At 38.1% G+C, this 57,671-nt stretch carries 58 protein-coding genes, 1 tRNA gene and 2 pseudogenes (2 of these 61 cut by a window edge); 35 read left to right on the top strand and 26 right to left on the bottom strand.

Annotated features, from left to right (window positions below; genetic code table 11):
- From rpsH to rplQ, 13 genes are all read left to right on the top strand, one after another.
- A protein-coding gene (rpsH, locus tag DV428_RS00605; protein WP_005625877.1) for a 30S ribosomal protein S8 crosses the window boundary here: on the top strand, positions 1-211 show its 3' portion. Its footprint begins 182 nt before the window's first position; 211 of the gene's 393 nt are visible here — the last part of the coding sequence; the start codon falls outside the window, past its left edge; the stop codon is at positions 209-211.
- A gap of 15 nt (positions 212-226) precedes the next feature.
- Entirely contained in the window at positions 227-760 is a 534-nt protein-coding gene (gene rplF / locus DV428_RS00600) for a 50S ribosomal protein L6 (protein ID WP_005625876.1), read from the top strand.
- Between the two features lie 13 nt (positions 761-773).
- A complete protein-coding gene (gene rplR, locus DV428_RS00595) occupies positions 774-1,127 on the top strand; it encodes a 50S ribosomal protein L18 (protein ID WP_005625873.1) in 354 nt (117 codons plus the stop codon).
- A gap of 14 nt (positions 1,128-1,141) precedes the next feature.
- On the top strand, positions 1,142-1,642 hold the full coding sequence (gene rpsE, locus DV428_RS00590; RefSeq protein WP_005625871.1) for a 30S ribosomal protein S5: 501 nt from the start codon (positions 1,142-1,144) through the stop codon (positions 1,640-1,642).
- 6 nt (positions 1,643-1,648) lie between these two features.
- Positions 1,649-1,828: a 50S ribosomal protein L30 gene (rpmD, locus tag DV428_RS00585; RefSeq protein WP_005543631.1), complete on the top strand. Its 180-nt coding sequence runs from the start codon at positions 1,649-1,651 to the stop codon at positions 1,826-1,828.
- Positions 1,829-1,831: 3 nt separating this feature from the next.
- Positions 1,832-2,266 carry a 50S ribosomal protein L15 gene (rplO, locus tag DV428_RS00580; RefSeq protein ID WP_114908318.1) on the top strand — a complete coding sequence of 145 codons (435 nt, stop codon included), beginning with the start codon at positions 1,832-1,834 and terminating at the stop codon, positions 2,264-2,266.
- 7 nt (positions 2,267-2,273) lie between these two features.
- Positions 2,274-3,599: a preprotein translocase subunit SecY gene (gene secY, locus DV428_RS00575; RefSeq protein WP_005625869.1), complete on the top strand. Its 1,326-nt coding sequence runs from the start codon at positions 2,274-2,276 to the stop codon at positions 3,597-3,599.
- A 28-nt stretch (positions 3,600-3,627) separates the two neighbouring features.
- Positions 3,628-3,741 (top strand): 50S ribosomal protein L36, encoded by a 114-nt coding sequence (gene rpmJ / locus DV428_RS00570; protein WP_005625868.1) that lies wholly within the window; start codon positions 3,628-3,630, stop codon positions 3,739-3,741.
- A gap of 141 nt (positions 3,742-3,882) precedes the next feature.
- Positions 3,883-4,239: a 30S ribosomal protein S13 gene (rpsM, locus tag DV428_RS00565; protein WP_005625867.1), complete on the top strand. Its 357-nt coding sequence runs from the start codon at positions 3,883-3,885 to the stop codon at positions 4,237-4,239.
- 16 nt (positions 4,240-4,255) lie between these two features.
- Positions 4,256-4,645, top strand: coding sequence for a 30S ribosomal protein S11 (gene rpsK / locus DV428_RS00560; protein WP_012072238.1), 390 nt, complete (start codon positions 4,256-4,258; stop codon positions 4,643-4,645).
- A 28-nt stretch (positions 4,646-4,673) separates the two neighbouring features.
- The gene (gene rpsD, locus DV428_RS00555) at positions 4,674-5,294 is read left to right on the top strand and encodes a 30S ribosomal protein S4 (RefSeq protein WP_005625866.1); all 621 of its coding nucleotides are present in this window, start codon (positions 4,674-4,676) and stop codon (positions 5,292-5,294) included.
- A 31-nt stretch (positions 5,295-5,325) separates the two neighbouring features.
- Entirely contained in the window at positions 5,326-6,315 is a 990-nt protein-coding gene (locus DV428_RS00550) for a DNA-directed RNA polymerase subunit alpha (RefSeq protein WP_053465810.1), read from the top strand.
- Between the two features lie 40 nt (positions 6,316-6,355).
- Positions 6,356-6,742 (top strand): 50S ribosomal protein L17, encoded by a 387-nt coding sequence (gene rplQ / locus DV428_RS00545; protein ID WP_114908317.1) that lies wholly within the window; start codon positions 6,356-6,358, stop codon positions 6,740-6,742.
- Between the two features lie 121 nt (positions 6,743-6,863).
- On the opposite strand, the gene DV428_RS00540 is transcribed toward rplQ, so the two are convergent.
- A complete protein-coding gene (locus DV428_RS00540) occupies positions 6,864-7,460 on the bottom strand; it encodes a Crp/Fnr family transcriptional regulator (RefSeq protein WP_005635738.1) in 597 nt (198 codons plus the stop codon).
- 121 nt (positions 7,461-7,581) lie between these two features.
- Positions 7,582-8,661, bottom strand: a complete 1,080-nt coding sequence (locus DV428_RS00535; RefSeq protein ID WP_114908316.1) for an anaerobic sulfatase maturase — start codon at positions 8,659-8,661, stop codon at positions 7,582-7,584.
- Between the two features lie 136 nt (positions 8,662-8,797).
- Here DV428_RS00535 and DV428_RS00530 point away from each other — a divergent pair, with 136 nt between their 5' ends.
- Positions 8,798-9,607, top strand: a complete 810-nt coding sequence (locus tag DV428_RS00530; RefSeq protein ID WP_114908315.1) for a sulfite exporter TauE/SafE family protein — start codon at positions 8,798-8,800, stop codon at positions 9,605-9,607.
- Between the two features lie 31 nt (positions 9,608-9,638).
- Here the strand turns inward: DV428_RS00530 and ispC are convergent, their stop codons facing one another.
- The 13 genes from ispC to DV428_RS00465 form a co-directional block, all read right to left on the bottom strand.
- Positions 9,639-10,832, bottom strand: coding sequence for a 1-deoxy-D-xylulose-5-phosphate reductoisomerase (gene ispC, locus DV428_RS00525; RefSeq protein ID WP_114908314.1), 1,194 nt, complete (start codon positions 10,830-10,832; stop codon positions 9,639-9,641).
- 109 nt (positions 10,833-10,941) lie between these two features.
- Positions 10,942-11,499 (bottom strand): ribosome recycling factor, encoded by a 558-nt coding sequence (frr, locus tag DV428_RS00520; protein ID WP_005632773.1) that lies wholly within the window; start codon positions 11,497-11,499, stop codon positions 10,942-10,944.
- Positions 11,500-11,649: 150 nt separating this feature from the next.
- Positions 11,650-13,266, bottom strand: a complete 1,617-nt coding sequence (gene pckA, locus DV428_RS00515) for a phosphoenolpyruvate carboxykinase (ATP) (RefSeq protein ID WP_114908313.1) — start codon at positions 13,264-13,266, stop codon at positions 11,650-11,652.
- A gap of 173 nt (positions 13,267-13,439) precedes the next feature.
- A complete protein-coding gene (hslO, locus tag DV428_RS00510) occupies positions 13,440-14,321 on the bottom strand; it encodes an Hsp33 family molecular chaperone HslO (RefSeq protein WP_114908312.1) in 882 nt (293 codons plus the stop codon).
- A 137-nt stretch (positions 14,322-14,458) separates the two neighbouring features.
- Positions 14,459-15,832 carry an argininosuccinate lyase gene (argH, locus tag DV428_RS00505; RefSeq protein ID WP_114908311.1) on the bottom strand — a complete coding sequence of 458 codons (1,374 nt, stop codon included), beginning with the start codon at positions 15,830-15,832 and terminating at the stop codon, positions 14,459-14,461.
- A 134-nt stretch (positions 15,833-15,966) separates the two neighbouring features.
- Positions 15,967-16,854 carry a UTP--glucose-1-phosphate uridylyltransferase GalU gene (galU, locus tag DV428_RS00500; RefSeq protein ID WP_046942403.1) on the bottom strand — a complete coding sequence of 296 codons (888 nt, stop codon included), beginning with the start codon at positions 16,852-16,854 and terminating at the stop codon, positions 15,967-15,969.
- Between the two features lie 23 nt (positions 16,855-16,877).
- Positions 16,878-17,069, bottom strand: coding sequence for a carbon storage regulator CsrA (gene csrA / locus DV428_RS00495; RefSeq protein ID WP_005625841.1), 192 nt, complete (start codon positions 17,067-17,069; stop codon positions 16,878-16,880).
- 78 nt (positions 17,070-17,147) lie between these two features.
- Complete coding sequence (gene alaS / locus DV428_RS00490) at positions 17,148-19,772, bottom strand: alanine--tRNA ligase (RefSeq protein ID WP_114908310.1); 2,625 nt, start codon at positions 19,770-19,772, stop codon at positions 17,148-17,150.
- Between the two features lie 187 nt (positions 19,773-19,959).
- Positions 19,960-20,385, bottom strand: a complete 426-nt coding sequence (gene uspA, locus DV428_RS00485) for a universal stress protein UspA (RefSeq protein WP_005629483.1) — start codon at positions 20,383-20,385, stop codon at positions 19,960-19,962.
- A gap of 102 nt (positions 20,386-20,487) precedes the next feature.
- Positions 20,488-21,780 carry a Xaa-Pro aminopeptidase gene (gene pepP, locus DV428_RS00480; RefSeq protein ID WP_114908309.1) on the bottom strand — a complete coding sequence of 431 codons (1,293 nt, stop codon included), beginning with the start codon at positions 21,778-21,780 and terminating at the stop codon, positions 20,488-20,490.
- Positions 21,781-21,791: 11 nt separating this feature from the next.
- Entirely contained in the window at positions 21,792-22,340 is a 549-nt protein-coding gene (locus tag DV428_RS00475) for a YecA/YgfB family protein (protein WP_114908308.1), read from the bottom strand.
- Positions 22,341-22,449: 109 nt separating this feature from the next.
- Positions 22,450-24,093: a chaperonin GroEL gene (gene groL / locus DV428_RS00470; protein ID WP_114908307.1), complete on the bottom strand. Its 1,644-nt coding sequence runs from the start codon at positions 24,091-24,093 to the stop codon at positions 22,450-22,452.
- A gap of 19 nt (positions 24,094-24,112) precedes the next feature.
- Positions 24,113-24,403, bottom strand: a complete 291-nt coding sequence (locus DV428_RS00465; RefSeq protein WP_005629492.1) for a co-chaperone GroES — start codon at positions 24,401-24,403, stop codon at positions 24,113-24,115.
- Positions 24,404-24,693: 290 nt separating this feature from the next.
- Between DV428_RS00465 and DV428_RS09805 the strand changes: the two are divergent.
- Both DV428_RS09805 and aspA read left to right on the top strand, forming a co-directional pair.
- Positions 24,694-24,780: pseudogene (locus DV428_RS09805) on the top strand (urease accessory protein UreD); the annotation flags it as partial.
- Positions 24,781-24,935: 155 nt separating this feature from the next.
- Positions 24,936-26,354: an aspartate ammonia-lyase gene (gene aspA, locus DV428_RS00460; protein WP_114908306.1), complete on the top strand. Its 1,419-nt coding sequence runs from the start codon at positions 24,936-24,938 to the stop codon at positions 26,352-26,354.
- Positions 26,355-26,437: 83 nt separating this feature from the next.
- Here aspA and tal read toward each other — a convergent pair whose 3' ends face one another.
- A complete protein-coding gene (tal, locus tag DV428_RS00455) occupies positions 26,438-27,391 on the bottom strand; it encodes a transaldolase (RefSeq protein WP_114908305.1) in 954 nt (317 codons plus the stop codon).
- Between the two features lie 123 nt (positions 27,392-27,514).
- Complete coding sequence (locus DV428_RS00450; RefSeq protein ID WP_114908304.1) at positions 27,515-28,381, bottom strand: VirK/YbjX family protein; 867 nt, start codon at positions 28,379-28,381, stop codon at positions 27,515-27,517.
- Positions 28,382-28,483: 102 nt separating this feature from the next.
- Between DV428_RS00450 and yihA the strand changes: the two genes are divergently transcribed.
- Together yihA and DV428_RS00440 are read left to right on the top strand one after the other, a co-directional pair.
- Complete coding sequence (gene yihA, locus DV428_RS00445) at positions 28,484-29,101, top strand: ribosome biogenesis GTP-binding protein YihA/YsxC (RefSeq protein ID WP_005632793.1); 618 nt, start codon at positions 28,484-28,486, stop codon at positions 29,099-29,101.
- Positions 29,102-29,216: 115 nt separating this feature from the next.
- Complete coding sequence (locus DV428_RS00440; protein WP_114908303.1) at positions 29,217-30,746, top strand: YifB family Mg chelatase-like AAA ATPase; 1,530 nt, start codon at positions 29,217-29,219, stop codon at positions 30,744-30,746.
- A 33-nt stretch (positions 30,747-30,779) separates the two neighbouring features.
- Here DV428_RS00440 and deoC read toward each other — a convergent pair whose 3' ends face one another.
- Entirely contained in the window at positions 30,780-31,451 is a 672-nt protein-coding gene (deoC, locus tag DV428_RS00435; RefSeq protein WP_114908302.1) for a deoxyribose-phosphate aldolase, read from the bottom strand.
- Between the two features lie 108 nt (positions 31,452-31,559).
- On the opposite strand from deoC, the gene DV428_RS00430 reads away from it, so the two are divergent.
- Positions 31,560-32,063, top strand: coding sequence for a protein disulfide oxidoreductase (locus DV428_RS00430; protein ID WP_114908301.1), 504 nt, complete (start codon positions 31,560-31,562; stop codon positions 32,061-32,063).
- A 52-nt stretch (positions 32,064-32,115) separates the two neighbouring features.
- On the top strand, positions 32,116-33,042 hold the full coding sequence (gene rfaD, locus DV428_RS00425) for an ADP-glyceromanno-heptose 6-epimerase (RefSeq protein ID WP_114908300.1): 927 nt from the start codon (positions 32,116-32,118) through the stop codon (positions 33,040-33,042).
- 50 nt (positions 33,043-33,092) lie between these two features.
- On the opposite strand, the gene xylB is transcribed toward rfaD, so the two are convergent.
- Entirely contained in the window at positions 33,093-34,574 is a 1,482-nt protein-coding gene (xylB, locus tag DV428_RS00420) for a xylulokinase (protein ID WP_162790753.1), read from the bottom strand.
- Positions 34,575-34,630: 56 nt separating this feature from the next.
- Positions 34,631-35,950 (bottom strand): xylose isomerase, encoded by a 1,320-nt coding sequence (gene xylA, locus DV428_RS00415; RefSeq protein WP_015702065.1) that lies wholly within the window; start codon positions 35,948-35,950, stop codon positions 34,631-34,633.
- A 233-nt stretch (positions 35,951-36,183) separates the two neighbouring features.
- On the opposite strand from xylA, the gene xylF reads away from it, so the two are divergent.
- The 10 genes and pseudogenes from xylF (at position 36,184) to rfaC (ending at position 47,533) form a co-directional block, all read left to right on the top strand.
- Positions 36,184-37,182 (top strand): D-xylose ABC transporter substrate-binding protein, encoded by a 999-nt coding sequence (xylF, locus tag DV428_RS00410; protein ID WP_012055404.1) that lies wholly within the window; start codon positions 36,184-36,186, stop codon positions 37,180-37,182.
- A 50-nt stretch (positions 37,183-37,232) separates the two neighbouring features.
- Entirely contained in the window at positions 37,233-38,744 is a 1,512-nt protein-coding gene (gene xylG, locus DV428_RS00405) for a D-xylose ABC transporter ATP-binding protein (protein WP_114908298.1), read from the top strand.
- 3 nt (positions 38,745-38,747) lie between these two features.
- Positions 38,748-39,793, top strand: a pseudogene (locus tag DV428_RS00400) (sugar ABC transporter permease).
- A gap of 277 nt (positions 39,794-40,070) precedes the next feature.
- A complete protein-coding gene (locus tag DV428_RS00395; RefSeq protein ID WP_114908296.1) occupies positions 40,071-41,243 on the top strand; it encodes a MalY/PatB family protein in 1,173 nt (390 codons plus the stop codon).
- Position 41,244: 1 nt separating this feature from the next.
- Entirely contained in the window at positions 41,245-42,651 is a 1,407-nt protein-coding gene (gene nhaC / locus DV428_RS00390; protein ID WP_012054497.1) for a Na+/H+ antiporter NhaC, read from the top strand.
- 111 nt (positions 42,652-42,762) lie between these two features.
- Positions 42,763-43,926 (top strand): XylR family transcriptional regulator, encoded by a 1,164-nt coding sequence (locus tag DV428_RS00385; RefSeq protein WP_012054498.1) that lies wholly within the window; start codon positions 42,763-42,765, stop codon positions 43,924-43,926.
- 75 nt (positions 43,927-44,001) lie between these two features.
- Entirely contained in the window at positions 44,002-45,060 is a 1,059-nt protein-coding gene (gene waaF / locus DV428_RS00380; RefSeq protein WP_114908295.1) for a lipopolysaccharide heptosyltransferase II, read from the top strand.
- Position 45,061: 1 nt separating this feature from the next.
- Positions 45,062-45,646 carry a YcxB family protein gene (locus tag DV428_RS00375; protein ID WP_114908294.1) on the top strand — a complete coding sequence of 195 codons (585 nt, stop codon included), beginning with the start codon at positions 45,062-45,064 and terminating at the stop codon, positions 45,644-45,646.
- Positions 45,647-45,674: 28 nt separating this feature from the next.
- Positions 45,675-46,580 carry a DMT family transporter gene (locus DV428_RS00370; RefSeq protein WP_114908293.1) on the top strand — a complete coding sequence of 302 codons (906 nt, stop codon included), beginning with the start codon at positions 45,675-45,677 and terminating at the stop codon, positions 46,578-46,580.
- Complete coding sequence (gene rfaC, locus DV428_RS00365; RefSeq protein ID WP_114908292.1) at positions 46,577-47,533, top strand: lipopolysaccharide heptosyltransferase RfaC; 957 nt, start codon at positions 46,577-46,579, stop codon at positions 47,531-47,533. The genes DV428_RS00370 and rfaC overlap by 4 nt, the downstream gene beginning before the upstream one ends.
- A gap of 44 nt (positions 47,534-47,577) precedes the next feature.
- Here the strand turns inward: rfaC and DV428_RS00360 are convergent, their stop codons facing one another.
- Positions 47,578-48,801, bottom strand: a complete 1,224-nt coding sequence (locus DV428_RS00360; RefSeq protein ID WP_114908291.1) for an MFS transporter — start codon at positions 48,799-48,801, stop codon at positions 47,578-47,580.
- A 182-nt stretch (positions 48,802-48,983) separates the two neighbouring features.
- A tRNA-Ser gene (locus DV428_RS00355) sits at positions 48,984-49,073 on the bottom strand.
- 124 nt (positions 49,074-49,197) lie between these two features.
- Here DV428_RS00355 and dauA point away from each other — a divergent pair.
- From dauA to dusC, 5 genes are all read left to right on the top strand, one after another.
- Positions 49,198-50,940, top strand: a complete 1,743-nt coding sequence (gene dauA, locus DV428_RS00350; protein WP_114908290.1) for a C4-dicarboxylic acid transporter DauA — start codon at positions 49,198-49,200, stop codon at positions 50,938-50,940.
- Positions 50,941-51,010: 70 nt separating this feature from the next.
- A complete protein-coding gene (rph, locus tag DV428_RS00345) occupies positions 51,011-51,727 on the top strand; it encodes a ribonuclease PH (protein WP_114908289.1) in 717 nt (238 codons plus the stop codon).
- Between the two features lie 23 nt (positions 51,728-51,750).
- Positions 51,751-52,392, top strand: coding sequence for an orotate phosphoribosyltransferase (pyrE, locus tag DV428_RS00340; protein ID WP_114908288.1), 642 nt, complete (start codon positions 51,751-51,753; stop codon positions 52,390-52,392).
- Between the two features lie 78 nt (positions 52,393-52,470).
- Entirely contained in the window at positions 52,471-53,337 is an 867-nt protein-coding gene (gene djlA, locus DV428_RS00335) for a co-chaperone DjlA (RefSeq protein WP_114908287.1), read from the top strand.
- Positions 53,337-54,269, top strand: coding sequence for a tRNA dihydrouridine(16) synthase DusC (dusC, locus tag DV428_RS00330; protein WP_114908286.1), 933 nt, complete (start codon positions 53,337-53,339; stop codon positions 54,267-54,269). Before djlA ends, dusC begins: the two co-directional genes overlap by 1 nt.
- Before the next feature lie 40 nt (positions 54,270-54,309).
- On the opposite strand, the gene rpoH is transcribed toward dusC, so the two are convergent.
- The 4 genes from rpoH to narQ all read right to left on the bottom strand — a co-directional run.
- Positions 54,310-55,155 carry an RNA polymerase sigma factor RpoH gene (gene rpoH / locus DV428_RS00325; protein ID WP_005626842.1) on the bottom strand — a complete coding sequence of 282 codons (846 nt, stop codon included), beginning with the start codon at positions 55,153-55,155 and terminating at the stop codon, positions 54,310-54,312.
- 137 nt (positions 55,156-55,292) lie between these two features.
- The gene (locus DV428_RS00320; protein WP_005626845.1) at positions 55,293-55,604 is read right to left on the bottom strand and encodes a DUF2322 family protein; all 312 of its coding nucleotides are present in this window, start codon (positions 55,602-55,604) and stop codon (positions 55,293-55,295) included.
- 25 nt (positions 55,605-55,629) lie between these two features.
- Positions 55,630-56,655 (bottom strand): UDP-N-acetylmuramate dehydrogenase, encoded by a 1,026-nt coding sequence (gene murB, locus DV428_RS00315; protein WP_114908285.1) that lies wholly within the window; start codon positions 56,653-56,655, stop codon positions 55,630-55,632.
- A gap of 75 nt (positions 56,656-56,730) precedes the next feature.
- Positions 56,731-57,671, bottom strand: the 3' portion of a protein-coding gene (gene narQ / locus DV428_RS00310; protein WP_114908284.1) for a nitrate/nitrite two-component system sensor histidine kinase NarQ. Its footprint extends 763 nt past the window's final position; 941 of the gene's 1,704 nt are visible here — the last part of the coding sequence; the start codon falls outside the window, past its right edge; the stop codon is at positions 56,731-56,733.

Genomic DNA, 57,671 nt, shown 5'->3' with positions numbered 1-57,671 from the left:
TACTTTAAAATATTTCCAAGGCAAACCAGTTGTAGAAAGCATCCAACGTGTAAGTCGTCCTGGTCTTCGTATTTACAAACGTAAAGATGAATTACCAAAAGTTATGGGCGGTTTAGGTGTTGCAGTTATTTCTACATCTAAAGGTGTTATGACTGACCGCGCTGCTCGTCAAGCAGGTTTAGGCGGTGAGATCATCTGTTATGTAGCTTAATAGAGAGGTAGGAAAATGTCTCGTGTTGCAAAGGCACCTGTTAATATTCCTGCCGGCGTTGAAGTTAAACTCGACGGTCAGCTATTAACAGTAAAAGGTAAAAATGGCGAGTTATCTCGCAAAATTCATGAATCAGTTGAAGTAAAACAAGATAACGGACAATTTACGTTCACTCCACGTGAAGGTTTTGTTGAAGCAAATGCTCAATCGGGTACTGCACGTGCATTAGTTAATGCAATGGTTATCGGTGTTACTGAAGGTTTCACTAAAAAATTAGTATTGGTGGGTGTAGGTTACAGAGCTCAACTTAAAGGTAATGCAATTGCATTAAGTTTAGGCTATTCTCACCCAGTAGAGCACACTTTGCCGGCAGGTATTACTGCAGAATGTCCATCTCAAACCGAAATCGTGTTGAAAGGTGCAGACAAACAGTTGATCGGTCAAGTTGCAGCAGATATTCGTGCTTATCGCCGTCCTGAACCTTATAAAGGTAAAGGGGTACGTTACGCTGATGAAGTGGTACGTATCAAAGAGGCTAAGAAGAAATAATTAAGGTAACACTATGGATAAGAAATCAGCTCGTATCCGTCGTGCAGCTCGTGCACGTCATATGATGAGAGAGCAAGGTGTAACTCGTTTAGTTATTCACCGCACTCCACGTCATATTTATGCACAAGTTATTGCACCAAACGGTTCAGAAGTGCTTGCCGCTGCTTCAACTGTTGAGAAAGCAATTCGTGAGCAAGTAAAATACACCGGTAATAAAGATGCTGCTGCTGCAGTAGGTAAAGCTGTTGCAGAACGCGCATTAGCAAAAGGCGTTCAAGCTGTTGCTTTTGATCGTTCCGGTTTTAAATATCATGGTCGTGTCCAAACTTTAGCGGACGCTGCACGTGAAGCTGGTCTACAGTTCTAATGAGGTAAATTGAGATGTCAAACATCGAAAAACAAGTTGGTGAACTGCAAGAGAAGCTAATCGCAGTAAACCGTGTATCAAAAACTGTAAAAGGTGGTCGTATTATGAGTTTCACTGCATTAACTGTAGTGGGCGATGGTAATGGCCGAGTAGGTTTTGGTTATGGTAAAGCGCGCGAAGTTCCAGCAGCGATCCAAAAAGCAATGGAAAAAGCACGTCGTAATATGATTAACGTTGCTTTGAATGAAGGTACATTACAGCATCCAGTTAAAGGTGTTCATACTGGTTCACGTGTATTTATGCAGCCAGCAAGCGAAGGTACAGGTATCATCGCTGGTGGTGCAATGCGTGCAGTATTAGAAGTTGCAGGTGTACGTAACGTTCTTTCTAAAGCGTATGGTTCTACCAACCCAATTAACGTTGTTCGTGCAACTATTGATGCATTAGCAAACATGAAATCACCAGAAATGGTTGCTGCAAAACGCGGTAAAACTGTTGATGAAATCTTGGGGTAATGAATAATGGCTAAAACTATTAAAGTAACACAAGTTCGTAGCTCAATTGCTCGTTTACCGAAGCATAAAGCTACCTTGCGTGGTCTTGGTCTTCGCCATATGCACCACACTGTTGAGTTAATTGATACGCCTGCAGTACGTGGTATGATTAACCAAGTTTCATACATGGTTAAAGTGGAGGAGTAAGAGATGCGTTTAAATACTCTATCTCCGGCTGAAGGTGCAAAGCATAGCTCTAAACGCCTCGGTCGTGGTATTGGTTCAGGTTTAGGCAAGACTGGTGGCCGTGGTCATAAAGGTCAAAAATCTCGTACTGGTGGCGGTGTTCGTCGCGGTTTCGAAGGTGGTCAAATGCCGTTATACCGTCGTTTACCAAAATTTGGTTTTACTTCAATGAAAGCTGCAGTAACTGCAGAAGTTCGTTTGAATGAGTTAACCAAAGTTGAAGGTAATATAGTAACCTTAGAAACATTAAAAGCAGCAAATATCTTAACTAAAGATATCCAATTCGCTAAAGTAGTTTTAGCGGGTGAAGTGAAATCAGCAGTAACAGTTCGTGGTTTGCGTGTAACTAAGGGTGCAAAAGCAGCAATTGAAGCTGCTGGCGGTTCAGTTGAGGAATAATTAGCAAATGGCTAAACAACCAGGTTATCAAGCAAGAAGTACTAATAGCGGTAAAGGTGAATTAAAAAGCCGATTACTTTTCGTTTTAGGTGCGCTTATCGTTTACCGAATTGGTTCTTTCATTCCGGTTCCTGGTATTGATGCGGCTGTGCTAGCTCAATTAGTTGAACAACAAAAAGGCACCATCATTGACATGTTTAACATGTTCTCTGGTGGTGCATTAAGCCGTGCATCTATCTTAGCATTAGGTATTATGCCGTATATCTCGGCATCTATTGTAATTCAGTTGCTTGCAACGGTTTCTCCTGCTTTAGCAGAATTAAAGAAAGAAGGTGCTGCTGGTCAACGTAAAATTTCTAAGTATACTCGGTATGCGACAGTTGTTTTTGCAACCATTCAGGCAGTAGCTATTTCAACAGGTTTACCAAATATGTTACCTGGTTTAGTGCCAAATGTTGGATTTGGTTTTTACTTCACTTCAGTTGTTAGCTTGGTAACTGGAACTATGTTCCTAATGTGGTTAGGTGAACAAATTACTGAAAGAGGTATTGGTAACGGTATTTCAATTCTTGTTTTTGGCGGTATCGTAGCTGGTTTACCATCAGCTATACTTCAAACTATTGAGCAGGCTCGTCAAGGACAGATGCATCCATTAGTGCTTCTTCTGATCGCAGCTATTGTATTTGCAGTAACTTATTTCGTTGTTTTTGTTGAAAGAGGACAGCGCAGAATTCGCGTTGAATATGCGAAGCGTCAACAAGGTCGTCAAATTTTAGGTGGTCATTCAACACATTTACCATTGAAAGTAAATATGGCAAACGTAATGCCGGCAATTTTTGCCTCAAGTATTATTTTATTTCCAGCTACCTTAACTCAATGGTTTGGACAAAATGATAAGTTTGAGTGGTTAAATAACTTATCTATGTTGTTGAATCCTGGTCAGCCTCTTTATTTACTTGTTTATGCTGTAGCAATTATTTTCTTTAGCTTCTTTTACACTGCAATGCAGTATAATCCGCGAGATACAGCAGATAATCTAAAAAAATCTGGTGCATTTATTCCAGGAATTAGACCAGGGGAACAAACATCTCGTTATATTGATAAAGTTATGACTCGTCTTACACTAATTGGCGGTCTTTATGTAACGTTTGTGTGTTTAGTTCCTTATATTATGACATCGGCTTGGGATGTTAAATTTTACTTCGGTGGAACATCTCTTTTAATTGTAGTCGTTGTAATTATGGATTTCATCGTGCAGGTTCAGAGTCACTTAATGTCGTCTCAATATGAGTCTGCGTTGAAAAAAGCAAACCTTAAAGGTTTTGGACAATAATTGTTCATTTAGTATAAAAGGATAAGCAATGAAAGTTCGTGCTTCCGTAAAGAAAATGTGTCGTAACTGTAAAATTGTTAAACGTGAAGGTGTTGTACGCGTATTGTGCAGCGATCCTAAACATAAACAACGTCAAGGTTAATTCATATTTTTTCTTGCAAAGAACCAGTTGAGCAGTTATACTGCTCAACTCATTTATGTCCTTGGTATTCTGTTTGAGTATCCTGAAAACGGGCTTTTCAAGATCAGAATACCAAATTAGTTAAAATAATAGGAGTGCATAGTGGCCCGTATTGCAGGCATTAACATTCCTGATCATAAACACGCTGTAATCGCTTTAACTGCAATTTACGGTATTGGTAAGACTCGTTCAAAAGCTATTTGTGCTGCGGCGGGTATTGCTGAAGATGTTAAGATCAGAGAATTGTCTGAAGAGCAGATTGACAAACTGCGTGACGAAGTTGGTAAATTTACCGTTGAAGGTGATTTACGTCGTGAAGTAACACTAAACATCAAACGTCTTTTAGACTTAGGTTGTTATCGTGGTTTACGTCACCGTCGTAGTTTACCGGTACGTGGTCAACGTACTAAAACTAATGCGCGTACCCGTAAGGGTCCACGTAAGCCGATCAAAAAATAGTCGGGGTAAATAAAGAATGGCTAAAACACCAGTTCGTGCACGTAAACGTGTAAAAAAACAAGTTGTAGATGGCGTAGCACATATTCATGCGTCTTTCAATAATACAATCGTAACCATTACTGACCGTCAAGGTAATGCACTAGCTTGGGCAACCGCTGGTGGTTCAGGTTTCCGTGGTTCTCGTAAATCAACTCCATTTGCTGCTCAAGTTGCTGCAGAGCGTTGCGCAGAAATGGTTAAAGAATTTGGTTTAAAGAATTTGGAAGTTATGGTTAAAGGTCCGGGTCCAGGTCGTGAATCAACAATTCGCGCGTTAAACGCAGCGGGTTTCCGTATCACGAATATTACTGATGTGACTCCGATTCCTCATAACGGTTGTCGTCCACCGAAAAAACGTCGTGTTTAAGACGTAATAGGATAGTTGGAGAAAGAAAATGGCAAGATATTTGGGTCCAAAACTCAAGCTCAGCCGTCGTGAAGGCACTGATTTATTCCTTAAATCAGGCGTGCGTGCGATTGATTCAAAATGTAAAATTGATACAGCACCTGGTCAACACGGTGCTCGTAAACCGCGTTTGTCTGACTATGGTAGTCAATTACGTGAAAAACAAAAGGTTCGTCGTATCTATGGTATTTTAGAACGTCAATTCCGTAACTACTATAAAGAAGCAAACCGTTTAAAAGGTAACACTGGTGAAAACTTATTAGTGTTATTAGAAGGTAGATTGGATAACGTTGTTTATCGCATGGGATTTGCTGCAACTCGCGCAGAAGCTCGTCAATTAGTGAGCCACAAAGCGATTGTTGTAAATGGTCGTGTTGTTAATATTCCATCATTCCAAGTTTCAGTAAATGATGTTGTTGCTGTTCGTGAGAAATCTAAAAAACAAGCACGTATTAAAGCATCATTAGAATTAGCAGAACAAAGAGAGAAACCAACTTGGTTAGAAGTTGATTCTGCGAAAATGGAAGGTGTGTTCAAACGTGTTCCTGAACGTTCTGATTTATCAGCAGACATTAACGAACATCTGATCGTTGAGCTTTACTCTAAATAATAGTTAAGCTTAAAAGCAAAGAGAGGATAAAATGCAGGGTTCTGTTACAGAATTTTTAAAACCACGTTTAGTAGATATTGAACAAATTAGTTCAACTCATGCTAAGGTGATCTTAGAACCGTTAGAGCGCGGTTTTGGCCATACTCTAGGTAATGCATTGCGTCGTATCCTTCTGTCTTCAATGCCAGGTTGTGCTGTAACTGAAGTAGAAATTGATGGCGTATTGCACGAATATAGTAGTAAGGAAGGTGTTCAAGAAGATGTTCTTGAAGTACTTTTAAACCTTAAAGGTCTAGCGGTTAAAGTACAGAATAAAGATGACGTTATTCTGACACTAAATAAATCTGGAATTGGCCCTGTTGTTGCAGCGGACATTACCCACGATGGTGATGTTGAAATTGTGAATCCGGATCACGTAATCTGTCACTTAACAGATGAGAATGCATCGATTAGTATGCGTATTCGTGTTCAACGTGGTAGAGGATATGTTCCAGCTTCAGCTCGTACACATAGCCAAACTGAGGAGCGTCCAATCGGTCGTTTATTAGTGGATGCTTGTTATAGCCCTGTAGATCGCATTGCATACAATGTAGAAGCAGCGCGTGTAGAACAACGTACGGACTTAGATAAGCTTGTTATTGAGTTAGAAACTAACGGTACGCTTGAGCCTGAAGAAGCAATTCGTCGTGCAGCAACAATTTTAGCAGAACAACTCGATGCATTCGTTGATTTGCGTGATGTTCGTCAACCTGAGATTAAGGAAGAAAAACCGGAGTTTGATCCGATTTTATTACGTCCTGTAGATGATTTAGAGTTGACAGTTCGTTCTGCTAACTGTTTGAAAGCAGAAACAATTCATTATATCGGTGATTTAGTACAACGTACAGAAGTTGAATTATTAAAAACACCTAATCTTGGTAAGAAATCTCTTACTGAAATTAAGGATGTGCTCGCTTCACGTGGCTTGTCACTTGGTATGCGCCTTGAGAATTGGCCACCAGCAAGTATTGCTGAAGACTAGTTTGGTCATAGGTTAAGATTTTTCTGAGAAGGATAAGATCATGCGCCATCGTAAGAGTGGTCGTCAACTAAACCGTAATAGCAGCCATCGCCAAGCGATGTTTCGTAACTTAGCAAGTGCTTTAGTTAGTCATGAAATCATTAAGACTACTTTGCCTAAAGCTAAAGAATTACGCCGTGTAGTTGAACCGTTAATTACATTAGCAAAAGAAGATAGCGTTGCAAACCGTCGTTTAGCATTCGCTCGTACTCGTAACATCGAAACTGTTGCGAAATTATTCAATGAATTAGGTCCACGTTTTGCTCAACGTGCAGGTGGTTACACTCGCATTTTGAAATGTGGTTTCCGTGCAGGCGATAATGCACCAATGGCATACATTGAGTTAGTTGATCGCCCAGAAGTTGCTGAAGCAGCTACTGAGGAATAAAAATCAATTCAAAGGAAAAGCTCACTTTATAGTGAGCTTTTTTATTTTATATGTAAGTAAAAAGCACTTTATTTATTGATAATATTATTTATATAGATAGTTCAAAACCATAATCTTAAATTTAAGAGCAGATTCGTAAATGTCTTGTATTTTTATCTAGAATTCCTTGTTTCTTTAATTCTTGACTAATACGAATAGCAGTTTCTGTTTCACATCCACAAAATTCAGCTACTTCTCGGTAGGTCCAAGGATAATCGGGATAACTTTCAGTTAGATTTTCAATCGCATCAATTATACGCTCGTAGCTTCGTTTATAGGCTGTACTACTTACTCGGTGTTCTGCGTCATATAATTCATTTGAGAGTTGCTTCATTAGATAGCAGGAAAAATCAGGATTATTTGCGATAAAAGTAGTGTGATTTCCAGGAAATATACGAATAATATCTGCTTCTAGTAATACCTTTGCACTACAATGATAAGTTGTTTCACTAAAGATTGTTCTAAACCCAAAATATTCGTTAGCGTGATAAAGTCGAATCAAGGTTTCTTTACCATTTTCTAAGCTATGATAAAGCCCGACAAGTCCTCGTTTTAAAAAATAAAATTCTTTAGGTTTTTCACCTTGAGTATAAATTAAGCTGTTTTTCCCTAGCGTTTTACTTTCAGAAATAATGCATTGATGTAAGTTTTGAGGTAAATAAGGTGATGAGCTTGACATAAATATCCTTTTAATACATAAACAACTTTAGGTTACTATACAAATTTCTGTTTTTATCCGCTATAAGCAAGTTTTAAAAGTGTTAACTTGGTAACAAAATTTTTATTTTAAATGAATAATGTTATTTTGCTTTACCAAAGCATTTTGCAAATTCTTTCAAATAGGGTTCCATGTGAGAGAGAGCTGCATAATAGGCTTCACATAGTTGATTATGTGGTTTTCCAAATCCTTGAACAGTTCGATGTTTTGGGCAACCTCCATGACAGGCAAAACGAAATTTACAGCTTTTGCATCGTTCGGAAAGAAAGGATTTCTCTGAACCGAAATGTTTTTGTTTTATGTTATCAACTAATGTTACTAGTGGTGTTTCTATGAGGTTTCCCAACTTGTACTCAGGGTAAACATAATGATCGCAACTATAAATATCCCCATTTTGTTCAATAACTAATTGATCACCGCAGGTTTCACGAAAAATACATAAATCAGGTTGTAATCCAAGATAGGCCATAAACCATTGTTCAATAAACTGAATCCCAATTTTTCCTACATCATTAGCGTACCATTCATCAAAAATATTAATTAGAAACTGGCCATAATCCTTTGCAGAGGCTTGTTGCTTATAATTTCCCATTAGTGGAATAAATTGCATATATGGCGATCCAATTCGTTTTAGAAAATGATAAATTTCTTTGCCATGTAGGACATTTAGATTATGCACTACTGTGAGAGTATTAAAAGATACTTGATAGTTATGTAGTAAATCTAGTGCATCTATTACTTGTTGAAATGTGCCTTTGCCATTTTTAGTTAAACGATAGGTATCGTGTAAGTGTTCAGGACCATCTATAGAAAGCCCTACAAGAAAATTATGATCATGTAGAAAACGGCACCAATCGGCATTAAGCAATACACCATTGGTTTGTAGCGAATTTTCAATTTGTTTCCCATTAGCATATTTATGCTGAAAATCGACCGCTCTTTTATAGAAATCAAGGCCTGCCATGGTTGGCTCACCGCCTTGCCAGAGGAAAGTTACTTGTTGTTGAGGGGCTGTTTCTATGTAAGATTTGATATAGGTTTCTAATACCTCATCATTCATGGCTCGTTGATTTAAATGAGGTTTTTCCAAGTAAAAGCAATACTGGCAATCTAAATTACAAATTGAGCCAGTAGGTTTTGCCATTAATTGAAATGCGTTCATACATCATATCCTTTCTATTTTTTTCATCATAACAGAATATTTTTAAGTGTATATGATGCTGATCATAAGATATGCTCATCTCCTTACGCCACAATTAGAATATATTATTAAGCTGATTTTCTTGATAGGAGTAGCAATGGCAATTAGTACAATTTTTATCTTACTGATTTGCGGTATTTGTACCAATATGGTTTCTGCTATTTTTGGTATTGGCGGGGGGGTATTGATGGTGCCAATTTTACGTACATTATTTCCCGAGTTGCCGATTCAAGTTATTTCAGCTACGTCACTCACCATTGTGATGTTTACCGCATTGATTAATTTATTATTTTTCCATAAGCAAAAAATTAAAATTGATTATATCAATATGATTTTATGGTCTATTTCTATGGTGATTGGCGTGCAAATTGGTTTTGAATTAAGTTTTTATTTTTCTACAGCGATAATTAGTTTAATTTTTACGGTTAGTCTAAGTGCGCTAGCGATTAAAACATTTTTAAACAGATCGAGAACACAAATAGAAGTGTCTAATATGTCTCCTATGGAACGAGCTAAAGGTAGTATTAGTTGCTGCGGAGGAGGATTAATTGCGGGTATTACAGGTATTGGAGGCGGTTCTATTCTTGCGCCCCTTGTCGGGCAATTAAAGGGGGTAAAAACACAGCAAATTGCCGTTTATACGAACTACATGATGATTATTGGTGGGATTGGTAATTTATATGGCTATCTCACAAGGGCCTTCCCTTATGATGTCAGTCTAAGTGGCCAACTAGGATATGTAAATTTTCTTGTAGTTGGTGTCGTTACCTTGGGTTCATTTGGAATGAGTTTCTTCTCAATGAAATTGCGTGGATTAATGAATCCGACTTTAACAAGAAAATTATTGGCGATTATTTTATTTTGTATTGCAGCCTATATGTGTATTTTGGAATTTGTATTCCATTAAATCGAATAAACTAGACCTAGTTATTCTAGGTCTATTCCCCAATTAGCGTTTTCGCAATCTCTCTTGCTTGCGCATCAATTTCGAGTACATCATCAATATTTTGAATGGTATAAGGCGAAATTTTCTCAATTGTTTTCGAATTAATTTTTGCAATATCCATAAAGCTAATTTGACGATCTAAAAATGCTTGTACAGCAATTTCATTAGCTGCATTCATTGCTGTTGTCGCATATTGACCCGCAGCAAAGGCATCAATAGCTAGTTTTAAATTTGGATAACGATTAAAATCAGGTTGAATAAACGTCAGTTCTTTGATTTTAAAGAAATCGAGTGGTTCTACTCCAGCAAAAGTGCGGTGAGGATATGCCATAGTTTCTGCAATTGGTGTTCGCATATCTGGATTTCCCATTTGAGCAATGACTGAGCCATCAACATAACGCACCATAGAATGAATAATCGATTGTGGATGAATAATGACTTCCATTTCTTCCGCACTTGCGTTGAAAAGCCAGCGAGCCTCAATGTATTCCAAGCCCTTATTCATCATTGTAGCTGAATCGACAGAAATTTTTTTACCCATAGACCAATTAGGGTGCGCAACCGCTTGTTCTGGTGTGATGTTAGTGAATTGTTCGAGTGGCGTGTAACGGAATGGCCCGCCAGATCCAGTGAGAATAATTTTACTTACACCTAATTCAGAAAGTGGGCAAAAGACAATTTTTTCTTGTGCTTCTGGGGGTAACGATTGAAAGATCGCATTATGTTCACTATCTACTGGTAAAAGCTTCGCGCCATAGTTTTTTACGGCATCAATAAAAAGCTGTCCGCAGGTTACCAATGATTCTTTATTTGCCAGTAATACCCGTTTACCCGCTTTAACCGCTGAAAGAGTAGGTAACAATCCTGCTGCACCAACAATCGACGCCATTATCTGATCGGCATCTGGATGTGCTGCGAGTTCGCAAATAGCTCGTTGTCCTGCTAATACTTCCGTTGGAATATGATGCGCAATTAATTTCTCACGTAAAATTTTAGCAGCATTTACATCATCAAGAGCCACAAAGTGCGGTCGGAATTTGATACATTGTTCAAACATTGCTTCTACATTTTTTCCGCCTACGAGTGCAAATGCATGATATTTCTGAGGGTTATTTTCGATAACAGAAAGGGTGCTCTTACCGATTGATCCCGTTGAACCAAGAATGACAATGTTTTGTTTTTGCATAGAATCTTTACCGCACTTTTGTTGATTATATTTTCATTGGTACGTCTAAATTTGCATACCTAATAAAATAAAGGCAGACAAAACTGTCTGCCTTTCGCATTTTTTATGATTAGAAATCCATTAATTCTTTTTCTTTATCCGCTAATACTTCATCTACTTTTTTAATGTAAATATCTGTGATTTTTTGGATTTCTTCTTCTGCTTTATGTTGTTCGTTTTCGCTGATTTCTTTGTCTTTTAATAATGCTTTGATTTTATCATTCGCATCACGACGCACATTACGAACCGCAACTTTACCTTGTTCACCTTCGCCTTTTACAATTTTGATTAAATCGCGACGGCGTTCTTCTGTTAATGGAGGAAGCGGAACACGGATTGTGGTACCCGCTGAAGATGGGTTTAAACCTAAATCTGAGGTTAAAATTGCTTTTTCTACCGCAGAGATTAAAGAACGATCAAAAACAGTTACAGCTAAAGTACGCGCATCTTCTGCCACCACGTTTGCTAATTGGCGAAGTGGAGTCGCTGCACCATAATATTCAACTTGAATTGCATCAAGTAAACTTGGTTGTGCACGACCAGTACGGATTTTCGAAATATGGCCTTTTAATGCTTCAAGGCTTTTTTCCATACGATCTTGAGCATCTTTTTTAATTTGGTTAAGCATTGCATTGTCCTTTTAATTGACGAAAGTTAAAACGCGGTGATTTTACTGGATTTTTGTGAATTTTTGAATACATTTATCAGCTTGAAAACAGATAAAAAATGACCGCACTTCAGTTACCCAAAGTGCGGTTAATATTTTTAGTATTTTTAATTAAGCTTTAGGACCAGCTGCAATTAAAGCTTTGCCTTCTTCGTTAGTTGCATATTTAACAAAGTTTTTCACAAAGCGACCGGCTAAGTCTTCAGCTTTTGATTGCCATTGTGCTTTATCTGCGTAAGTATCACGAGGATCCAAGATTGCAGAATCTACACCTGGTAATGCTTTAGGAATTGCTAAGTTGAAGATTGGTAATTCGCCCATTTCAGCTTTTTCAATTGAGCCATCTAAGATTGCATCAATGATTCCGCGAGTATCTTTGATTGAGATACGTTTTCCTGTGCCATTCCAACCAGTATTCACTAAGTAAGCTTCAGCACCTGCTGCTTGCATACGTTTTACTAACACTTCAGCATATTGAGTTGGGTGAAGCGTTAAGAACGCTGCACCGAAACATGCTGAGAATGTTGGAGTTGGTTCAGTAATACCACGTTCAGTACCTGCTAATTTTGCAGTGAAACCAGATAAGAAGTAGTATTTAGTTTGTTCTGGTGTCAATTTAGATACTGGTGGTAATACGCCAAATGCATCAGCAGTTAAGAAAATAACTTTAGTTGCGTGACCAGCACGAGAAACTGGTTTTACGATGTTATCGATGTGGTAAATTGGGTAAGACACGCGAGTATTTTCTGTTTTTGAACCATCATCGAAATCAACAGAACCATCTGCACGAACAACTACGTTTTCTAATAATGCATCGCGACGGATAGCGCGGTAAATATCCGGTTCATTTTCTTCTGAAAGGTGAATGGTTTTCGCATAGCAACCACCTTCAAAGTTAAAGATACCAACATCATCCCAACCGTGCTCATCATCACCGATTAATTCACGTTTTGGATCGGTTGAAAGGGTTGTTTTACCTGTACCAGATAAACCAAAGAAGATTGCTACATCGCCATCTTTACCCACGTTAGCTGAGCAGTGCATTGCGCCAACACCTTTAAGTGGTAGGAAGTAGTTCATCATTGAGAACATACCTTTTTTCATTTCACCACCGTACCAAGTACCACCGATTAATTGAATGCGCTCAGTTAAGTTGAAGGCAACGAAGTTTTCTGAATTTAAACCTTGTTCTTTCCAGTTTGGATTGGTTACTTTAGAACCGTTCATTACAACGAAATCTGGTTCAAAATTTTTGAGTTGTTCTTCAGCTGGGCGAATAAACATGTTTTTCACAAAGTGTGCTTGCCATGCAACTTCAGTTACAATACGTACTGCAATACGGTCGTGTTCGCTCGCACCACAGAAACCATCAACCACAAATAAGCGTTTACGAGAAAGTTGGTTAGTTACCAAGTCTTTTAAGCTTTGCCATGTAGCTTGGTTCATTGGTTTGTTGTCATTTTTCGCAGCTTCAGATGTCCACCAAACAGTATCTTTGGTTTTTTCATCTAACACGATATATTTATCTTTTGGTGAACGGCCAGTGAAGATACCAGTATCTACAGCTACGGCACCCGTCGTAGTTAAAGTACCTTTTTCAAAGCCTTCTAAACCTGGATTGGTTTCTTCTTCGAACAATTGCTCGTAGCTTGGATTGTAGACAACGTCTTTTACGTCATAAATGCCTAGCGCTTCAAGTTCTTTTACTACTTTGTTTAAGTCTGTCATAAGTCACCTCTAATATTTAAGATTAAAATTTAACTGTCGCTTATTCTAAAGAATGTCAATGCAAAAAAATGTTAACTAGATCTCATTTTTGAAAAATTATAGCTCTTCATTACCTATTTTTAGGTGTGTTGATGATGTAGATCAAAAATCCCGACATGGCGTCGGGATTGTTTTTAAAGTTTTGTTGATTTTAATTTTTCAATCGCTTCTTTATTAAAGAAGTAGTGTGTGCCACAACATTCACATTGCATATCAATACTGCCTTTATGTTCGGCTAATATTTCATCAATTTCTTCATCGGAGATGAGCAGTAATGCAGAACCAGAACGCTCTGCGGAGCAGCCACAGAAAAATTGTACATCTTGTGCTGGATAAAGATTGACGGTTTCTTCATGATACAAACGATAGAGTAGCTCTTCTGCAGGGAGACCAAATAATTCTTCATCTTTTACTGTTGATGCGAGCGTAGTTAAATGCTCAAAATCTTCTGGTGTACCAGAACCATCAGGCATAATCTGTAATAGCATACCTGCTGCCACTGGCTTTCCTTCATATTCTCCAGTACGAATAATTAATTGAGTTTGAAGCTGTTCTGAGCGTACAAAATAATCTTCTAAGCATTCTGTGATCGTCGGTTTATCCAGACTAATTACACCTTGATAGCGTTCACCTTCTTTTGGTGCAATAGTAATGACCAATACGCCTTTACCAATCATATTATGCAGACTCATATTTTCAGTGATGTTCCCATCCACTCGAGCAAGGGCGCGGATTTGTTGTTGATCATTGCCATTTACTAATGCTAAGCGTAATGGACCATCGCCTTGAATTTGTACGGTGATATTGCCGTCAAATTTTAGTGTGGCAGTAAGCAAATTAGTCGCCACCATCATTTCACCCAATAAATCCTGTACTGCTTTAGGATACTGATGGGTATTTAATGTATCAGTAAATGTTTTATTTAAACGAACCCATTCTCCACGAACCGCACGATTTTGGAAAAGATAACGGTAAAGCTTGTCATTGTCTTGAGTATAGTCTTGTTGATTGGTCATTGATCATTCCTAATTGAAATAAAAAGTGCGGTAGTTTTTCCCGCACTTTTAAGTGTTGCTACTCATAATTGGGGCTATTCAGAGGATTGCAAGGGAGTCTTGTGAAATCCAATTGTGATATACGCGTTAAAATATGATTAAGCAAATCTTGTTTTGGCTTCTGCAATAGCTTCGGCAACACGCAATGGCGATACACCACCTTTTGCACAACGCTTGTCTAAGCAAGACTGGAGGGAAAGAGTCTCGTAAACATCATCTCCCACTACTTCACTAAATTGGCGGAATTCAGGGATAGTAAGATCTTCTAATCCTTTGCCTTTTTCGATTGCATAAACAACCGTTTCACCCACGATATGATGGGAATCTCGGAAAGGTACGCCTTTAGAGACTAAATAATCCGCTAATTCAGTTGCGTTTGAATAGCCTTTTAACGCAGCTTCACGAGTACGTTCAACATTTACTTTCAATTCATCTAATACGAACGTTGCCATGTCCACACAGTTTTGCCAAGTATCTAAGGCATCAAAAATACCTTCTTTGTCTTCTTGCATATCTTTATTATACGCAAGTGGCAAGCCTTTTAAGGTGATTAACATGCCTGTTAATGAGCCAATCACTCTGCCGGCTTTGCCTCGAATTAACTCACATGCATCAGGATTTTTCTTTTGTGGCATTAATGATGAGCCAGACGTCACGCGGTCGGATAATTCCACGAAATTTGCCTCTCCGCTGTTAAAGATAATCATATCTTCAGCAAAGCGGGAAAGATGTGCCATACTGAGGGATGCGATGGAAAGCAACTCGACGATATGATCGCGATCAGAGACACTATCTAAGCTATTTCTAGTTGCGAAGGCAAAACCAAGATCGTGCGCAAGTGAATCACGATCTACAGCATAAGCCGTACCAGCTAGCGCACCACTACCAAGTGGACAGGTATTCATACGATTATACGCATCTGTTAAACGTGAATAGTCGCGGTCGAACATTTCCACATATGCCATACACCAATGAGCAAAAGTGATTGGTTGAGCTCGTTGTAAATGGGTATAGCCAGGCATTACTGCTTGTTGTGTGTTTTCTGCGGTTTGAACTAAGTGGCGTTGCAAATTACGTACTGATTCTTGTAATTCAACCACACGTTGTTTGCACCATAGTTTTATATCTACTGCCACTTGATCGTTACGGCTACGACCAGTATGTAATTTTTTACCAAGGTTGCCTACTTTATCAATTAGCTTACTTTCAACCCAACTATGAATATCTTCAGCATCATCTTGTAAAATTGCTTGTGGATTTGACCGCACTTCAATAAGTAATTCATTTAATGCTTGCTCAAGTTGATGCTGTTCTTCGATAGTTAATACATTGACTTTCACCAAGGCTTTGGACCAACCAATTGAGCCTTGAATATCCTGTTCTGCCAAACGATAATCAAAACGTAAAGAGTCATTAAAATCTTTAAAACGTTTATCCGCTGCCTGCGTAAAACGCCCACCCCAAAGTGCCATAATCTTTCCTTTTTATTTTAATTAATTATTCTATTATTATGCATATTTATGCATAAAGCAATGTTCTATATTAATAATAAAACAAAAATGGACAAAATCTTTTATTTTGTCCATTTTATCTGTATTAGTGCTATTTATAGCGTTTTTGCTAAATTTTTGATAAAGGTTTTAAATTCTTTACCTAATTTTTCGTGACGAATACCGTATTCTACGAAAGCTTCCATATAGCCAATTTTATCACCACAGTCGAATGTTTCACCTGTCATATGGAATGCTTCAACAGTTTCTTTTTCAATGAGCATATCAATAGCATCGGTTAATTGGATTTCATCACCAACACCAATTGGCGTCTTTTCCAACAAGTCCCAAATTGCTGCTGAGAAAACGTAACGACCCACTACAGCAAGGTTTGATGGCGCATCTTCAACGGCTGGTTTTTCAACAATGCTATTAATTTTTGCACTTTCACCACCATTAAGAACTATGCCACCACAGTCTGCAACACCATAGCTACTCACATTTTCTTGTGGAACAGGCGTTACCATAATTTGGCTTGCTCCAGTTTCATTAAAGCGTTTAATCATTGCAGAAAGATTTTCTTTTTTCTGATCTGCACTGAAATCTGCTAACAATACGTCAGGTAACACAACGGCAAATGACTCATTGCCTACAAGTGGGCGACCGCACAACACAGCGTGACCAAGTCCTTTTGCATTACCTTGGCGAACATGCATGATAGTTACATCTTTTGGACAGATAGAACGCACTTCTTCTAGAAGTTGACGCTTAACACGTTTTTCTAGCATTGTTTCTAGTTCAAAAGAGGTATCAAAATGGTTTTCGATAGCATTTTTCGATGAATGCGTGACAAGCACAATTTCTTTTATGCCAGCTGCAACACATTCATTTACCACGTATTGAATCAATGGTTTATCAACCAAAGTAAGCATTTCCTTCGGAATTGCCTTCGTGGCAGGCAACATACGTGTACCTAGACCGGCTACAGGAATAATTGCTTTCATAATATAAAATCCATTATTTACGATTATGATGAACTGTCTAATTGTTCATCTTTCATCTGTTTAATTCGTTGGTAAATTTCTTCTCGGTGAACGGATACTTCTTTAGGCGCTTCTACACCGAGTTTAACTTGGTTTCCACGTACACTCAAAATCGTGATAGAAATATCATTTCCAATAAGTACACTTTCGCCAACTTTACGAGTCAAGATTAACATCTTTTATCTCCTTAGTTTGCATTTATTAGATATCCCTATCAATCAAGGAAGGGTTGGCATCCCACCAACCGGCTTGTACTACAGATTTTTGTTTAACCAGTCTTGCGCCACTTTAACTGCTTGTGCCACATTTTCTGGTTGGGAGCCTCCTGCCATTGCCATATCCGGACGACCACCGCCTTTACCCCCGACCTGTTGAGCCATTAAATTAACGAGCTCTCCAGCTTTTACTTTGGTAGTTAAATCGTTTGTTACACCAACGACAAGGTTGACTTTTTCATCTAAGATCGATGCGAATGCGATTACGCCTGAGCCTAGTTGATTTTTTAAATCATCGACCATCACACGTAATGACTTTGTTTCTATGCCGTCTAATTGTTGTGCGATAACAGAAACACCATTGATTTTCACCGCACTTTTTATAAAATCAGAACCAGCCTGCATTGCGGCTTTTTCTTTTAGACCTTGCAATTCTTTTTCCACTTTCTTCGCTTTGTCTTGAAGTTGCTGGATTTTTTCCGCTAAGGTATTTACGTCTGATTTTAATAAGTCTGCGCTTTGGATCAGAATACGTTGTTGATTATGTAACCAGTCAATGGCATTTTGACCTGTTACAGCTTCAATACGACGAACACCTGCTGCCACTGCGCTTTCAGTAATAATTTTAAATAGACCAATGTCCCCAGTGCGTTTTGCGTGAATACCACCACAAAGCTCAATTGAGAAATCGCCCATGGTTAATACGCGAACCTTATCACCATATTTCTCGCCAAAGAGCGCCATTGCCCCTTTAGCTTTTGCTGAATCAATGTCCATAATATCCGTTTGAACTGCGAAGTTAGCACGGATTTTTTGGTTTACTAATGTTTCAATTTGAGTTAGTTGTTCTTTTGTAATTGCTTCAGGTTGTGCAAAGTCAAAACGTAAGGCTTTATCTGAAACAAGTGAGCCTTTTTGCACAACATGTTGACCTAAAATTTGACGTAAGGCCGCGTGCAATAAGTGTGTTGCTGAGTGATTAAGTGATGTGTGATGGCGGCGTTCTGCATCCACAATAGCATTCACTGATTGCCCAACTTTCAAACTTCCTTGCGTTAATTCTCCAATGTGTCCAAATACTTGCCCATATTTTTGGGTATCTTTAACATTAAAAGTCACGCCTTGTGCGCTCAAATATCCGCTGTCACCAATTTGACCACCTGATTCTGCGTAAAACGGCGTATTTTCTAAAATAACGACCGCACTTTGACCCGCTTCGATACTTTCTACTGATTTACCATCATAGAAAAGTGCGGTGATTTTTGCTTGAGATTCGACTTCAGTATAGCCTTCGAACTTAGTTTCACCATCTACGCGAATAATGCTGTTGTAGTCCACACCAAACTGGCTCGCTGCTTGAGCACGAGTACGTTGCGCTTCCATTTCACGGTCAAACGCTTGTTCATCAATAGTAATATTGCGCTCACGACATACATCAGCCGTTAAATCCAATGGGAAACCATAGGTATCATAAAGTTTGAATGCAACTTCACCTGAAAGAACGCCATCTTTCACTTGAGCAAGAGCTTCATCTAATAAACTCAACCCACGTTCTAGAGTGCGAGCAAATTGTTCTTCTTCTAAACGTAATAGTTTTTCAACATTTACTTGTTTTGCTTTTACGTCTTTGCCTGCTTCTGCCATTACTTCAATTAGAGTTGGTACGAGTTTATAGAAAAAGGCTTCTTTGGCACCTAATAAGTGACCGTGACGAACTGCGCGACGAATAATTCGACGTAATACATAACCACGGCCTTCGTTTGATGGAATAACGCCATCTGCGATTAAATATGCACAAGAACGAATATGGTCAGCAATAACACGTAATGATTTATTACTTAAATCTGTTGTGCCAACAACTTCAGCCGTTTTTGCGATTAGTGTTTTGAAAATATCAATCTCGTAGTTTGAGTTCACATGTTGCAATACAGCAGAAATACGCTCTAAGCCCATACCTGTGTCAACTGATGGGCGTGGTAATTTTTCCATTGTGCCATCGGCTAAACGGTTGAACTGCATAAACACAACGTTCCAGATTTCGATATAGCGGTCGCCATCTTCTTCTGGTGAGCCTGGAGGTCCGCCCCAAATATGATCGCCGTGATCGTAGAAAATTTCAGTACAAGGACCGCAAGGACCCGTATCGCCCATCGCCCAGAAGTTGTCTGATGCATAAGGTGCACCTTTGTTATCACCAATGCGAATAATTCGCTCAGCAGGAACACCGACTTCTTTATTCCAGATATCGTAGGCTTCGTCGTCGGTTTCATATACGGTTACCCATAGTTTTTCTTTAGGTAAACCAAGCCATTGTGGAGAAGTTAAATATTCCCAAGCAAAATTAATCGCATCGTGTTTAAAGTAATCACCAAAGCTGAAGTTTCCTAACATTTCAAAGAATGTATGGTGACGTGCGGTATAACCCACGTTTTCTAAATCGTTATGTTTACCGCCTGCGCGTACGCAACGCTGTGCAGTGGTTGCACGAGAATAAGGACGTTTATCCATTCCAAGGAATACATCCTTAAATTGGTTCATCCCAGCATTCGTGAAAAGCAAAGTCGGATCATTTTCCGGCACAAGTGAGCTACTCTCAACTACTTGGTGGCCTTTGCTATGGAAAAAGTCAAGGAATGATTGTCTTATTTCTGCTGTTGTTTTCATTAAAAAGAATCCTTGTTACCCATAATAAAAATAAAAACTAAACCGTATTATTTTTGCATATTTTTGAAATTTATAAAAAGGCTTTTTGCCAAAACCCCAAAATAAAACCGCACTTCACGACGCTATTTGAGAAGTGCGGTTAAAATTTAAGTTATTTCAGATTATTCAAAAAACAATTTCTTGTTAATTATTCATCTCTAAGCGGAACAACCAACATATCAATTTTAATCGTATTCATCACTTGACGTGTTGAAGACATTAACTTACTCCAAAAATCTTGGTGATGTCCCGTCACTAATAAATCTACATCATATTGTTCGATGGCATCACTTAGAACTTGTCCTAAATCACCACTGCCACTCAATTTTTCTGAAATTGGATAATCTGCACTTTCAGCTAAATCTAATAGGGCTTTTTGAGTTTCCGTGGAAATTCTGTCTTGCATCGAAGACATATTCACATCAATCAATCCAGTGTAAAGATCCGAGAAGTTCACATCAACGTGGATGATAGAAAGTTTTGCTTCGTGGCGTTTTGCAACTCCAACCGCTTTTTTAAGTAAAACTGGACTCTCTTCAGAAAGATCTACTGCCACTAAAACGTGTTTGTACATAATCGACTCCTTAACTGATTGGTTCGGCTTTTTAACTGGTTCTAATGCTAACATTTTGAACAATAAAAAACTGTGTACTAGATCACAATTTAAACATTTTTATTAAAAATTCATTAAATTTTCAATGTCTGCAATTTCTTTAGGGGCCGCTGCGGTTAGGATTTTATTACCATATTCAGTCATGAGTAAATTGTCCTCAATGCGCACGCCAATGCCTTTGTATTGCTCTGGCACATCAGCATCTTCTGAAATATAAATACCAGGCTCAACGGTAATCACCATGCCGATTTCGAGTATCCGCTGTTTATCCTGACCATAGCTACCCACATCATGTACATCTAAACCTAGCCAGTGTCCTAATCCATGCATATAAAATTGGCGATAAGCTTGTTGTTCAATGAGTGTATCGACATCACCTTTTAAGATACCCAAATCCACTAATCCTTGGGTTTTAATACGAATAACTTCATCATTGGCTTGCTTAATGGAATAGCCAGGTACAAGTAACTCAATCGCACGTTTTTGTGCTTTTAAAACTAACTCGTAAATTTCACGTTGAGGCTGGTTAAATTTTCCATTTACAGGAAAAGTGCGGGTAATATCGCCTGCATACATGTCAAATTCACAGCCAGCGTCAATGAGTACTAAATCCCCATCATTTAATGGGCGATCATTTTCTGTGTAGTGCAAAATACAGGCGTTATTTCCTCCTGCAACAATGGAATTGTAAGAAGGAAATCTTGCGCAATGGCGATTAAATTCATGCAAAATATCGCTTTCAATTTCATATTCAAAGCGATTTGGGCGTGTCGTTTGCATCGCTTTAATATGCCCTAGAGCCGTAATTTGTCCCGCTTGCTGCATTAATCTGATTTCATTAGGCGATTTTATAAGGCGCATCTCGTTGAGCATTGGTCGCCAATCTAAAGTCTCACTAAAACTCACCGCACTTTCTGTCACTAATTTATCACCCCAAGTATGAATTTCTGGCACATGGTAAAGTGCGGTCAGGTTTTTTAGTATTTTTGGCAGTACGGTAGCAAACTCTTCAATAGAATAGGCTTCATTTACATTAAGTTGTTGTGGTGCACGCTCAACACCTAATCGGCGACCATTCCAAGTTTCAAGTAACGGATTGCGTGGACGGAGAAAAATAATAGCTTTTTCTGCTTGTTCTGTTTTCAGTAATAACAGTGCTGCATTCGGTTCGTTAAAGCCCGTTAAATACCAAAAATAGCTGTCTTGACGGAAAGGATAGGTACAATCATTATTACGGCGTTTTTCGATTTCAGAAAAAAGTAATAATGCCGAATTAGGTTGCATTTGAGCGAATACTCGTGTGCGGCGTTCCCAAAACTCTTCTTTAGGCAACTCAGCCATATAAGCCAATTCCATTCGAGATCTCCTTAATGTAATACAGGTTTGCTCTCAATTTCTCCTTCGTTGAAATGAGAATAGAACAACATAGCAATGGTGCGAACATATTCAATGATTTCTTCTAGCGCTTCCACAAGTTCTTCTTCGTTATCGTCTTCATCATAACCGAGTTGGCAAATATCTTGTAAATCATCTACGGCTTCGCCAATTTCGCCTTTTTCTTTTGCTAATTCAGGTTGTGCTAAGCCAAGACCAAGTAAGAATTGGTTTGCCCAGTCAGATAAGCTATCCGCTTGGACAAAGACATTTTCATCTTCGGTTAAACCAAGCTCAAAGGTAAATCCTTCAACATCTGATAAGGTTTGTCTAATTTGTTCATAAAGTTCTGTAACGGGTTGAACTAATGCTGTTGGGTAAGCATGATTATCATTGCTGAATTGATATAAGAGCGGTAGCCAACTTTGATCTTTTAAGCCACCACAAAGTAAACCGCTTAAAAAGCCGTGTAGTTCTGTTGCATTAAAGCCGATTCCAGCAGATTTAAGTTGTTGGTTAAGGTCAGAATGAGAAATGAGCATAATAGATGTCCTGAGTAAATTTGAAATTAGTGTAAACCTTTGTAAATAAAAAAGCGATCGCTTTTCCTTGTGGAAAAACGACCGCACTTTTTATTTGATGATGAGCGAATTACATCATTCCGCCCATTCCACCCATACCGCCCATGCCTGCGCCTAGGTCAGCTTTTTCATCTTTTGGAAGCTCGGTTACCATACATTCAGTGGTAATCATTAAGCCTGCTACAGATGCTGCGAATTGCAACGCAGAACGAGTTACTTTAGTTGGATCTAAGATACCCATTTCGATCATATCGCCGTATTGTTCTGTACCTGCGTTATAACCAAAGTTTCCTTCGCCATTTTTAACCGCACTTGCCACAACAGATGCTTCTTCACCCGCGTTAGTGACGATTTGACGTAAAGGCGCTTCCATCGCACGTAATGCAAGTTTAATACCCACATTTTGTTCTTCGTTGTCACCTTTTAGGCTTGCTGCAACTTTCGCTGCTGCACGAACTAATGCAACGCCACCACCAGCAACGATACCTTCTTCAACCGCTGCACGAGTTGCATGTAATGCATCATCTACACGGTCTTTTTTCTCTTTCATTTCAACTTCAGTTGCTGCGCCTACTTTGATTACAGCCACACCGCCAGCTAATTTAGCCACGCGTTCTTGAAGTTTTTCTTTGTCGTAGTCAGAAGTTGATTCTTCAATTTGTTGACGAATTTGAGCCACACGACCTTTGATTTGAGATTCATCACCAATACCATCAATAATGGTTGTGTTGTCTTTGTTGATGACTACACGTTTTGCTTGGCCTAAATCTTCTAATGTCGCTTTTTCAAGCTCCATACCAATTTCTTCAGAAATCACAGTACCCGCTGTTAAAATTGCAATATCTTGTAACATTGCTTTACGACGATCACCAAAACCTGGTGCTTTCACGGCTGCAACTTTCACGATACCGCGCATAGTGTTCACCACTAAGGTTGCCAGTGCTTCGCCTTCCACATCTTCAGCGATGATTAATAACGGTTTACCTGCTTTCGCAACACCTTCTAACACTGGAAGTAATTCACGGATGTTAGAGATTTTTTTATCAACAAGAAGAAGATATGGATTATCTAATTCAACCGTTGCCGTTTCTGGTTTGTTGATGAAATATGGAGAAAGGTAACCACGGTCGAATTGCATCCCTTCAACCACATCTAATTCATCTTCAAGACCCGTACCATCTTCAACAGTAATTACCCCTTCTTTGCCCACTTTTTCCATAGCTTGAGCAATTAATTGACCCACAATGCTGTCAGAGTTTGCAGAAATAGTCCCTACTTGTTCAATTTCTTTTGCGGTTTCACAAGGTTTAGATAAATTTTTAAGCTCAGAAACAACCGCACTTACTGCTTTATCAATACCACGTTTTAAATCCATTGGATTCATGCCTGCCGCTACTGCTTTCAATCCTTCATTTACGATAGCTTGCGCAAGTACAGTTGCAGTGGTTGTACCGTCACCTGCAGCGTCATTTGCTTTAGATGCCACTTCTTTCACCATTTGTGCACCCATGTTTTCGAATTTATCTTCTAATTCGATTTCACGAGCAACAGACACACCGTCTTTAGTGATAGTTGGTGCGCCAAATGATTTATCTAAAATTACATTACGACCTTTCGGGCCAAGGGTTACTTTTACTGCATCGGCTAATACATTCACGCCTTTAAGCATTTTTACGCGTGCGTCATTACCAAATTTTACGTCTTTTGCTGCCATTTTCTTTTCCCTTATCTAATTATTCTACAATTGCTAAGATGTCGTTTTCAGAAATGATTAATACTTCTTCACCATCGATTTTTTCGCTTTTCACGCCGTAACCGTCGTTGAAAATTACGGTATCGCCCACTTTCACATCTAATGGTTGAACGGTGCCATTTTCTAAAATACGACCTTTACCCACAGCTAATACTTTCGCGCGGGTTGATTTAGTCGCTGCTGAACCTGTTAATACGATACCGCCAGCTGAACGAGTTTCGACTTCTTCACGTTTAATAATTACACGATCGTGTAAAGGACGAATATTCATGATTAATTTCCTTCTTAAGAATTTGTAAGTGCGCTTTTTATATAAGGAGGATTTTTTCGCTTTCAAGGGCTATGAATAAAAAAATTCTGACAAAATGTTTTTCCTATTTGTTTTTTTACGTAAAATTTGCCGCTCTTTGTGCGATAAATAAATGAAGGAATGAAGATATGCACTTAACATCAAGAGAACAAGAAAAGTGATCTGCCCCCCAAAAGTTGGACTCAACAAACCAACAATTGAGGTGCTGATTTTTTATGAATCAACACTTTTAACCGTTGATGATGTAATCAGGTTGTGCCGTGCGAGTGTTAGGGCATAGAGCAGAGCAAATTCAGAAACTGTTTGAGAAAATTGGTGAGCGGTTAAAAGCTGCGTAAGATTGATAGAAAACTTGTTTTCCCCTAAAAAAACTAATCTGAAAAATGAAAATATGTCTTGAGAGCATTTTTTGAAAATGTGATCTCGGTCAAGTTTTTTCTCCTTAAAATTTTTATAATGGCGTCAAATTAACTAACCAGAAAAGGTGATTCAAATGACTCAATTTAGAAAAGAAGTAGATTTACTCGGCGAACGTGATGTACCAGCAGATGCGTACTGGGGGATTCATACATTAAGAGCGGTAGAAAATTTCAATATTTCTAACGTAACCATTTCTGACGTACCAGAGTTTGTACGTGGCATGGTGATGGTGAAAAAAGCAACGGCTTTAGCCAATGGTGAATTAGGTGCAATTCCAAGTGATATTGCAAAAGCGATTGTGGTTGCTTGTGATGAAATCCTTACTACTGGGAAATGCTTAGATCAATTCCCATCAGACGTCTATCAAGGTGGTGCAGGTACGTCTGTCAATATGAATACCAATGAAGTGGTTGCTAACCTTGCGCTTGAAAAAATTGGCCATAAAAAAGGCGAATATAACGTGATCAACCCAATGGACCACGTTAATGCAAGCCAATCAACTAACGATGCATATCCTACTGGTTTCCGTATTGCAGTGTATAACAGCATCTTAAAATTGATCGATAAAATTCAATATTTACACGACGGTTTTGATAATAAAGCAAAAGAGTTTGCAAATATCTTAAAAATGGGTCGTACCCAATTGCAAGATGCGGTGCCGATGACTGTTGGTCAAGAATTCAAAGCTTTCGCCGTATTACTTGAAGAAGAAGTACGTAACTTAAAACGTACAGCAGATTTACTCCTTGAAGTAAACCTTGGTGCAACAGCTATCGGTACAGGTTTAAATACCCCGCAAGGCTATACTAAATTAGTTGTAAAACACCTTGCTGAAGTAACTGGATTAGCTTGCGTACCAGCAGAAAACTTAATTGAAGCAACATCTGACTGTGGTGCTTATGTCATGGTTCACGGTGCATTAAAACGTACTGCTGTTAAACTTTCTAAAGTATGTAATGACTTACGTTTACTTTCTTCTGGTCCACGTGCTGGTATTAAAGAAATTAACTTACCTGAATTACAAGCTGGCTCTTCTATCATGCCTGCAAAAGTAAACCCAGTTGTTCCAGAAGTAGTGAACCAAGTATGCTTTAAAGTAATTGGTAACGATACCACTGTGACTTTCGCATCTGAAGCAGGTCAATTACAATTAAACGTAATGGAACCAGTGATTGGTCAAGCAATGTTCGAATCTATCGATATCTTAACCAATGCTTGTGTGAACTTACGCGATAAATGCGTGGATGGCATCACTGTAAACAAAGAAATTTGTGAAAACTACGTGTTTAATTCAATCGGTATCGTGACTTACTTGAATCCATTTATCGGTCACCACAACGGCGACTTAGTGGGTAAAATCTGTGCTCAAACCGGTAAAGGCGTACGTGAAGTTGTGTTAGAAAAAGGTTTATTAACAGAAGAACAATTAGATGACATTCTTTCTGTAGAAAACTTAATGAACCCAACTTACAAAGCGAAATTAAACAAATAGGTCTGAATTATTCAGTCCTTGAATAGAAATAACCGCACTTTGATTACTCAAAAGTGCGGTTATTTTTTATATTGAATTATGGATTAAAGTTTTGCTGAAAGCATGGTTTCCAATTTTTCTTGGTCAACAGCAAACTTACGAATACCATCTGCTAATTTTTCAACAGCCATAGCATCGCTATTATGTTGCCAGTAGAACTCAGCTTCTGTTAATGGTTGTGGTTTCGCTTTAACTTCGCCTTTGTATTCTAGTTTGCGTACAAGTGCGGTTGAATTTTCTTGCAATTCTTTCAGTAATGCTGGTGCAATGGTTAAGCGATCGCAACCTGCAAGTTCAGTAATTTCTCCTACATTACGGAAGCTCGCGCCCATCACAACGGTGTTGTAGCCATATTCTTTGTAGTAATTGTAGATTTTTGTGACAGAAATAACGCCTGGGTCTTCTGCTGGCGCATATTCTTTTTTGTCGGAGTTTGCTTTGTACCAGTCTAAAATACGACCTACAAATGGAGAAATTAAGTAAACGCCTGCTTCTGCACAAGCACGAGCTTGTGCTTCAGAGAATAATAAGGTTAAGTTACAGTTAATGCCTTCTTTTTCAAGGATTTCTGCAGCTCGGATACCTTGCCATGTCGAAGCGATTTTAATCAAAATACGATCATTTGAAATGCCTGCTGCATTATAAAGTGCGATTAATTTACGCGCTTTTTCAACCGTTGCTTGTGTGTTGTAAGAAAGACGTGCATCCACTTCAGTAGAAATACGTCCCGGAACGATTTTTAAAATTTCTAAACCAATGTTTACCGCTAATTTATCTTCTGCATCAATAAGTTGTTGTGCTTTATCATTGCTTTGAGCTTTTGCATAAGTTACCGCTTCATCAATTAATGGCACATATTGTGGAAGTGCAGATGCGCTTAGAATTAATGATGGGTTAGTAGTCGCATCTTGTGGTTGATATTTTTTAATCGCGTCGATATCGCCGGTGTCTGCGACTACAACGGTCATTTGACGAAGTGAATCTAATTGAGTTGTCATTTGTATCTCCTATTCGAGTGAAATGGAATGAATAATGTGGGCTACGATAGCATAAATTTAATCTTAAAAGGAAAAATTTTTCGATAGAAAAAATAGGCGCAGGCGTTGATCTGCGCCATTGTTCTAAAGTTTGAGGGTATCTTTTATAGTGAGGGTTATTTCATCTAACATGGCATAGCGTTTACGATACATGGAGCGTTTCTTACTTGGAATATCATCCAGATTTCTATCCATTTCTAAAGGTAATTCCCAGTAATCTTTTAATTCTCCGCCTGATTCACTAAAAATTGCATCATAATCCACTGTATATTGTTTGCTTTGTATGAAGCGAGATTTATTTTGGTATTTTTGCGGAATGCCAAGCAATTTATTGTAGCCTAGAATTTTTGTGAGCGATTTCATGGTTTCAACCATTAAATAGGCTGGGCGCAATCCGTGGCATGATTTGGTTAGTTGTTTCACCATTTCCTTTGAGCCTTCAAAATTTGGCCCTTGTACAACAGCAATAAGCAACTCATCGCCCAATTTGGCAAAGGTAAGCAAATAGACTAATTCATTTCTTGGTTTATGCCATAGCTCCAATACCCAATACCCCTCCATCGGTTGATGGGTTGTCATGCTTAATGTCATTTCAAAATCAGGAATGACTTCGCCAAAACTTAATGGTTTTTCCCATAACGGCGTAGAAAGTGCGGTAAGTTTTTTGGGTAAAAATAAAAGGTTATCACAAACAGCATTAAAACGTTGTGATGCATTGAAACGTTTATCCAGAAAACGACAAGCAACGGGATAACTATAATCCAAGTGCGTATTAAAAATATCGACGAGAAAAGGATGTTGATTGATAAATTGTTCAAAGCGACGAATTGAACCACGATTTAAAAAGCTGCGTAAGTTATAACGCCAATGTTTTGGTGCATCAAAACGCCCTGGTCGATATGGATAAATATCCTTAGATTGAGGCCATTGGTAAGTTGTTTTTGTTGTCATCTAGATTGCCACGAATTGGTTATAATTTTGGGCGAATTTTGACATAATTTCAGGAAATTTTCCATTTATGCTATTCTAAGCGCAATTTTAAAAGGAATCCTTATGTCTGAAATTAAACTTAATTATCATAAAACTCACTTTTTAACGAGTGCGCCGAATATTCGTTCCATCCCCGAAGATACTGGCATTGAAATTGCGTTTGCGGGTCGTTCAAATGCAGGAAAATCGACCGCACTTAATGCATTAACCAATCAAAAAAATTTAGCGCGCACCTCAAAAACGCCGGGGCGCACACAATTAATCAACTTATTTGAAGTGGAACCAAATTGTAAATTGGTAGATTTACCGGGCTATGGTTATGCTGCCGTGCCAGAGCAAATGAAAATCCAATGGCAAAAATCCTTAGGTGAATATTTGCAAAAACGCGAATGTTTGGCTGGATTGGTTGTGCTGATGGATATTCGCCATCCGCTTAAGGATCTTGACCAACAAATGATTGAATGGGCGGTTTCAGCAGATTTACCAGTACTTTTATTACTTACTAAAGCCGATAAATTGAGTCAAAGTGCACGTAGTAAACAAGTAAAGATGGTGCGTGAAGCGATTCTTCCATTCCAAGGCGATATTCAAGTAGAAGCCTTTTCTGCACAAAATAAAATTGGTATTGATAAACTTGCAGCGAAATTAGATTTTTGGTTTTCGCCACTTTTTGCGGAATAAAATGTAAATTTTGCGATCTAGATCGCAAGAAAAGCACATGATGAATGATTTCATCATGTGCTTTTTTTTATAGTGCAAAAACTATCTTCATTTTTACCGCACTTTAAGGATTGTCATGTCCCTTGCTATTGTTTACAGCCGTGCTTCTATGGGTGTGCAAGCACCACTTGTCACTATTGAGGTGCATTTAAGCAACGGAAAACCAGGATTTACACTTGTTGGTTTGCCAGAAAAAACGGTGAAAGAGGCACAAGATCGGGTGCGTAGTGCATTGATGAATGCACAATTTAAATACCCAGCCAAACGCATTACCGTGAATCTCGCACCTGCGGATTTACCGAAAGAAGGTGGGCGATTTGATTTGCCTATTGCCATCGGGATTTTAGCCGCATCGGATCAGCTTGATGCGAGCCGTTTAAAGCAATTTGAATTTGTGGCAGAGCTTGCGCTGACGGGGCAATTACGTGGCGTTCATGGTGTAATCCCCGCTATTCTTGCAGCGCAAAAGTCAAAGCGAGAGTTAATTATCGCGAAGCAAAATGCTAATGAAGCCTCGCTCGTGTCTGATCAAAATACTTATTTTGCGCAAACGCTTTTAGATGTGGTGCAATTTCTCAATGGTCAGGAAAAATTACCCCTCGCCACTGAAATTGTGAAAGAAAGTGCGGTAAATTTTTCGGGTAAAAATACGTTAGATTTAACGGATATTATCGGACAACAACACGCCAAACGAGCATTGACCATTGCCGCAGCAGGGCAGCATAATTTGATCTTTCTTGGTCCGCCAGGTACAGGGAAAACCATGCTAGCTAGCCGCTTGACGGGGCTTTTACCTGAAATGACAGATTTAGAAGCGATTGAAACTGCATCCGTAACGAGTTTAGTTCAAAACGAGTTAAATTTTCATAATTGGAAACAACGTCCTTTTCGCGCCCCGCATCATAGTGCATCAATGCCGGCTTTAGTTGGTGGCGGAACGATACCAAAACCCGGTGAAATATCCTTAGCAACAAATGGCGTACTTTTTCTTGATGAACTTCCAGAGTTTGAACGAAAAGTATTGGATGCACTACGTCAGCCTTTAGAAAGTGGTGAGATTATTATTTCTCGTGCTAATGCAAAAATTCAATTCCCTGCTCGTTTTCAATTAGTAGCAGCGATGAATCCAAGTCCGACAGGCCATTATACTGGAACACATAACCGCACTTCACCCCAGCAAATTATGCGTTATTTGAATCGACTTTCAGGGCCATTTTTAGATCGTTTTGATTTATCTATTGAAGTGCCTTTACTGCCACAAGGTAGCTTACAAAATACAGGTGATCGTGGCGAAACCAGCGCGCAAGTACGAGAAAAAGTGTTAAAAGTGCGTGAGATTCAAATGGAAAGAGCGGGAAAAATTAACGCTTATTTGAACAGTAAAGAGATTGAACGTGATTGCAAGTTATGTGATAAAGATGCTTTTTTCCTTGAAAATGCGCTGAATAAACTGGGGCTTTCTATACGGGCTTACCATCGTATTTTGAAAGTTTCTCGAACCATTGCCGATCTACAAGGCGAACAACAAATTTCTCAACCGCACTTGGCGGAGGCCCTGGGCTATCGCGCAATGGATCGTTTGTTGCAGAAATTGTCGAATATGTAAAAACGCGTGATGAGAATACCACGCGTGAAGGGATTAGTAAGTGCTTTGGGTGCCTTGTGTACCGCTAATAATTGCAATGCCCGAACTTGCACCAATGCGTGTTGCACCGGCTTTAATCATCGCAAGTGCTGTTTCAGTATCGCGAACGCCACCTGATGCTTTAACACCAATATTGCCGACCGTTTGTTTCATCAATGCAACATCTTCTACAGTTGCACCACTTTTATTAAAGCCTGTTGATGTTTTAACAAAAGCTACACCGATTTCTTTACAAATTTCGCAGGCTTTCACTATTTCATCTTTAGTGAGCAAACAAGTTTCTAAAATCACTTTTAATGGCGTGCCATTACAAGCATTGAATACAGCTTGAATATCTTGTTTTACTGCATCCCATTTTTGCGATTTTATCCAACCTACGTTGATTACCATATCAATTTCATTTGCACCCGCTTTAATGGATTCTTGTGTTTCAAATGCTTTGACTGAGGTTAAATTGGCACCCAAAGGGAAGCCAACTACGGTGCAAATTTTTACATTTGAGCCAGCAAGTTTTTCTTTAGCGAGTGGAATATAAGCAGAATTGATACATACAGAATAAAATCCGTGTTCAATTGCTTCATTACAGAGTGTCAAAATATCTTGTTCATTTTTTTCTGCAGTAAGTGCGGTGTGATCGATATATTGAGCAAGTTGATTCGGTGTCATTATTTTCCTCCTTATTTATGTTTTACCTATTGTAGCAAAAATCCCTTATTTTTGACTGTGCTTTTATGCTTGATTACAATCATCTCAATGCGATAAGGAATAAAGAAAATGAAGATTAAAAAACTACTTAAGAATGGATTATCCCTCTTTTTAACGTTTATTGTGATGAGTAGCATACTGGATTTTGTTCGTCGTCCTGTGGTGCCAGAGGAAATAAATAAAATTACGTTACAAGATCTTCAAGGGAACTCTTTTTCTCTTGAGAGCCTTGACCAAAATAAACCTACGCTGCTTTATTTTTGGGGAACTTGGTGTGGCTATTGTCGCTATACTTCGCCTGCAATTAATTCTTTAGCAAAAGAAGGCTATCAAGTTGTGTCGGTGGCGTTACGCTCAGGCAATGAAGCGGCAGTAAATGATTATTTAAGTAAAAATGACTACCACTTCACTACGGTTAATGATCCTAAAGGGGAATTTGCAGAACGATGGCAAATTAATGTGACGCCCACAATTGTGTTGTTGAGTAAAGGCAAAATGGATCTTGTTACAACAGGTCTCACGAGTTATTGGGGATTAAAAGTGCGGTTGTTTTTCGCAGAGTTTTTTGGCTAAGCGGTAGAAAATCTATTACAATACGCAGACTTATTTTAAAGAGGACAGAATTATGATTATCGTAACAGGTGGCGCAGGTTTTATTGGCAGCAATATTGTCAAAGCATTAAATGATTTAGGGCGCAAAGATATTTTAGTGGTAGATAACTTAAAAGATGGCACAAAATTCGCAAATTTAGTTGATTTAGACATTGCAGATTATTGTGATAAAGAAGATTTCATTGCTTCTATTATCGCGGGCGACGAATTTGGTGATATTGATGCAGTATTCCACGAGGGGGCATGTTCTGCGACTACGGAATGGGATGGCAAATACATTATGCACAACAACTACGAATATTCTAAAGAGTTGTTGCACTATTGCCTTGAACGTGAAATTCCTTTCTTTTATGCCTCAAGCGCAGCAACTTATGGTGATACTAAAGTATTCCGTGAAGAACGTGAATTTGAAGGTCCATTAAATGTTTATGGCTATTCTAAATTCTTGTTCGATCAATATGTGCGCAACATTTTGCCAGAAGCAAAATCGCCAGTATGTGGTTTCCGTTATTTCAATGTTTACGGGCCGCGTGAAAATCATAAAGGTTCTATGGCGAGTGTGGCATTCCACTTGAATAACCAAATCTTAAAAGGCGAAAATCCAAAATTATTTGCAGGCAGCGAACACTTCCGCCGTGATTTTGTTTATGTGGGTGATGTGGCTGCAGTGAATATTTGGTGCTGGCAAAATGGCATTTCGGGTATTTACAACCTTGGTACAGGAAATGCAGAAAGTTTCCGTGCGGTGGCTGATGCAGTAGTAAAATTCCACGGTAAAGGCGAGATTGAAACCATTCCATTCCCAGAGCATTTGAAATCTCGTTATCAAGAATATACTCAAGCAGATTTAACTAAACTTCGTTCAACAGGCTACGATAAACCATTCAAAACAGTCGCGGAAGGTGTGGCTGAATATATGGCGTGGTTGAATAGAAAATAAATTATTAATGTAGTAAATCCCCTATAGCTTATCGGTATAGGGGATTTTATTTAATATAATTGTGATAAATGTGTTAAATAACGCTCATAAGCACTTTGATAATTTTTCACCTGTGATAAGTTGGGATAAGCTTTTGAGTTTTCATCTAAGTGAATGAAGGTTTCGCATAAAAATTCCAGTTCTCCTTCTCCATTTGCCCACATAGCTTGAATTGCTCCTCCTAATGCAGCAGCTTCTTCTTCCTGCAAACATACCACTTCAGAATTCATCACATCAGCAATCATTTGCCGCCAAAATGAGCTTTTCGCGCCACCTCCAATTAGGCGAATTTGTGAGGTTTTGAGGCCAGCTTGACGAAATAAATCTAAGCCATAGCGAAGCGTAAAAGTAGCACTTTCCATCATTGCTCGACAAAGATTTTCTCGTGTGAAATTACTTGAATCTAACCCTAAAATGCTCGCTTTTGTATTGGGTAAAGGTGGAACTCTTTCACCATTAAAGAATGGCAAAATAGTGATGCCATTCGCGCCAATAGGTGCTTGTTGAGCAAGTTGATTTAATTCTTCAATATCAATATTGAGCAAATTCATTAGCTGTTTATTTGAGGAGGTTATATTCATTACACAAACCAGTGGTAACCAGCCATTATTACTTGAACAAAAATTTGCGATCATTGGTGGTAAATTAAGTAATGGCTTTTGCGTATAAGCATACAAGGTACCAGAAGTACCGAGACTCATCGTAGCAATCCCTTCTCGAATATTTCCTGTACCAATTGCTCCCATCATATTATCGCCTCCACCTGTGGAGACGATGACATTCTCATTAAAACCAAATAAAGTCGCAATTTCAGGTTTAATCACACCGATTTTTTGTTCAGCAGAAAGTAATTTTGGTAACACTTCATCCATATTTAATTCTGGCGCAAGATATTTGAAGACTTCTCTTTTCCATTCTCTTTTCACAACATCGAAATAACCACTACCAGAAGCATCACCAAACTCAGTGCAGAATTTTCCTGTTAGCCAATAATTTAGATAATCGTGTGGCAGCATAATTTTGCTAATATTGGCAAATTTATCAGGATAATTTTGACGAAACCAACTCAGTTTTGAAGCCGTGTAACCAGTTTGGCAAATGATACCTAATTTTTCAAATGCGGCCGTTTGTCCGCCTAATTTTTCGATCAGCATATCATTTTCCGTAGCGGTTTCTGTATCACACCAAAGCTTAGCCTTATATAGAGGACGATCGTTTTTATCTAACATTACCAGTCCATGTTGTTGCCCTGAAATGCCTATTCCCTTCACTAAATTAGGTGAAAAGTGCGGTGAATTTTTTGCTTGTTTCAATGCAATTTGTAATGCTTGTTGTAATGCCTCAATCCACCAATTTGGTTGTTGTTCACGTCTTCCATTGGATTGTGTAATTAATTCATGTTTTGCGTAACCAACTCCAATCACTTTTTTTTGGACAGAATCAAGCACTATCGCCTTTGTTCCTTGTGTGCCACAATCAATTCCTATATACATAATGTCTCCTAAAATAAAAAAGTGCGGTGGAATACAACCGCACTTTTGCTTCATTTTTAGCTATAAATAACTTGGTTTACCAAATTTTCCAAATATTCTTGCTGACCTGAAACTGGTTTTGGTGCTAAATCTTTTTGTTGGACAAGTTGCGCAAGTGTTTCAAGTGAAGTTTTACCTTGCAAAATATGCTGGCCAAGCTCACTATTCCAACCTGCATAGCGTTCATTAACAATTTTTTGTAAGGTTTCCTCTTGTAACATTTTTGCTGCACGTTTTAAGGATAATGCCAATACATCAATTGCACCGATATGAGCATAAAATAAATCATAAGGATCAATACTTTGTCGGCGAATTTTCGCATCAAAATTAAAACCCCCAGTAGTAAAACCGCCATGTTTTAAAATTTCATACATAACTAACGTGTTTTCTTCAACACTATTTGGGAATTGGTCGGTATCCCAGCCTAATTGTGGATCGCCACGATTAGCATCAATTGAGCCAAAAATATCTAATGCACAAGCTGTTGCAATTTCATGTTGAAAGGTATGGCCAGCAAGCGTCGCGTGGTTAGCTTCAATATTAACTTTAATTTCTTTTTCTAAACCAAATTGTTTTAGGAAACCATACACTGTTGCCACATCATAATCATATTGATGTTTAGTTGGTTCTTGCGGTTTTGGCTCAATTAATAATGTACCTTTAAACCCAATTTTATGCTTATGTTCTACCACCATTTGCATAAAACGACCAATTTGTTCACGTTCGCGTTTCAAATCGGTATTCAATAAAGTTTCATATCCCTCACGTCCACCCCATAATACGTAATTTTCTCCACCTAAACGTTGAGTGGCATTCATCGCATTAAACACTTGTGTTGCAGCCCAAGCAAAAACCTCAGGATTAGGATTAGTTGCTGCACCAGACATATAACGAGGATTAGTAAAACAATTTGCAGTTCCCCATAAGAGCTTTACACCCGTTTCTACTTGTTTGCGTTCTAAAATATCAACAATATGATGAAAATTTTGTACATATTCCCGCACTGAATTACCTTCAGGTGCAATATCAACATCATGAAAACAATAATAAGGTACGCCTAACTTATTCAAAAACTCAAAAGCAATATCGGCTTTTTGTTCTGCGCCAGCAAGCAAATTTGGATTTTTCTGCCAACTTCGTTCCAAAGAACCTAGCCCAAACATATCATTCCCATTCCAGCAAAAGGTATGCCAATAACACACAGCTAAGCGTAAATGTTCAGCCATAGTTTTACCTAAAATTACTTGATTAGCATCATAATGTTTGAAAGCAAAAGGATTTGTGGATTTTTCTCCCTCAAAGGAGATTTTTTCAATTTTATCGAAATAGGTTGTCATAACATTTTCCTCTCTAGGTGATGAAATTTTTCGTATTTTTGTGAAAAATTAGCTTTTCATCAATTATGTTATTTAATTTTTCTATGTTGATTATTTGCAACTGTGGAGTGGATCACAGTTGTGAAAAAACGTAATAATGGAGAAAGATTTTATAATTGAAAGCCTTTTTTAAAGTGTGAAAACTAACAACTGGAGCAATAACTAGTCCTTCACTTAACTATTGAGGTATCAATATGAAAATCAAATCAGCTTTACTTACCCTTGTTGGTGCATTAACTGTATTTAGTAGTTCTGCCCATTCCAAAGATCTTAAAATTGGTTTATCCATTGATGATTTACGTTTAGAAAGATGGCAAAAAGATCGAGATATTTTCGTAAACAAAGCAGAATCAATGGGTGCAAAAGTATTTGTCCAATCTGCGAATGGTGATGATTCAGCACAAATTTCTCAAATCGAAAATATGATCAATAAAAATATTGATGTATTAGTAATTATTCCTCATAACGGTGAAGTATTAAGTAACGTTATTTCTGAAGCTAAAAAGGAAGGAATAAAAGTATTAGCGTATGACCGTTTAATCAATAATGCAGATTTAGATTTTTATGTTTCCTTTGATAATGAAAAAGTAGGTGAACTACAAGCTAAAAGTATTGTGGCGGTAAAACCAGAAGGTAATTATTTTTTAATGGGGGGATCTCCTGTAGATAATAATGCGAAATTATTTAGAAAAGGGCAAATGAAAGTATTAGATCCTTTAATTGCCAGTGGGAAAATTAAGGTTGTAGGAGATCAATGGGTTGATTCTTGGTTAGCTGAAAAAGCGTTACAAATTATGGAAAACGCATTAACAGCTAATAAAAATAATGTGGATGCTGTTGTTGCATCTAACGATGCTACTGCTGGAGGTGCGATTCAGGCCCTTAGCGCACAAGGCTTATCTGGGAAAGTCGCAATTTCTGGGCAAGATGCAGATTTAGCTGCAATTAAACGTATTGTCAATGGCTCGCAAACTATGACTGTTTATAAACCAATTACGAAACTTGCAGATAAAGCGGCAGAAATTGCGGTTGAATTAGGTAAGAATGAAAAAGTAGAAGCTAATGCAGAACTGAATAATGGCTTAAAAAATGTTCCTGCGTATTTACTTGATCCTATCGCTGTAGATAAACGTAATATTAATGAAACTGTAATTAAAGATGGTTTTCATACTAAGGAAAGTATTTATCACTAACTTTAAGAGGGAAGAGAAAACTCTTCCCTTACCTATTAGGGAGTTACGATATGGCATTGTTGGAAATGAAACATATCACAAAAAAATTTGGTGATGTGACCGCACTTCATAATATATCCATTGAATTAGAAGCGGGGGAAATTTTATCTTTATGTGGTGAAAATGGATCTGGAAAATCTACATTAATGAAAATACTTTGCGGTATTTATCCTTGTGGAGATTACAGCGGTGATATTTACTTTTCAGAAAGTGAACTAAAAGCAAGGAATATTAGAGATACTGAAGAAAAAGGCATTTCAATTATTCATCAAGAACTTACTCTCGTAAAGAATATGTCTGTATTGGAGAATATTTTTTTGGGTAACGAAATAACTCATAAAGGTTTGACAGCAGATAATGAAATGTACTTACGTTGCAAAAATTTATTACAGCAGGTGCAATTAGATGTCGATCCCAATACACGAGTAGGAGAATTAGGTTTAGGGCAACAGCAATTAGTTGAAATAGCTAAGGCTTTGAATAAACAAGTAAGACTTCTTATCTTAGATGAACCAACGGCTTCACTTACCGAAAAAGAAACGGAAATTTTGTTAAATCTTATTAAGGATCTTAAAGCACACAATATCGCTTGTATCTATATTTCCCATAAACTCAATGAAGTTAAGGCGATCTCTGACAAAATTTGCGTCATTCGTGATGGTGAACATGTTGGTACGAAAGACGCTTCAACAATGACACAAGATGACATTATCACCATGATGGTAGGTCGGGAAATTACCTCACTTTATCCACATGAACCTCATGAAATCAAAGATGAAATTTTACGAGTAGAAAATCTCTCTGCTTGGCATCCAATCAATACACATATTAAGCGTGTTGATAACGTAAGTTTTGGTCTTCATGAGGGGGAAATTTTAGGTGTTGCAGGTTTAGTTGGTTCAGGTCGTACAGACATGGTGCAATGCTTATTTGGGTCTTATGAAGGTAAGTTTGAAGGAAATATTTTTATCAATCAAAAACAAGTAAATATCAAAAATTGTGCCCAAGCGATTGAACATAAAATTGTGATGGTTCCTGAAGATCGGAAGAAACACGGCATTGTTTCTATTATGGGAGTTGGCAAAAACATTACGCTTTCTTCTTTGAAATCTTATTGTTTCGGAAAAATGGTAGTTAATGAAGCAAAAGAAGAGCAAATAATTGGCTCAGCCATCAAACGACTAAAGGTAAAAACTTTTTCACCAGATTTGCCAATAGGACGACTTAGTGGCGGTAATCAACAGAAAGCGATCCTAGCCAAATGTTTATTGTTAAATCCTAAAATACTGATTTTAGATGAACCAACAAGAGGAATTGATGTTGGTGCGAAATATGAAATTTATAAGTTAATTAACCAATTAGCACAAGAGGGGATTGCTATTATTGTCATTTCATCAGAACTACCAGAAGTTTTAGGCATTAGTGATAGAGTTCTTGTTATGCACCAAGGTAAACTTAAAGCTAGTCTTATCAATACTGCTCTTACTCAAGAACAAGTTATGGAAACAGCACTTAAGGAGTAATCTATGTTTAAGTTAAAATCCGTAAATTTACAAGTTTACATTATGTTAATAGCTATTGCAGTCATTATGGCATTCTTGCAATTGGAATGGTTTTTGTCATTATTTCTGCTGAAATTGACTTATCTGTTGGTTCACTTATGGGCCTACTGGGCGGATTTGCAGCTATTGCCGATGTTTGGTGGGGCTTCCCATTACCTGTAACTATTATTGCAACAATTGCTCTTGGTTTAATTTTTGGTATTTGGAATGGTTGGTGGGTGGCTTATCGTAAAGTGCCATCCTTCATTGTTACACTTGCAGGTTATCTCGCATTCCGTGGAATTTTGATTGGTTTGACTAATGGCACAACTGTATCTCCTATTAGTGGAACTATGACAGTTATTGGGCAAGGTTATTTATCAGATATTGCAGGGGTTATCTTAGGTGGTATTGCAGTTATTGGATTTGTTCTTTGGGGAAATTATCAACGTAGAAGTCGCCAGCAGCTTCAGCTGGAAGTGTCTGCATTATCAAAAGATTTTACGAAATATGCTTTGTTTGCAGTAATTGTATTAGGAGCAATTTATTTACTTAATGATTATCGTGGCATTCCATTTCCTGTTTTAGTACTGTCAGTTCTTGCAATCTTAGGGTTATTCCTCTCTCGTAAAACTTCATTCGGTCGCCACGTTTATGCGATTGGAGGCAATATTGATGCGGCAAAATTATCTGGTATCAATGTAGAGAAAACAAAACTGATTATATTTGCAATGAATGGTGTGTTAGTTGCAATAGCAGGGTTGATTTTAAGTGCTCGTTTAGGTGCAGGTTCACCATCTGCTGGGCAAAATGCAGAACTAGATGCGATTGCAGCTTGTGTCATTGGAGGGGCAAGCTTAGCTGGTGGTGTAGGAAGTGTGTTTGGGGTCGTTATTGGCGCACTTATCATCGCATCGCTTGATAATGGTATGAGTATGCTTGATGTGCCAACTTTTTGGCAATATATTGTCAAAGGTGGCATTTTGTTACTTGCTGTATGGATAGATACTAGTAATAAGAAAAAGATGTAATTATTAATTTAAAACCGTCATTTATAAAATGGCGGTTTTTTAATTTTATAGAAATGGTTACCTAACATACTGCTTTCTAGATGATGAAATTTTTCATCTTTTTATGAAAAAAAAACAAGTTCTTATCCGTTACATTATTTAATTTTTTATAGTGATTATTTACAATTGTGGACTAGATCACAGTTGTGAAAAAACGTAATAGATAAAGTAGTTTTAGTAATTTTAATTCTTTCCTTCTTTGACTAAAGTAAATTTGCCTTATACATCAGGAGGAATAATGAATAATTTTTATAATTTTGATGTGATTATTGATCGCCTAAATACATTTAGTGCTAAATGGAATGTAGATAATGATATTATTCCAATGTCTGTCGCGGATATGGATATTCCAGCACCTCAATTGATGATAGATGAATTAGAAAAATTTAATCGTTTAGGAATTTATGGTTATACTGAATTACCAGCCGACTATCACAAGATAATCAGTGATTATATTTTTGAACAATATCATTATTCTGTTCTCTCTGAAAAAATTGTATTTTGCCCAAGAATAATTCAAGCTATATCTATTTATATACGAGCATTTACAAAAGAAATTGATGGAATATGTATTCTATCACCTTCATATAGTCCAATATTAAACACGATAAAATTAAATGACAGAAAATTATATCAATGTCCTTTGGTTTATGAAAATAGAAAGTATCATATTGATTTTCATTTATTAGAGGAATGTTTTGAACATTCTAAAGTATTTGTTTTAATTTCTCCTCATAATCCAACTGGAACGATTTGGAACAAAGAAGTCCTTATTGAAATTATAAACTTAGCTAAAAAACATAATGTATTTATCATTTCTGATGATGTCCATGCAGACTTTACATTAACAAATAATTCCCACTATCTAATATCATCATTAGATGAATGGGTAGCAAATCATTCAATGATCTGTTTATCCCCAGCAAAAACTTTTAATATTCCTGGATTGGAAATAGCTAACCTAATTATTGAGAATAAAGAAATTCGAGAAAAATTTATAAAAGAAATGATGGCATTAGGTATACATAATCCAAATTATTTCTCTATACCAGCCATCATTTCGTTGTATAAATATTGTACTGATTGGGTAATCTATCTAAAAGAATACATAAAGAATAATAAGAAGATAGTAAAAGAATTTTTCAATGAGTATATTCCATTATTAGATATTACTGAAAGTGATGGAACTTATTTACTTTGGATAAACTATAAAAAGCTAAGTATAAATGAAAATGAATTAGCTTATTGGATTAATAATTTATCAAGAGTAAAAGTATCTTTGGGGAGTGAATTTGGAAAAGAGGGAGACGGTTTCTTTCGTATGAATGTCGCTATGCCTAGAGAAAAATTATTAGAAGCATTGAATCGAATCAAAAATGGGTTTTGTTTATTAAACAATAGGGAGATTTAATATGAAAACCACTCATCGCACAAGAATGCCAACAACATTAGAAGCTTTTTCACCAATCATAGTGATGCTATTACTGTTAGGGCTTGGGTATGCTTTATTTGATTTGCCAGCAGAGCCATTAATGATTATTTCAACGGTATTTGCTGGTTTTTTAGTTATTAAATTAGGTCATTGCTATTTAGATATTTTAGACGCCATTTCAGAAAAAATAGCTAAAACAATGCCTGCGCTATTAATTTTAATTACTGTAGGATTATTAATTGGAACTTGGATTAGTGGAGGAACAATTCCTATGATGATCTACTACGGACTAAAAGCGATATCACCAGAATATCTTTATGTGACAGCCTTATTCCTTACTGCTATTGTTTCCATTTGTACTGGAACCTCTTGGGGGTCTGCAGGGACTGTTGGTGTGGCATTTATGGGAGTTGCGATTGGATTAGACGCCAATTTGGCTGCTACGGCAGGTGCTGTGGTCGCTGGTGCGTATTTTGGAGATAAATTATCGCCACTATCTGATACAACCAATATTGCATCCGCAGCTGCTGGCGTAGATTTATATGAGCATATCGCTCACTTACTTTATACAACATTACCATCTTTTATTCTTTCGGCTACTGTCTATGTGGTATATGGTTTAAACTACGATTTTTCTAATGTGGCGACTCCAGAAAAAGTAAATACAATGATTCATGAGCTAGAGCAAGTTTATCATTTTAACTTTCTATTACTTATTCCAGTCGCTATTGTATTATGGGGCTCTATTACTAAGAAACCGACTATTCCAGTGATGTTATTATCAGCATTTATCGCAATTATTAATGCTATCTTAATTCAAAAATTCTCTCTATCTGATGTGATTAATAGCGCAGTTAATGGATTTGATACCTCAATGATTCACCATACTTCAGTTAGCTCTGATTTAAGTCGTTTGTTGAATCGTGGTGGAATGAATTCAATGATGGGAACACTATTAATTTGTTTCTGTGCATTATCATTTGCTGGTGTATTACAATTGAGCGGTGCATTAACTGTAATTATTCAAAAATTACTCACCTTTGTTCATTCAACTCTTTCTTTGATTATTACAACGATTCTTTGCGGTCTAACAATGATTGGGGTTACTTGTAATGGGCAAATTTCTATTCTAATTCCAGGAGAAATGCTTAAAGATGCGTATGTAGAAAAAGGATTACATCCAAAAAATCTAAGTCGAACAGCAGAAGACTCCGCAACAATTATTGAACCTATTTTGCCATGGACTGCCGCAGGTGCATATATGGCAGGCACATTAGGTGTTGCAACATTGTCTTATTTACCTTGGGCAATTTTATGTTGGAGCGGTATTATCTTTGCTATTATTTATGGTGCAAGTGGAATAGGTATTGCGAAGCTAAAAAAATAAATGTGGTATTGGATATAAAAATGGCCAGTTATTCTGGCTATTTTTATCTTGAAGCTAAATATCTTTTCTATTATAACTTAAACAGAGGTTTCCCATAGATAAGGATATAAAATGACGGAACAATACTACAAAATTGCCCTCTTATTTAATGCAAACAAGGTGTATGATCGGCAGGTGGTGGAGGGTATTGGACAATATATTCAGGCATCGCAATGTATGTGGGATATTTTTGTAGAGGATGAATTTATCTATCATACTGATACCATTAATCAACTTTCTATTGATGGCATTATTGCAGACTTTGATGATCCAAAAACTGTTGAATTATTGCAACACACTCTTATTCCTACTATAGCAGTTGGTGGATCTTATAAACAAGCTGATTTTTATCCGCACTTTCCTTATGTAGCAACAGATAATATGGCATTGGTTGAAATGGCTTTATCTCATTTACAGGAGAAAGGACTGTCACAGTTTGCATTTTATGGTTTGCAAGTAAATACTCATAAGCATTGGTCTATAGAACGAAGAGATGCTTTTGTAGAGTTGATGGAGAAAAATCATTACCCTATTTACCTATATGAGGGTGTGCAGGTTCATGCTCAAAATTGGTTGGAAGAGCAACAAAAGCTAATTGTCTGGTTAAAATCTCTTCCTTCTCATACTGGTATTATTGCTGTTACGGATGCGCGTGCTCGTCATTTATTGCAGGCTTGTGAGTACAGTAAAATTGCTGTACCTGAAGAGCTTTGTGTGGTTGGTATTGATAATGAAGAATTGATCCAATATTTATCGCGTGTGTCCCTTTCCTCCGTAGAACAAGGCACGAGAGAGATTGGTTATCAAGCTGCGAAATTATTACACAAATTACTCAATGGTCAAAAAGTTTCACATACCCCTATTTTAATTCCACCGATTACCGTTCACTCTCGAAATTCTACAGATTATCGATCATTAACAGATCCGCTTGTCATTCAAGCAATGCATTATATTCGTCATCGTGCCTGTCATCGAATTAAAGTAGAACAAGTTTTAGATCATCTTGAAACCTCACGTTCTAATCTTGAACAACGTTTTAAGAATGAAATGAATAAAACAATTCACCAAGTCATCCACGAAGAAAAAATTTCCCGAGCAAAGAATTTATTACAACAAACAGATATTTCTATTCAAGAAATTGCTGAGATTTGCGGCTATCCATCAATTCAATATTTTTATTCTGTTTTTAAGAAAGAATTTGAAATGACTCCTAAAGAGTTTCGACTAAATTGTTAAAGGAGAATATTTTTATTCAACTCTGTGCCATAATAACAAATATTTTTGACCGCACTTTTATCTGAAAGACAGAAAATGAATATTCTAATTATTGGCCCTTCTTGGGTTGGCGATATGATGATGTCGCACAGCTTGTACCAGCAACTGAAAATTCAATATCCAAATTGCAATATTGATGTGATGGCACCAAATTGGTGTAAGCCTTTGCTTGCGCGTATGCCAGAGGTGCGTAAGGCGATTGAAATGCCATTAGGGCACGGAACCTTTGAATTGGGAACGCGTTATCGTTTAGGAAAGTCTTTGCGTGAACAATATGATATGGCGATTGTTTTACCTAATTCATTAAAATCTGCGTTTGTTCCTTTTTTCGCAAAAATTGCTCATCGTCGTGGTTGGAAAGGCGAAAGCCGTTATATTTTATTGAATGATTTACGAGCCAATAAAAAAGATTATCCAATGATGGTGCAGCGTTATGTTGCATTGGCTTTTGAAAAAGATACTGTACCAAAAGCTGATGATATTCCTGTCTTAAAACCCTATTTGACGGTTGAGCCAGCGCAACAAGCTCAAACCTTAAAAAAATTTGAAAAACAAACCGCACTTTTAGGCGAACGTCCAATTATTGGTTTTTGTCCTGGCGCAGAATTTGGTCCAGCTAAACGTTGGCCGCATTATCATTATGCTAAATTGGCCGAAATGCTCATTGAAAAAGGCTATGCGGTAGAATTATTTGGTTCACCAAAAGATGTGGAAGCAGGAGAGCAAATCCGCAATGCATTACCAGCCGAGCTACAATCATTTTGTTTAAATTTAGCGGGGCAAACTAACCTGAATCAAGCTGTGGATTTAATTGCTAACTGCACAGCAGTGGTGAGTAATGATAGCGGCTTAATGCATATTGCGGCAGCCACAGATCGCCCATTGGTTGCGCTTTATGGCCCAACCAGCCCAACGTATACGCCGCCACTATCAGATAAAGCGGAAATCATCCGTTTAATTGAAGGCGATTTGATTAAAGTGCGTAAAAGCACCGACAGCGCTGAAGGATATCATCAAAGTTTGATCGATATTACGCCGAAAAAAGTATTGGAAAAATTGACCGCACTTTTAAGTGCTAACAAAAAAGGAATATAAAATGGAAATTACATATCAACCTGTATTAGATAAAAGTTATTCTAAAGTAGCTAGGAAAGTAAGTCGTGATATTTATAAACATAATAAATTTCGTAATATAATGCATATTGGTGATTTCCTATTGTATTTATTATTTCTGATTCCAAGCTGTTTTATTGCCTTTGTAATGATGGATTGGTCTGAATATTTTTATGATTATTATGAAAATATTTTGGCTTATTATGTGGGATATATATTACTTGTCATTTCTCTATTAGCATTTATATACGCAGTTTTAATTCAACCTTATTTAAATAATCGAGCAATTCAAAGCCAAGTACTTAATAGAATAGAGCAAGAAAAGAGAACCGTACGTATTCAAGACGATGGTTTATATTCTGAAATAGCGCTCTGTCAAACTTTATATAATTATCGGTACATTCATCATATCGAAAATCATTATGGTTACTTAATAATTCGAGTTGATACAGGCTTGTTTTTCTTAATTCCTCATTCAGCCTTTCAAGATGATGCTCATCGAGAAGCATTTGAAGCCGCTTTACGAGAAAAAATAAAAGCTTACCAAGCAGAGCCTTTAAGTAAATAGAAAAGGCGTAACTGGATATGTTAATGATATGAACCCTCTCCGCATACATTTACAATTAATTGGAATGGTGATTTTATGGGGCGCCTCTTGGCCTTGGGGACGAGTGGTTGCCCAAGCTATGCCGACATTTATTGCTTCAAGCATGCGCTTTTTTTTCGCCATTATTCCACTCATTATTTGGCTATATGCGGCGAATCGTTTCAAATATGCTAAACAACTGCGACCTAATCAATGGGTGGGGTTATTGTTAACGGCTTTGCTTGGGATCTTTGGTTATTCGACTTTCTTTATTTGGGGTTTGAAATATGTTCCAGCAGGGCAAGGAACGATGGTCGTTGCCTCTAATCCAGTCTTTACGATGTTTTTTGCGATTTTATTATTTAAAGAAAAATGGAATCGCTGGGTTGTGTTAGGGATGATTATTGCCATTAGCGGTTCTTTGTTAGCCATGACAAAAGGGAATCCAACTAACCTCTTACAAAATTTTGGATTCGGTCAAATGTTATTGCTTTGTGCTTTAGTTTGCTGGGTTGCTTATACTTTATTGGCTCGTAAAGTATTAATCGGAATTGATTCTCTCACCGCTACCACGATTTCTTCTACTTTTGGTTTTTTCATGCTGACGTTGGCAGCATTATGGACGGAAAGTGCGGAAGATTGGGCAACCGTATTTCAATTAAATGGAGTGCAATGGTTTAGTTTACTTGGTCTTGCATTTGGTGCAACGGTATTGGCTTATGCATGGTATTTTGATGGTGTGAAACACTTAGGGGCAGGCAATGCCTCGGCTTACATTATTCTTGTGCCGATTTTAGGCATTTTATTTTCAGCCGTTTGGTTGAATGAACAAGTGGATTCCTCCTTAATTATTGGGGGCATTTTAGCCGTATCTGGGCTTGGGATTATGCACTGGGGAAGAAGGTTAATTAAATGAAAGTATGTGTGATTAAGACTTCCTCTATGGGGGATGTTATCCACACTTTGCCCGCCTTGACTGATGCTCAAAAGGCGATCCCCAGTTTAAGCATTGATTGGGTGGTGGAAGAAAACTTTGCAGAAATTCCACGTTGGCATTCCGTCGTAAATCGCGTGATTCCTATTGCTTTGCGCCGTTGGCGTAAATCGCCTTTTTCCATTCAAACAAGAAATGAGTGGAAAAATTACCGCACTTTGTTGCAGGCTGAAAACTATGATGCGGTAATTGATGCGCAAGGGCTCATTAAAAGTGCATTATTTGCAACTCGTTTCGCTCAAGGTATGAAACATGGCTATGATCGTCAAAGTATTCGAGAGCCGTTAGCATCTTTTTTCTACGATAAAAAATATGCCATTTCTTATCAACAGCATGCGGTGGAACGAATTCGTCAGCTTTTTGCCCAGAGTTTAGGTTATGAATTACCTCAGGTTCAGAGTGACTATGGTATTGCTCGCCATTTTCTTCATCAAACTTCAGAACAAAACAATGTGATATTCATTCATTCTACAACTCGAGCAGATAAGCATTGGGAAGAATTAGAATGGCAAAAATTGATTGAAAAAATTACCGCACTTTCTGATTACGAAATTCGCTTGCCTTGGGGAAATGAACAAGAAAAAGCGCAAGCAGAGCGTTTGACTCAAGCTCATTCTAATGTGATCGTGTTGCCTAAGTTAACTTTAACGGAGCTTGCAAAACAGCTTGCAAATGCAAAAGCCGTTGTGTCAGTGGATACAGGCTTGGCGCATTTAACTGCTGCACTGGATAAACCCAATATTACGCTTTATGGCGCAACGGATCCTAAATTGATTGGCTGTTATGGTAAAAATCAGCATTATTTATCGGCAAGTTCAATGAAAGAGATTTCAGCTGAACAAGTATTTTCAAAATTACTTCCTTTTATTGCATAAAGAAATGCTCGCACTTGGCGAGCATTTTTATCTTTTATATTTTCTTAGTCTAAGGCTTTACCTTTTAATTCAGGGATTAAGAAAATTGTCGCTAACATATCAATTACGTAGATAATCGCAAGTAGGGCGATGGCCGTCTGGAAAGAGTAGGCGAGTACAACCGCGCCCACAACTACAGGTCCAAATCCCCCTACAGAACGACCAATATTGAAAAGTACGTTTTGTGCTGTTGCTCGAGCCTCTGTTGGGTAGGCTTCTGCCATTAATGCACCGTAACCACCCATCATTCCGTTCACAAACATACCTAAAAATGCTCCAGCAAGAAGCATGATGTCAGGATCGGTAAGTTGTGAGTAAACCACGATACTTATCACTGCGCCTAATTGGAAAAGTAAGAAACTTGGTTTGCGTCCGATGCGGTCGGCGAGTTGTCCGAAAATCCAAATGCCAGCCATCATGCCGCAGACGGTAACGGCTGTCCAAAGTCCAGATTTAGTTAAACTGAATCCAAGTTGTTTTGATAAGAAATTAGGTAACCAAATCATAATGCCGTAATAACCGAAGTTTTGTACAGAAGTGAGTACGACGATACCAAGACTAATTTTGCTCGTGGCTTTGTCTTTAATCAGAAGCTGGAATGAACGTAATTTATCAGTAAAACTGGATTGCGTTGAAAGTGCGGTTTGTTTTTGCGTGAAAATTTCGGGTTCGTGCAGATGAGAACGTAAGAACCAAGCGACAAATGCAGGGAAGATACCCACCAAGAACATTCCACGCCAGCCAATATGCGGGAGCAATAATGGTGTAAGTAATGCTGCACCTAACACACCAGCTTGCCAACCCAATGCAACATAAGATGCCGCTTTAGCTCGGTGACGTGCGGGCCATGCTTCTGCTGCTAGAGCCATCCCAATTCCAAATTCACCGCCTAAGCCAATGCCCGCAATTGTGCGATAAATCAGTAAGTCCCAATAACCTTGTGCAAGCGCACATAACCCAGTAAATACCGCAAAAAGAAGAATGGTCCAAGTCAGTACGCGTACACGACCGTATTTATCGCTTAATGCGCCAAATAAAATACCGCCAAATACTGTACCAATAAGAGTCCATGTCACGAGAGAGCCACCTTGTGCGGGTGTTAGATTTAAGTCAGCAGAAATTGCACTAAGCATGAAACCTAAAATGAGAAGATCGAAACCGTCCATTGCATAGCCGACGGCAGAGCCAATTAAGGCTTTCCAGCCATAACTGTTTACTTTGTTTGTCATGATGTGTCCTTTTGTTACTCGCGGGTAACATTTAAAGTGAAAAGAAAGGTGATTAAAAATCGGTGGCTAGTTTACTGCATTGATGAAAAAATTCAATGAGCGTAATAACAAAAATAATTAGAATAAAAAAACTGAATTTGAAGAAGAAAGAAAAGGGGAATGATTAGGGAATAAAATTAGGATGGCGGTGAGAAAGGGATTTGAACCCTTGATGCAGTTTCCCACATACACGCTTTCCAGGCGTGCTCCTTCAACCACTCGGACATCTCACCGTAAAAGGTGCGCAAACTATAAAGATTTGCTCCAGTTTAGTCAAGTTTTTTGCGCTAGAACATAAAAAACTTTTAAAAGTTTCGCTAGAATAACCGCACTTTATTTATCGTTTGTAGTTTTTTTATGCATATTAAAGCATTATTTTCTAAAAATGTTTTTTTAGCCGTAAAACCCTTTAGCGCGCTGAAAGATTCCTTTCGTTTAGGTTATTCGAAAAAATCGCTGATTCGCGACATTATTTCAGGGTTGACTGTGGGGGTGATTGCAATTCCGCTTTCCATGGCTTTGGCGATTGCGAGTGGTGTACCGCCACAACATGGTCTTTATACGGCAATTATTGCGGGTATCGTTATCGCGCTGACTGGTGGTTCTCGCTTTAATATATCTGGGCCTACTGCCGCTTTTGTTGTGATTCTTTACCCTGTTACCCAGCAATTTGGGCTAAGCGGTCTTTTGATGGCAACGTTGCTTTCTGGGCTGATTTTGGTTTTGATGGCGTTATTTCGTCTAGGGCGTTTAATTGAATATATTCCTTTGCCCGTCACCTTAGGTTTTACTTGTGGGATTGGCATTACTATTGGTACTTTGCAGATTAAGGATTTTTTGGGGCTTTCCATAGAAAAAATGCCGGCGCATTATCTTGAAAAAATTCAAACAATTTTTACCGCACTTCCTACGATAAATTGGGCGAATGCAACGGTTGGTGTGGTAACTCTATTAGTCCTAACTCAATGGCATAAATTGCGTTTGGCAGTGCCAGGGCATCTACCTGCTGTGATTATTGGCACGATTTTAGCTCTGGCATTACAGCATTTTGGTTTTGAGGTGGCGACGATTGGATCTGCATTCCAATATACTTTGCCTGATGGTTCCATTGGTCATGGAATTCCTAATGTATTGCCAGATTTTTCTCTGCCGTGGAATATTCCTGATGCGCAAGGTCAATTAATTCATTGGGATTTTAATAGCTTGCAAGCTTTATTACCCGCTGCTTTTTCAATGGCCGTATTAGGAGCAATCGAATCACTTCTTTGTGCAGTGATTTTAGATAATATGACAGATACTAAACATCACTCTAATAACGAGTTATTAGCACAGGGCTTGGGGAATATCATTTCTCCGTTTTTTGGCGGGATTACTGCAACAGCTGCAATTGCTCGTTCTGCGGCTAATGTGAAATCAGGGGCGGTATCGCCAATATCAAGTGTTGTGCACGCAATACTTGTTTTATTCGCTTTACTTTTGTTTTCGCAAGCCCTTTCTTATTTGCCTTTGTCATCTATGGCTGCTTTGTTGTTGGTGGTCGCGTGGAATATGGCGAGTGTGCACGATATTATTCACCTTGCTCGCCGTTCAGGCAAAAATGAAATGACAGTGTTGCTGACTTGTCTTATTTTGACCGTATTATTTGATATGGTGATTGCGATTAGTGTCGGAGTGTTGCTTGCAAGTCTCTTGTTTATTCGGACGATTGCTGAGATGACAAAAGCCATTGAACACAATGCGCCTGATGATTTAGATGATGTTTTGGTTTACCGAATTAGCGGTCCGCTTTTCTTTGCCGCTGCGGATAAATTATTTGCGGATTTGCATGATAGAACGGTTCATACCGATCATGAAATCCGACATATTGTGCTGCAATGTGATGCAGTGACAGTACTTGATGCTGGTGGAATTCATGCGATTACCCGATTTGTTCAACATATGTTGCCGCATCAACAACTTTACTTGTGCAATATGCAATTCCAGCCGTTGAGAATGTTAGTTAAATCTAATTCTTCTCCAGATATTCAAAAAATTAATTTTGCGGCAGATTTGAACGAAACTTTTCATAAAATTCGTGACTTTGAAAAAACTACCCAATAATGAAAACTAAAGCGTGCTAGAATAGTGCGCTTTTTTATTACATCGTTCTAAACCATATCAAGGAATAATTATGCGTCCAAATAATCGAGAAAATAATCAACCCCGCCAAATTAAAATTACCCGTAACTATACTAAACACGCTGAAGGTTCCGTGCTGGTTGAATTTGGTGATACTAAAGTGCTTTGTACTGCAACAGTGGAAGATGCTGTTCCACGTTTCTTAAAAGGACAAGGGCAAGGCTGGGTCACGGCTGAATACGGAATGTTGCCACGTTCAACACATAGTCGTATGCAACGTGAAGCGGCTAAAGGTAAACAAGGCGGACGCACAATGGAAATTCAACGCTTAATTGCCCGTTCTTTGCGAGCGATGGTGGATCTTAAAGCACTGGGTGAACGTGCGATTACTTTAGATTGCGATGTTATTCAAGCAGATGGCGGCACACGAACTGCATCCATTACTGGTGCTGCAGTTGCATTATGTGATGCGATCAATGGTTTAATTGAGAATGGCACATTAAAAATTAACCCAATTAAAGGTTTGGTTTCGGCGATTTCTGTGGGGATTGTTGATGGTCAAGCTGTTTGTGATTTGGAATATGTGGAAGATTCTGCAGCGGAAACCGATATGAATGTTGTGATGATGGAAGATGGTCGCATGATTGAGGTGCAAGGCACTGCAGAAGGCGAGCCATTTAGTCATGAAGAATTATTAACATTATTAGATTTAGCGAAACAAGGTTGTAATCAAATTTTTGTCGCTCAACGCGAAGCGCTAGGCTTATAAACATAGTTTATAGGGGTTAAAAAATGGAACAATATAAACGCGATTTTATCGAATTTGCTTTAAGCCGAAATGTATTGAAATTCGGTGAGTTTACTTTGAAATCGGGGCGTAAAAGTCCGTATTTCTTCAATGCGGGTCTGTTTAATACGGGGGCAGATTTAGCGCGTTTAGGCGAGTTTTATGCTGCGGCAATTCAGGCAAGTGCGGTAGATTTTGATGTTGTTTTTGGCCCTGCTTACAAAGGTATTCCAATTGGCACTTCAGTTTCGGTGGCGTTATTTAATCGTTATGGTATTGATAAACCCGTGTGTTTTAATCGCAAAGAAGTGAAAGATCACGGAGAGGGCGGCAATTTAATTGGTAGCCCATTGCAAGGAAAAATTTTGCTTGTAGATGACGTGATTACGGCGGGTACTGCAATTCGTGAATCTATGGAATTAATCAGTGCAAATCAGGCAGAGCTTGCGGCTGTATTAATCGCTCTAAACCGTAAGGAGCGAGGAAAAGGCGAGCTTTCAGCAATTCAAGAAGTAGAACGTGATTATCAATGCCAAGTGCTATCAATCATTGATTTAGATGATTTGATGCAATTTATTGAACAAGATCCTCGATACAGTAGCCATTTGTCAGAAATGCGTGCTTATCGTGCTGAATTTGGCGTATAAAACTTGAGAAATAAATTTTTGTCATCATTATAAATAACATTATAAAAATAACCGCACTTTGACTTAACAGGGGAAAGAATGGGATTTATTGGAAAAATTATAGGCGTATTTTTAGGTTGGAAAGTTGGTGGATTTTTTGGTGCGATTGCTGGGCTTGTTTTAGGTTCCATCGCAGATAAAAAATTGTATGAACTTGGTTCAGTAAGTTCCAGTTTCTTTAAAAAGAAAACAACGCGTCAAGACTTGTTTATGCAAACCACCTTTGCGGTGTTAGGGCATTTAAGTAAATCTAAAGGGCGTGTAACAGAAGAAGATATTCAATTAGCTAATCAATTAATGATTCAGCTTAAACTGGATGATGCGGGGCGTAAATTAGCGCAAGATGCATTTCGTCGTGGTAAAGAATCTGATTTCCCAATTCGCCAAGTTATCCGTGAATTTCGCATTGGTTGTGGGCAGCGTGCTGATTTATTGCGAATGTTCTTACAAGTGCAAGTTCAAGCGGCTTTTGCCGATTCAGAACTTCACGAAAATGAGAAGGAAGTACTTTATGTGATTGCTGAAGAACTTGGTCTTTCTCGTATGCAATTTGAACAAATGATTGCAATGGAAATGGCTGCTCGAGCTTTTACTCAAGGCGGTTTCTATCAGCAATATCAACAAGGTGCCTATCAAGGGGGCTACCAATATCAGCAACAAAATAGTGGTGGTTACCAACATGCTTCTGGCCCAACTTTAAATGATGCCTATAAAGTATTGGGTGTGACTGAGTCCGATGAGCAAAACACGGTTAAGCGCGCTTATCGTCGTTTAATGAATGAACACCATCCAGATAAACTTGTGGCGAAAGGTTTACCTCCAGAAATGATGGAAATGGCAAAAGAAAAAACTCAACAGATTCAAGCTGCTTACGATTTAATTTGTAAAGCAAAAGGCTGGAAATAGTGCGTGTTATTCTTGCGCCGATGCAAGGGGTTCTAGATCCCTTTGTGCGTCAACTTCTCACTGAAGTGAATGACTACGATTTATGTATAACAGAATTTGTCCGAGTAGTTGATCAACTTCTTCCTGAAAAAGTATTTTATCGTTTATGCCCTGAATTAAAAAATCAGGGCTTTACTTCTTCTGGTACGCCAGTGCGAGTGCAGTTACTAGGGCAGCATCCAGAATGCCTTGCTGAAAATGCGATTCGTGCGATAGAACTTGGTTCTCATGGCATTGATTTAAATTGTGGTTGCCCCTCTAAAACTGTGAATGGAAGCAATGGTGGTGCGGCATTATTGAAACAGCCTGAATTGATTTATCGTGCAACTCAAGCCTTACGCCAAGCTGTGCCCAATGAGTTTCCTGTTAGTGTAAAAGTGCGGTTAGGTTGGGATGATATTTCTCAAGCTTTTGAAATCGCTGACGCGGTAGAGCAAGGTGGCGCAACCGAAATTACAGTTCATGGACGCACAAAATCTGATGGTTATCGCGCTGATCGAATTAATTGGAAAAAAATTGGCGAAGTACGAGAGCGTTTATCCATTCCAGTTATTGCTAACGGAGAAATTTGGCATTGGCAAGATGGGCAAGATTGCTTATCTCAAACAGGTTGTCAGGATTTAATGGTAGGACGAGGCGCGTTGAATATTCCGAACTTAAGCCATGTTCTGAAATCAAATGCAGAAAAAATGCCTTGGTGTGAGATTCAAAAAATCTTGCAAAAATATGCTAATGTCGAAAATGAATATGACAGCGGTTTTTACCATGTGGCACGCATTAAACAATGGTTACGTTATTTGAATAAGGAATATGATGAGGCGAACCAAGTGTTTGATAAGATTAAGACTTGCCAAACTGCTGAAGATTTGAAATTACGTTTAAATGATAAATAAAAAAACCTGCTAATTAGCAGGTTTTCTTTTTCTAAATTATTTAAAAACTCACCGCACTTTTTAATTTTTTCAGTGCATTAGTTTCTAATTGACGGATACGTTCCGCAGAGACATTATATTTTGCCGCTAAGTCGTGTAATGTGGCTTTGTTATCGTCTAACCAACGAGCTTTTATAATATCTTGACTACGTGCATCTAGACTTTGTAGCGCTGCACCTAATTGCTCGGTTGCTTGGCTTTCAAAGTTTTCATTTTCAAGCTCAGCTGCGAAATTAGAACTTTTATCTTCCAAATAAAGAGCTGGAGAATAGGTCTCTGTTTCAGCATCATCAGTGGGTAAATCAAAACCTACATCGGCACCGCTCATACGCGATTCCATTTCGATCACATCTTCTTTGGAAACACCCAATTCATTTGCTACGATATCAACTTCATTTTCATTAAACCAGCCTAAACGTTGTTTAGTTTTACGTAGGTTGAAAAATAATTTACGTTGAGCTTTCGTGGTTGCGACTTTTACGATACGCCAGTTACGAAGAACATATTCGTGGATCTCAGCTTTAATCCAATGCACGGCGAATGACACCAAACGTACACCAACTTCAGGGTTAAAACGTTTAACAGCTTTCATTAAGCCGATATTGCCTTCTTGGATTAAGTCAGCTTGTGGCAAACCATAGCCAGAATAGCCACGCGCAACATGGATCACGAAACGAAGATGCGACAAAATGAGTTTTTTCGCTGCATCTAAATCCTCGTGATAATACAAACGTTCTGCCAATTCCTTTTCTTCCTCTGCGGTCAGCATCGGATATTCATTTGCCGCACGAATATAACCTTCGATACTGCCTTGAGGAACTAACATCATTTGTGTTTCTTTATCCATCGTTTCCCTTCTTTATTTTGGCTTTTGCCAATCAATGTACCTAGTTATAGCACAATAAGCTATCTTATTGAACCAATTTGTTAATAAGACAGGTTTTATCAATCAAAAGTTCAATTATTCTAAATAATTTTGATTAATTAGCAAAGTGGGATCAGGGTTAAATTAAGATTTTCATCAATTACTTTAAATAGTAAATCAATGTTCGGATGCTTGCCTGGATTCACTTTTGCATCTTCGACGTGTTCTGCAAACCATTCAACGCCTTGTTGTGCGGAAGTGCGGTTTAATTTCCCGTTAAATTTTTCAGCCAACGCATTATAAAGGCGAAGCGAACCTAATTTACCTGGTATGGCTGGAATGTTGTGGATAATAGTTTCACCATCCATCACATTTAAACCAGTTAAATGATCGATTGTGGGTAAGGTTTCTAAAATTTCTTTAAAGCTCATGGTTTATTTCCTTAATCTATATAAATTATGCGATAGTTTGCTCGCTATTTACTTCGCCAGTTGCACCAATAAAGCGGACTTCAGGTTGTAAATATACACCAAATTTTTCTGCAACGGTTTGGCGAACGTGATGGGCGAGTTTGACTATGTCTTGTCCTGTTGCTCCACTTTTGTTAATTAATACTAATGCTTGTTTTTCATGAACGGCTGCACCGCCAATTTGAAAACCTTTAAGATTGCATTGATCAATCAGCCAGCCCGCCGCTAATTTCACTGAGCCATCTGCCTGTGGAAAGTGCGGTAGATTTTCGTGATGTTTTTTTATTTCCTCAAAATGTTCTGAACTGACAACTGGATTTTTAAAGAAGCTGCCCGCATTACCAAATTCATTTGGATTAGGTAATTTACTTTGACGGATATGACAGACTTCATCAAAAATTTGTTTAGCGGTGACTGTTTGGGGATCGAACTCTACAAGCGAGCCATATTTTAGAATAGGCTGCCAATTTTTTGTGAGCTTTAATCCAACCGCTGTAATCGCATAACCTTGTTGATAACGATGTTTGAAAATACTTTCACGATAACCAAATTCACATTGTTCTACGTCGAGTCGGAAGGTTTCATTCGTGTTTAAATTAAGTACATCCACATAATTGCATACGTCTTTAAATTCCACACCGTATGCACCGATATTTTGAATTGGTGCAGAGCCTGCACAGCCAGGAATCAGAGCCAGATTTTCTAATCCATAAATACCATTGTTAATAGACCACTCTACCAATTCATGCCAATTTTCACCGCCATTCACATGCAGGTAGTGAAAATCAGAATCTTGTTGGTGAGTAATGCCCATTAAACGATTTAAAATCACCACACCATTAAAATCATCCAAAAATAGCATATTACTGCCTTGACCTAGAAAAAGTGCGGGTAAATTTTCCGCTTTTGAATGAGCCCATGCTTGTTGTAGTTGTTCAATGCTATGCGCTTCGATAATTTCACGAGCATTAGCATGAATATGGAAAGTGTGAAAAGGTTGTAAATTTTGCATTTAAAATACCATTATCGGGTGCATAAAAAATTTATCTTTTATGCCAGCTGCTATGAATAATTATATCCACCGTAATCAACATAATGCGTGTGGAAGCGTGATTTTCACCTGTGTACCGCCTTGTTCGCGACGGATGATGTTAAATTCTGCGTTAAGTTGGCGACTACGTTCAGTCATAATATTTAACCCATAATGACCTTCAGGTTCTTCAAGGTCTTGAATACCGATACCATTATCTTCAACTAAAATTTCGTATTCGCCTTCTGCATTAATTTTGGCGCTAATTTCAATTGCTGTGCCTTGAGAATGTTTGATCGCATTGGTGGTCGCTTCGCGTACAATTTGTAGCACGTGAACCAGTTGTTGTGGATTCAAACTTTGTGATGGCAATTGACAATTAACGTTCATTTGCATCGTTGTTTGTGAACGTAATGACTCAATCACTTGTTCTAGCGCAAGCTGTAAATTAGCTTCTTGTATAGTTAAACGGAAAGTGGCTAAAAGCTCGCGTAATTGTGCATATCCACTCGAAAGAGCCTGTTCAAAATCACGAATAATGACCAAACTTTGTTCTTTGGATGAATCGCCTTCTTTCTTCAAGTTATGTTTAAGTAATGTAAGTTGGATCTGTAAAAACGATAGCACTTGAGCCAACGAGTCATGTAGTTCTCGCGCGATAATTGACCGCTCTTCCATCAATAAGAGCTGTTCTTGTTGGCGTAAACTTTTTTGGAAATAAAGGGCTCGCCCAAGCATTTGAGCAAGGTTTTGCATCATTCTCGGATCGGGACAAGGCAATCCTGCTTGCCAAGAGAGTGCACCGAATTCTTCATTATCGACAGAAAGTGTCTCAGTTTGCAAAGAGCAGTCTAAATCTTGAGTACCAAAAGCAATATCCCAATGCTCTGCACCCATAACTTCAACTTTGATATATTTCAAATTCTCGCTGACCAGAATGTGGTCAAGCACTTGGTTTAATACTTTATCGTTGATCGTGTTGGCATTAAGAATTTGAG

Source organism: Haemophilus haemolyticus (genome assembly GCF_003352385.1).
In the GTDB taxonomy this organism is placed as follows: Bacteria; Pseudomonadota; Gammaproteobacteria; order Enterobacterales; family Pasteurellaceae; genus Haemophilus; species Haemophilus haemolyticus_I.
This window is presented reverse-complemented; position numbering and strand designations above follow the sequence as displayed.

Excerpts from the sequence above, each read along its gene's own strand:
- DV428_RS00465 (WP_005629492.1), bottom strand. The coding sequence starts at position 24,403 with ATGAATATTCGTCCTTTACACGATCGTGTAATTATTAAACGTGAAGAA.
- DV428_RS00370 (WP_114908293.1), top strand. The coding sequence starts at position 45,675 with ATGAACCCTCTCCGCATACATTTACAATTAATTGGAATGGTGATTTTA.
- hslO (WP_114908312.1), bottom strand. The coding sequence starts at position 14,321 with ATGACCAATCAACAAGACTATACTCAAGACAATGACAAGCTTTACCGT.
- frr (WP_005632773.1), bottom strand. The coding sequence starts at position 11,499 with ATGCTTAACCAAATTAAAAAAGATGCTCAAGATCGTATGGAAAAAAGC.
- rplO (WP_114908318.1), top strand. The coding sequence starts at position 1,832 with ATGCGTTTAAATACTCTATCTCCGGCTGAAGGTGCAAAGCATAGCTCT.
- rfaC (WP_114908292.1), top strand. The coding sequence starts at position 46,577 with ATGAAAGTATGTGTGATTAAGACTTCCTCTATGGGGGATGTTATCCAC.
- xylB (WP_162790753.1), bottom strand. The coding sequence starts at position 34,574 with ATGTATATAGGAATTGATTGTGGCACACAAGGAACAAAGGCGATAGTG.
- alaS (WP_114908310.1), bottom strand. The coding sequence starts at position 19,772 with ATGAAAACAACAGCAGAAATAAGACAATCATTCCTTGACTTTTTCCAT.
- yihA (WP_005632793.1), top strand. The coding sequence starts at position 28,484 with ATGTCTGAAATTAAACTTAATTATCATAAAACTCACTTTTTAACGAGT.
- secY (WP_005625869.1), top strand. The coding sequence starts at position 2,274 with ATGGCTAAACAACCAGGTTATCAAGCAAGAAGTACTAATAGCGGTAAA.
- DV428_RS00550 (WP_053465810.1), top strand. The coding sequence starts at position 5,326 with ATGCAGGGTTCTGTTACAGAATTTTTAAAACCACGTTTAGTAGATATT.
- rpoH (WP_005626842.1), bottom strand. The coding sequence starts at position 55,155 with ATGGATAAAGAAACACAAATGATGTTAGTTCCTCAAGGCAGTATCGAA.
- ispC (WP_114908314.1), bottom strand. The coding sequence starts at position 10,832 with ATGCAAAAACAAAACATTGTCATTCTTGGTTCAACGGGATCAATCGGT.
- DV428_RS00450 (WP_114908304.1), bottom strand. The coding sequence starts at position 28,381 with ATGACAACAAAAACAACTTACCAATGGCCTCAATCTAAGGATATTTAT.
- DV428_RS00385 (WP_012054498.1), top strand. The coding sequence starts at position 42,763 with ATGACGGAACAATACTACAAAATTGCCCTCTTATTTAATGCAAACAAG.
- groL (WP_114908307.1), bottom strand. The coding sequence starts at position 24,093 with ATGGCAGCAAAAGACGTAAAATTTGGTAATGACGCACGCGTAAAAATG.
- rfaD (WP_114908300.1), top strand. The coding sequence starts at position 32,116 with ATGATTATCGTAACAGGTGGCGCAGGTTTTATTGGCAGCAATATTGTC.
- xylG (WP_114908298.1), top strand. The coding sequence starts at position 37,233 with ATGGCATTGTTGGAAATGAAACATATCACAAAAAAATTTGGTGATGTG.
- argH (WP_114908311.1), bottom strand. The coding sequence starts at position 15,832 with ATGGCACTTTGGGGTGGGCGTTTTACGCAGGCAGCGGATAAACGTTTT.
- tal (WP_114908305.1), bottom strand. The coding sequence starts at position 27,391 with ATGACAACTCAATTAGATTCACTTCGTCAAATGACCGTTGTAGTCGCA.
- DV428_RS00375 (WP_114908294.1), top strand. The coding sequence starts at position 45,062 with ATGGAAATTACATATCAACCTGTATTAGATAAAAGTTATTCTAAAGTA.
- rplF (WP_005625876.1), top strand. The coding sequence starts at position 227 with ATGTCTCGTGTTGCAAAGGCACCTGTTAATATTCCTGCCGGCGTTGAA.
- DV428_RS00540 (WP_005635738.1), bottom strand. The coding sequence starts at position 7,460 with ATGTCAAGCTCATCACCTTATTTACCTCAAAACTTACATCAATGCATT.
- nhaC (WP_012054497.1), top strand. The coding sequence starts at position 41,245 with ATGAAAACCACTCATCGCACAAGAATGCCAACAACATTAGAAGCTTTT.
- dauA (WP_114908290.1), top strand. The coding sequence starts at position 49,198 with ATGCATATTAAAGCATTATTTTCTAAAAATGTTTTTTTAGCCGTAAAA.
- rph (WP_114908289.1), top strand. The coding sequence starts at position 51,011 with ATGCGTCCAAATAATCGAGAAAATAATCAACCCCGCCAAATTAAAATT.
- DV428_RS00360 (WP_114908291.1), bottom strand. The coding sequence starts at position 48,801 with ATGACAAACAAAGTAAACAGTTATGGCTGGAAAGCCTTAATTGGCTCT.
- DV428_RS00320 (WP_005626845.1), bottom strand. The coding sequence starts at position 55,604 with ATGAGCTTTAAAGAAATTTTAGAAACCTTACCCACAATCGATCATTTA.
- rpsK (WP_012072238.1), top strand. The coding sequence starts at position 4,256 with ATGGCTAAAACACCAGTTCGTGCACGTAAACGTGTAAAAAAACAAGTT.
- murB (WP_114908285.1), bottom strand. The coding sequence starts at position 56,655 with ATGCAAAATTTACAACCTTTTCACACTTTCCATATTCATGCTAATGCT.
- deoC (WP_114908302.1), bottom strand. The coding sequence starts at position 31,451 with ATGACACCGAATCAACTTGCTCAATATATCGATCACACCGCACTTACT.
- pckA (WP_114908313.1), bottom strand. The coding sequence starts at position 13,266 with ATGACAGACTTAAACAAAGTAGTAAAAGAACTTGAAGCGCTAGGCATT.
- xylF (WP_012055404.1), top strand. The coding sequence starts at position 36,184 with ATGAAAATCAAATCAGCTTTACTTACCCTTGTTGGTGCATTAACTGTA.
- DV428_RS00530 (WP_114908315.1), top strand. The coding sequence starts at position 8,798 with ATGGCAATTAGTACAATTTTTATCTTACTGATTTGCGGTATTTGTACC.
- rpmJ (WP_005625868.1), top strand. The coding sequence starts at position 3,628 with ATGAAAGTTCGTGCTTCCGTAAAGAAAATGTGTCGTAACTGTAAAATT.
- rplR (WP_005625873.1), top strand. The coding sequence starts at position 774 with ATGGATAAGAAATCAGCTCGTATCCGTCGTGCAGCTCGTGCACGTCAT.
- djlA (WP_114908287.1), top strand. The coding sequence starts at position 52,471 with ATGGGATTTATTGGAAAAATTATAGGCGTATTTTTAGGTTGGAAAGTT.
- aspA (WP_114908306.1), top strand. The coding sequence starts at position 24,936 with ATGACTCAATTTAGAAAAGAAGTAGATTTACTCGGCGAACGTGATGTA.
- rpmD (WP_005543631.1), top strand. The coding sequence starts at position 1,649 with ATGGCTAAAACTATTAAAGTAACACAAGTTCGTAGCTCAATTGCTCGT.
- DV428_RS00395 (WP_114908296.1), top strand. The coding sequence starts at position 40,071 with ATGAATAATTTTTATAATTTTGATGTGATTATTGATCGCCTAAATACA.
- rplQ (WP_114908317.1), top strand. The coding sequence starts at position 6,356 with ATGCGCCATCGTAAGAGTGGTCGTCAACTAAACCGTAATAGCAGCCAT.
- waaF (WP_114908295.1), top strand. The coding sequence starts at position 44,002 with ATGAATATTCTAATTATTGGCCCTTCTTGGGTTGGCGATATGATGATG.
- DV428_RS00440 (WP_114908303.1), top strand. The coding sequence starts at position 29,217 with ATGTCCCTTGCTATTGTTTACAGCCGTGCTTCTATGGGTGTGCAAGCA.
- csrA (WP_005625841.1), bottom strand. The coding sequence starts at position 17,069 with ATGTTAATCTTGACTCGTAAAGTTGGCGAAAGTGTACTTATTGGAAAT.
- rpsE (WP_005625871.1), top strand. The coding sequence starts at position 1,142 with ATGTCAAACATCGAAAAACAAGTTGGTGAACTGCAAGAGAAGCTAATC.
- DV428_RS00535 (WP_114908316.1), bottom strand. The coding sequence starts at position 8,661 with ATGAACGCATTTCAATTAATGGCAAAACCTACTGGCTCAATTTGTAAT.
- rpsD (WP_005625866.1), top strand. The coding sequence starts at position 4,674 with ATGGCAAGATATTTGGGTCCAAAACTCAAGCTCAGCCGTCGTGAAGGC.
- pyrE (WP_114908288.1), top strand. The coding sequence starts at position 51,751 with ATGGAACAATATAAACGCGATTTTATCGAATTTGCTTTAAGCCGAAAT.
- pepP (WP_114908309.1), bottom strand. The coding sequence starts at position 21,780 with ATGGAATTGGCTTATATGGCTGAGTTGCCTAAAGAAGAGTTTTGGGAA.
- DV428_RS00430 (WP_114908301.1), top strand. The coding sequence starts at position 31,560 with ATGAAGATTAAAAAACTACTTAAGAATGGATTATCCCTCTTTTTAACG.
- galU (WP_046942403.1), bottom strand. The coding sequence starts at position 16,854 with ATGAAAGCAATTATTCCTGTAGCCGGTCTAGGTACACGTATGTTGCCT.
- uspA (WP_005629483.1), bottom strand. The coding sequence starts at position 20,385 with ATGTACAAACACGTTTTAGTGGCAGTAGATCTTTCTGAAGAGAGTCCA.
- DV428_RS00475 (WP_114908308.1), bottom strand. The coding sequence starts at position 22,340 with ATGCTCATTTCTCATTCTGACCTTAACCAACAACTTAAATCTGCTGGA.
- xylA (WP_015702065.1), bottom strand. The coding sequence starts at position 35,950 with ATGACAACCTATTTCGATAAAATTGAAAAAATCTCCTTTGAGGGAGAA.